The 55,731-nt window shown below is 73.1% G+C and carries 52 protein-coding genes, 2 tRNA genes, 1 pseudogene and 1 riboswitch (1 of these 56 only partly in view); of the genes and pseudogenes, 27 read left to right on the top strand and 28 right to left on the bottom strand.

All coding sequences use genetic code 11. The features are described from left to right. The 7 genes from ACFVYI_RS12905 to ACFVYI_RS12875 all read left to right on the top strand — a co-directional run. Positions 1-84: the final stretch of an MFS transporter gene (locus ACFVYI_RS12905; RefSeq protein ID WP_387884229.1), read on the top strand. The gene continues 1,344 nt to the left of window position 1, outside the view; only the last 84 of its 1,428 coding nucleotides appear in the window; its start codon lies off the left edge, out of view; its stop codon occupies positions 82-84. Positions 85-623: 539 nt separating this feature from the next. Beyond that, a complete protein-coding gene (locus tag ACFVYI_RS12900) occupies positions 624-2,213 on the top strand; it encodes a TROVE domain-containing protein (protein WP_387884226.1) in 1,590 nt (529 codons plus the stop codon). Positions 2,214-2,286: 73 nt separating this feature from the next. Continuing rightward, complete coding sequence (gene lhgO / locus ACFVYI_RS12895) at positions 2,287-3,522, top strand: L-2-hydroxyglutarate oxidase (protein ID WP_387884223.1); 1,236 nt, start codon at positions 2,287-2,289, stop codon at positions 3,520-3,522. A gap of 82 nt (positions 3,523-3,604) precedes the next feature. Then, the gene (gene trmB / locus ACFVYI_RS12890; protein ID WP_387884222.1) at positions 3,605-4,435 is read left to right on the top strand and encodes a tRNA (guanosine(46)-N7)-methyltransferase TrmB; all 831 of its coding nucleotides are present in this window, start codon (positions 3,605-3,607) and stop codon (positions 4,433-4,435) included. Between the two features lie 126 nt (positions 4,436-4,561). Next, on the top strand, positions 4,562-5,866 hold the full coding sequence (locus ACFVYI_RS12885; RefSeq protein ID WP_387884220.1) for a PrsW family intramembrane metalloprotease: 1,305 nt from the start codon (positions 4,562-4,564) through the stop codon (positions 5,864-5,866). Positions 5,867-5,892: 26 nt separating this feature from the next. Then, positions 5,893-5,966 (top strand) — tRNA-Met (locus ACFVYI_RS12880). A gap of 593 nt (positions 5,967-6,559) precedes the next feature. Next, on the top strand, positions 6,560-7,714 hold the full coding sequence (locus tag ACFVYI_RS12875; RefSeq protein WP_387884217.1) for a hypothetical protein: 1,155 nt from the start codon (positions 6,560-6,562) through the stop codon (positions 7,712-7,714). 68 nt (positions 7,715-7,782) lie between these two features. On the opposite strand, the gene ACFVYI_RS12870 is transcribed toward ACFVYI_RS12875, so the two are convergent. The 3 genes from ACFVYI_RS12870 to ACFVYI_RS12860 all read right to left on the bottom strand — a co-directional run bounded on the left by ACFVYI_RS12870 (position 7,783) and on the right by ACFVYI_RS12860 (position 10,057). Continuing rightward, positions 7,783-8,532, bottom strand: coding sequence for a class I SAM-dependent methyltransferase (locus ACFVYI_RS12870; RefSeq protein ID WP_387884215.1), 750 nt, complete (start codon positions 8,530-8,532; stop codon positions 7,783-7,785). Between the two features lie 112 nt (positions 8,533-8,644). Continuing rightward, positions 8,645-9,358, bottom strand: coding sequence for a sensor domain-containing protein (locus ACFVYI_RS12865; RefSeq protein WP_387884212.1), 714 nt, complete (start codon positions 9,356-9,358; stop codon positions 8,645-8,647). A gap of 108 nt (positions 9,359-9,466) precedes the next feature. Further along, positions 9,467-10,057, bottom strand: a complete 591-nt coding sequence (locus ACFVYI_RS12860) for a GNAT family N-acetyltransferase (protein WP_387884209.1) — start codon at positions 10,055-10,057, stop codon at positions 9,467-9,469. Positions 10,058-10,099: 42 nt separating this feature from the next. On the opposite strand from ACFVYI_RS12860, the gene ACFVYI_RS12855 reads away from it, so the two are divergent. Next, the gene (locus ACFVYI_RS12855) at positions 10,100-11,050 is read left to right on the top strand and encodes a hypothetical protein (RefSeq protein WP_387884207.1); all 951 of its coding nucleotides are present in this window, start codon (positions 10,100-10,102) and stop codon (positions 11,048-11,050) included. A gap of 54 nt (positions 11,051-11,104) precedes the next feature. Here the strand turns inward: ACFVYI_RS12855 and ACFVYI_RS12850 are convergent, their stop codons facing one another. Beyond that, positions 11,105-11,953, bottom strand: coding sequence for a M23 family metallopeptidase (locus tag ACFVYI_RS12850; RefSeq protein WP_387884204.1), 849 nt, complete (start codon positions 11,951-11,953; stop codon positions 11,105-11,107). Positions 11,954-11,965: 12 nt separating this feature from the next. After that, positions 11,966-12,109: riboswitch (cyclic di-AMP (ydaO/yuaA leader) on the bottom strand. Positions 12,110-12,367: 258 nt separating this feature from the next. On the opposite strand from ACFVYI_RS12850, the gene ACFVYI_RS12845 reads away from it, so the two are divergent. The 11 genes from ACFVYI_RS12845 to ACFVYI_RS12795 all read left to right on the top strand — a co-directional run bounded on the left by ACFVYI_RS12845 (position 12,368) and on the right by ACFVYI_RS12795 (position 22,477). Continuing rightward, positions 12,368-12,658, top strand: a complete 291-nt coding sequence (locus tag ACFVYI_RS12845; RefSeq protein ID WP_387884202.1) for a YiaA/YiaB family inner membrane protein — start codon at positions 12,368-12,370, stop codon at positions 12,656-12,658. 128 nt (positions 12,659-12,786) lie between these two features. Beyond that, positions 12,787-13,614: an alpha/beta fold hydrolase gene (locus ACFVYI_RS12840; protein WP_387884199.1), complete on the top strand. Its 828-nt coding sequence runs from the start codon at positions 12,787-12,789 to the stop codon at positions 13,612-13,614. Between the two features lie 73 nt (positions 13,615-13,687). After that, positions 13,688-14,257 (top strand): TetR/AcrR family transcriptional regulator, encoded by a 570-nt coding sequence (locus ACFVYI_RS12835; protein ID WP_387884196.1) that lies wholly within the window; start codon positions 13,688-13,690, stop codon positions 14,255-14,257. A gap of 222 nt (positions 14,258-14,479) precedes the next feature. Beyond that, on the top strand, positions 14,480-16,756 hold the full coding sequence (locus ACFVYI_RS12830; RefSeq protein WP_387884194.1) for a SpoIIE family protein phosphatase: 2,277 nt from the start codon (positions 14,480-14,482) through the stop codon (positions 16,754-16,756). Between the two features lie 188 nt (positions 16,757-16,944). After that, the gene (locus ACFVYI_RS12825; protein WP_387884253.1) at positions 16,945-18,225 is read left to right on the top strand and encodes a sensor histidine kinase; all 1,281 of its coding nucleotides are present in this window, start codon (positions 16,945-16,947) and stop codon (positions 18,223-18,225) included. After that, positions 18,209-18,622, top strand: coding sequence for a roadblock/LC7 domain-containing protein (locus tag ACFVYI_RS12820; protein WP_387884190.1), 414 nt, complete (start codon positions 18,209-18,211; stop codon positions 18,620-18,622). Before ACFVYI_RS12825 ends, ACFVYI_RS12820 begins: the two co-directional genes overlap by 17 nt. After that, a complete protein-coding gene (locus tag ACFVYI_RS12815) occupies positions 18,619-18,966 on the top strand; it encodes a DUF742 domain-containing protein (protein ID WP_360633433.1) in 348 nt (115 codons plus the stop codon). Before ACFVYI_RS12820 ends, ACFVYI_RS12815 begins: the two co-directional genes overlap by 4 nt. A 76-nt stretch (positions 18,967-19,042) precedes the next feature. Next, a complete protein-coding gene (locus ACFVYI_RS12810; RefSeq protein WP_360633658.1) occupies positions 19,043-19,612 on the top strand; it encodes an ATP/GTP-binding protein in 570 nt (189 codons plus the stop codon). Beyond that, positions 19,609-21,105 carry a cytochrome P450 gene (locus tag ACFVYI_RS12805; RefSeq protein WP_387884187.1) on the top strand — a complete coding sequence of 499 codons (1,497 nt, stop codon included), beginning with the start codon at positions 19,609-19,611 and terminating at the stop codon, positions 21,103-21,105. Before ACFVYI_RS12810 ends, ACFVYI_RS12805 begins: the two co-directional genes overlap by 4 nt. Next, positions 21,069-22,175, top strand: a complete 1,107-nt coding sequence (locus tag ACFVYI_RS12800; protein ID WP_387884184.1) for a cytochrome P450 — start codon at positions 21,069-21,071, stop codon at positions 22,173-22,175. Before ACFVYI_RS12805 ends, ACFVYI_RS12800 begins: the two co-directional genes overlap by 37 nt. A 44-nt stretch (positions 22,176-22,219) precedes the next feature. Beyond that, entirely contained in the window at positions 22,220-22,477 is a 258-nt protein-coding gene (locus tag ACFVYI_RS12795; RefSeq protein WP_380577223.1) for a hypothetical protein, read from the top strand. A 144-nt stretch (positions 22,478-22,621) separates the two neighbouring features. Here ACFVYI_RS12795 and ACFVYI_RS12790 read toward each other — a convergent pair whose 3' ends face one another. Together ACFVYI_RS12790 and ACFVYI_RS12785 are read right to left on the bottom strand one after the other, a co-directional pair. Then, positions 22,622-23,434, bottom strand: coding sequence for an isocitrate lyase/phosphoenolpyruvate mutase family protein (locus tag ACFVYI_RS12790; RefSeq protein WP_387884182.1), 813 nt, complete (start codon positions 23,432-23,434; stop codon positions 22,622-22,624). A gap of 9 nt (positions 23,435-23,443) precedes the next feature. After that, complete coding sequence (locus ACFVYI_RS12785; RefSeq protein ID WP_387884180.1) at positions 23,444-23,920, bottom strand: carboxymuconolactone decarboxylase family protein; 477 nt, start codon at positions 23,918-23,920, stop codon at positions 23,444-23,446. Between the two features lie 232 nt (positions 23,921-24,152). Here ACFVYI_RS12785 and ACFVYI_RS12780 point away from each other — a divergent pair, with 232 nt between their 5' ends. Further along, positions 24,153-24,956: an NRDE family protein gene (locus ACFVYI_RS12780; RefSeq protein WP_387884177.1), complete on the top strand. Its 804-nt coding sequence runs from the start codon at positions 24,153-24,155 to the stop codon at positions 24,954-24,956. Positions 24,957-25,050: 94 nt separating this feature from the next. On the opposite strand, the gene ACFVYI_RS12775 is transcribed toward ACFVYI_RS12780, so the two are convergent. Both ACFVYI_RS12775 and ACFVYI_RS12770 read right to left on the bottom strand, forming a co-directional pair. After that, a complete protein-coding gene (locus tag ACFVYI_RS12775; protein ID WP_387884175.1) occupies positions 25,051-25,572 on the bottom strand; it encodes a hypothetical protein in 522 nt (173 codons plus the stop codon). A gap of 406 nt (positions 25,573-25,978) precedes the next feature. After that, on the bottom strand, positions 25,979-26,884 hold the full coding sequence (locus tag ACFVYI_RS12770) for a sigma-70 family RNA polymerase sigma factor (RefSeq protein WP_387884172.1): 906 nt from the start codon (positions 26,882-26,884) through the stop codon (positions 25,979-25,981). Between the two features lie 94 nt (positions 26,885-26,978). Between ACFVYI_RS12770 and ACFVYI_RS12765 the strand changes: the two genes are divergently transcribed. After that, a complete protein-coding gene (locus tag ACFVYI_RS12765) occupies positions 26,979-27,440 on the top strand; it encodes a carboxymuconolactone decarboxylase family protein (RefSeq protein ID WP_387884170.1) in 462 nt (153 codons plus the stop codon). 139 nt (positions 27,441-27,579) lie between these two features. Continuing rightward, positions 27,580-29,031, top strand: coding sequence for a PLP-dependent aminotransferase family protein (locus ACFVYI_RS12760; protein WP_387884167.1), 1,452 nt, complete (start codon positions 27,580-27,582; stop codon positions 29,029-29,031). A 53-nt stretch (positions 29,032-29,084) separates the two neighbouring features. Here ACFVYI_RS12760 and ACFVYI_RS12755 read toward each other — a convergent pair whose 3' ends face one another. The 15 genes from ACFVYI_RS12755 to ACFVYI_RS12685 all read right to left on the bottom strand — a co-directional run bounded on the left by ACFVYI_RS12755 (position 29,085) and on the right by ACFVYI_RS12685 (position 47,546). Further along, on the bottom strand, positions 29,085-29,297 hold the full coding sequence (locus ACFVYI_RS12755) for a DUF6126 family protein (RefSeq protein ID WP_387884164.1): 213 nt from the start codon (positions 29,295-29,297) through the stop codon (positions 29,085-29,087). 32 nt (positions 29,298-29,329) lie between these two features. Further along, the gene (locus ACFVYI_RS12750; RefSeq protein ID WP_387884162.1) at positions 29,330-29,965 is read right to left on the bottom strand and encodes a helix-turn-helix domain-containing protein; all 636 of its coding nucleotides are present in this window, start codon (positions 29,963-29,965) and stop codon (positions 29,330-29,332) included. A gap of 81 nt (positions 29,966-30,046) precedes the next feature. Beyond that, on the bottom strand, positions 30,047-31,759 hold the full coding sequence (locus tag ACFVYI_RS12745) for a pyruvate dehydrogenase (protein WP_387884250.1): 1,713 nt from the start codon (positions 31,757-31,759) through the stop codon (positions 30,047-30,049). 177 nt (positions 31,760-31,936) lie between these two features. Continuing rightward, a complete protein-coding gene (locus tag ACFVYI_RS12740) occupies positions 31,937-34,345 on the bottom strand; it encodes a glycoside hydrolase family 65 protein (RefSeq protein WP_387884159.1) in 2,409 nt (802 codons plus the stop codon). Beyond that, a complete protein-coding gene (locus ACFVYI_RS12735) occupies positions 34,342-35,091 on the bottom strand; it encodes an HAD family hydrolase (RefSeq protein WP_387884157.1) in 750 nt (249 codons plus the stop codon). Before ACFVYI_RS12735 ends, ACFVYI_RS12740 begins: the two co-directional genes overlap by 4 nt. Before the next feature lie 113 nt (positions 35,092-35,204). Continuing rightward, the gene (locus ACFVYI_RS12730) at positions 35,205-35,990 is read right to left on the bottom strand and encodes a VOC family protein (protein WP_387884154.1); all 786 of its coding nucleotides are present in this window, start codon (positions 35,988-35,990) and stop codon (positions 35,205-35,207) included. Between the two features lie 233 nt (positions 35,991-36,223). Continuing rightward, a complete protein-coding gene (locus tag ACFVYI_RS12725) occupies positions 36,224-36,670 on the bottom strand; it encodes an SRPBCC domain-containing protein (RefSeq protein WP_387884151.1) in 447 nt (148 codons plus the stop codon). Between the two features lie 113 nt (positions 36,671-36,783). Further along, a complete protein-coding gene (locus ACFVYI_RS12720) occupies positions 36,784-38,589 on the bottom strand; it encodes an LCP family protein (RefSeq protein WP_387884148.1) in 1,806 nt (601 codons plus the stop codon). A gap of 454 nt (positions 38,590-39,043) precedes the next feature. Further along, positions 39,044-39,116 (bottom strand) — tRNA-Lys (locus ACFVYI_RS12715). A 245-nt stretch (positions 39,117-39,361) separates the two neighbouring features. After that, positions 39,362-40,705 (bottom strand): sigma factor-like helix-turn-helix DNA-binding protein, encoded by a 1,344-nt coding sequence (locus ACFVYI_RS12710; RefSeq protein ID WP_387884145.1) that lies wholly within the window; start codon positions 40,703-40,705, stop codon positions 39,362-39,364. Next, positions 40,705-41,262: a hypothetical protein gene (locus ACFVYI_RS12705; protein ID WP_387884142.1), complete on the bottom strand. Its 558-nt coding sequence runs from the start codon at positions 41,260-41,262 to the stop codon at positions 40,705-40,707. The genes ACFVYI_RS12710 and ACFVYI_RS12705 overlap by 1 nt, the downstream gene beginning before the upstream one ends. 26 nt (positions 41,263-41,288) lie before the next feature. Beyond that, positions 41,289-42,959 (bottom strand): DEAD/DEAH box helicase family protein, encoded by a 1,671-nt coding sequence (locus ACFVYI_RS12700; protein WP_387884139.1) that lies wholly within the window; start codon positions 42,957-42,959, stop codon positions 41,289-41,291. After that, complete coding sequence (locus ACFVYI_RS12695) at positions 42,956-45,310, bottom strand: ATP-binding protein (protein ID WP_387884136.1); 2,355 nt, start codon at positions 45,308-45,310, stop codon at positions 42,956-42,958. Before ACFVYI_RS12695 ends, ACFVYI_RS12700 begins: the two co-directional genes overlap by 4 nt. Positions 45,311-45,489: 179 nt before the next feature. After that, positions 45,490-46,128, bottom strand: coding sequence for a very short patch repair endonuclease (locus tag ACFVYI_RS12690; protein ID WP_387884134.1), 639 nt, complete (start codon positions 46,126-46,128; stop codon positions 45,490-45,492). A 131-nt stretch (positions 46,129-46,259) separates the two neighbouring features. Beyond that, positions 46,260-47,546, bottom strand: a complete 1,287-nt coding sequence (locus tag ACFVYI_RS12685; RefSeq protein ID WP_387884132.1) for a DNA cytosine methyltransferase — start codon at positions 47,544-47,546, stop codon at positions 46,260-46,262. A gap of 543 nt (positions 47,547-48,089) precedes the next feature. Here ACFVYI_RS12685 and ACFVYI_RS12680 point away from each other — a divergent pair. Beyond that, positions 48,090-48,371, top strand: coding sequence for a hypothetical protein (locus ACFVYI_RS12680; RefSeq protein WP_387884130.1), 282 nt, complete (start codon positions 48,090-48,092; stop codon positions 48,369-48,371). Positions 48,372-48,443: 72 nt separating this feature from the next. On the opposite strand, the gene ACFVYI_RS12675 is transcribed toward ACFVYI_RS12680, so the two are convergent. Further along, complete coding sequence (locus ACFVYI_RS12675; RefSeq protein ID WP_387884128.1) at positions 48,444-49,136, bottom strand: DNA polymerase beta superfamily protein; 693 nt, start codon at positions 49,134-49,136, stop codon at positions 48,444-48,446. Between the two features lie 170 nt (positions 49,137-49,306). Here ACFVYI_RS12675 and ACFVYI_RS12670 point away from each other — a divergent pair, with 170 nt between their 5' ends. Then, positions 49,307-50,101, top strand: a complete 795-nt coding sequence (locus ACFVYI_RS12670; RefSeq protein ID WP_387884125.1) for an SDR family oxidoreductase — start codon at positions 49,307-49,309, stop codon at positions 50,099-50,101. Positions 50,102-50,157: 56 nt separating this feature from the next. After that, the gene (locus ACFVYI_RS12665) at positions 50,158-50,886 is read left to right on the top strand and encodes a tyrosine-protein phosphatase (protein WP_387884124.1); all 729 of its coding nucleotides are present in this window, start codon (positions 50,158-50,160) and stop codon (positions 50,884-50,886) included. A 37-nt stretch (positions 50,887-50,923) separates the two neighbouring features. Here ACFVYI_RS12665 and ACFVYI_RS12660 read toward each other — a convergent pair whose 3' ends face one another. Together ACFVYI_RS12660 and ACFVYI_RS12655 are read right to left on the bottom strand one after the other, a co-directional pair. Then, on the bottom strand, positions 50,924-51,370 hold the full coding sequence (locus tag ACFVYI_RS12660) for an RICIN domain-containing protein (RefSeq protein ID WP_387884121.1): 447 nt from the start codon (positions 51,368-51,370) through the stop codon (positions 50,924-50,926). Between the two features lie 12 nt (positions 51,371-51,382). After that, positions 51,383-52,513: a low temperature requirement protein A gene (locus tag ACFVYI_RS12655; protein WP_387884119.1), complete on the bottom strand. Its 1,131-nt coding sequence runs from the start codon at positions 52,511-52,513 to the stop codon at positions 51,383-51,385. A gap of 220 nt (positions 52,514-52,733) precedes the next feature. Between ACFVYI_RS12655 and ACFVYI_RS12650 the strand changes: the two genes are divergently transcribed. Continuing rightward, positions 52,734-53,855 carry a hypothetical protein gene (locus tag ACFVYI_RS12650; RefSeq protein WP_387884114.1) on the top strand — a complete coding sequence of 374 codons (1,122 nt, stop codon included), beginning with the start codon at positions 52,734-52,736 and terminating at the stop codon, positions 53,853-53,855. 111 nt (positions 53,856-53,966) lie between these two features. Then, positions 53,967-54,302 (top strand): hypothetical protein, encoded by a 336-nt coding sequence (locus tag ACFVYI_RS12645; RefSeq protein ID WP_387884111.1) that lies wholly within the window; start codon positions 53,967-53,969, stop codon positions 54,300-54,302. Between the two features lie 64 nt (positions 54,303-54,366). On the opposite strand, the gene ACFVYI_RS12640 is transcribed toward ACFVYI_RS12645, so the two are convergent. Continuing rightward, a complete protein-coding gene (locus tag ACFVYI_RS12640; RefSeq protein WP_387884109.1) occupies positions 54,367-55,227 on the bottom strand; it encodes a TIGR02452 family protein in 861 nt (286 codons plus the stop codon). Positions 55,228-55,406: 179 nt separating this feature from the next. Further along, positions 55,407-55,731: pseudogene (locus ACFVYI_RS12635) on the bottom strand (RNA helicase); the annotation flags it as partial.

The raw sequence follows: 55,731 nt of genomic DNA, 5'->3' as shown, positions 1-55,731 counted from the left end.
CGCCGCCTCGAACCCTTCCAGGGCGAGCGCCGGGTGAGGGAACTGACGGAACGGGCCCGCGCGGTGATCGTCGCCCCGGCGTAGCGGATCCCCGCGTAATTCGGATGCACCGGCGGGAGGGGCCTGGCTATGGTCTCTCTCGTCCAGGTGCGCAGGCAGAGGTTACTTCCACTGTTAATGGGCGGGTCGCGGGTTCGAGTCCCGTCACCGGCTTCGGGCCGGTGTAGCTCAGTCGGTAGAGCAGCTTCGTCACCTCAGCCGCCTTCGATCTCTGGACACCACATTCCTGAATAGGTTTTCCGCACCTCCCGGTGCGACGGCAGCGGTTACTTCGGTCGAGTGCCCCCAGCGGGGCGCGTTGAAGCTGGTCTCCATCGACCGCCGCCCACCTTGATCTCGGGAGGCAGAGCGCCGGGGTGCCCGGTGCGCAGGCGGGGGTTACTTCGGATCTTGCGGTTCCGGGTTCGAATCCCGGGCGTGCCGTACGCGGCCGCTAGCTCAATCGGACAGAGCACAAGGCATACACCTCCGCCGAGGCCGGCCGCCGGGCCGGCGTGATCTCGGGCACCCCTTCCTTCGCCATGCCTCCCGCGCGTTCCACCAGCCAGCAGGGGGATTTCACCATGTCGCGTTTCAACACCCGTACCACCAAGCCCGGTCCGAACTCGCCCGTGACCACCACCGGGCAGCGCACCGCCAACCACAACGGCGGCACCGGGTTCCTGCGCGACGCCAAGTCGGAACTCTTCCTGCTGGCAGTGGCCAACCTCGTGGGCCAGGACACCTTCCACGAGAAGGGCGGGGCCCGCGACGACCGCTACACCGCGCTGGTGCGCGAACTCGCCGTCACCGACCCGGAGTGGACCCTCGGCCTGCTCCGCTGGCTGCGGTACGGCGCGAACCTGCGCACGGCCGCACTGGTCGGCGCCGCCGAGTTCACCCGCGCCCGGCTGGACGCGGGGGCGCCCGGGTTCTCCCGGCAGGCCGTGGACGCCGCCCTCCAGCGCGCGGACGAGCCCGGCGAGCTGCTCGCCTACTGGACGTCCCGCTACGGCCGCGCACTGCCGAAGCCGCTCAAGCGCGGTGTCGCGGACGCCGTCCGCCGGCTCTACCACGACCGCTCGCTGCTCAAGTACGACACCGCCGCCAAGGGGTACCGCTTCGGCGACGTGCTGGAGCTGACCCACCCCTCGCCCGACCCGGCCAAGCCGTGGCAGGGCGAGCTGTTCCGCTACGCGCTGGACCGCCGGCACCGGCCGGACGAGGCCGTCCCGCCGGCCGCCCTCCGGGTGCTCACCGCCAACCGCGAGCTGCTCGCACTGCCCGTCGAGCAGCGGCGCGCGGCGGTCACCGCCGAGGGCGGCGCCGAGCGACTGGCCGCGGCGGGGCTGACCTGGGAGGCGCTGGCCGGCTGGCTGCAGGGACCGCTGGACGCGGCCGTCTGGGAGGCGGTCATCCCGTCCATGGGCCCGATGGCTCTGACGCGCAATCTGCGCAACTTCGACCAGGCCGGCGTCTCGGACGAGGTCGCGGCCGAGGTCGCGCGGCGGATCGCCGACAAGGGCGAGGTGCTCCGCTCCCGCCAGTTCCCGTTCCGCTACCTCGCCGCGTACCGGCACGCGCCGTCGCTGCGCTGGGGGCACGCGCTGGAGACCGCACTCTCCCACTCGCTCGCCAACGTGCCCTCGCTGCCCGGCCGGACGCTGATCCTGGTCGACCGCTCGGGCTCGATGTTCGACCGCCCGAGCGCACAGACCCTGCTCAACCGGGCCGACTCGGCGGCGATCTTCGGGACTGCCCTGAAGGTCCGGGCCGCCGACGCCGACCTGGTCGAGTTCGGCTCCACCAGCCGGGTCGTCGAGGTGGGCCGGGGCGAGGCGGTGCTGCGCGTCCTGGAGCGCTTCGGCAACCTCGGCGGCACCGCCACCGCGGAGGCCGTCCGCACCCACTACCGCGGCCACGACCGGGTCGTCGTCGTCACCGACGAGCAGACCGGCCCCGGCCACTGGAACGGCGACGCCCTGGCCGCCGTCCCGGACCGGGTGCCCGTCTACACCTGGAACCTGGCGGGTTACGCCGCCGGCCACGGCCCGAGCGGATCGGCGCACCGGCACACCTTCGGCGGGCTGAGCGACGCCGCGTTCCGGCTGATCCCGATGCTGGAATCGGGCCGGGACGCGACCTGGCCGTGGCTGGAGCCGCAGGGCCGCTGACGCACCCTCGACCGGCACCGTCCGCCGTGGCAGCATCGGCGGCGGGCGGGGCCGGGCCGAACGAGGAGCGAGCGTGGCGTACGACTTCGACGTGCTGGTGGTGGGCGGCGGGATCGTCGGGCTCTCCACGGCGTACGCGCTGACCCGGGCCCGGCCCGGACTGCGGCTGGCGCTGCTGGAGAAGGAGCCCGGCTTCGCCGCCCACCAGAGCGGCCGCAACAGCGGGGTCATCCACAGCGGCGTCTACTACCGCCCGGGCTCGCTCAAGGCCCGGTACGCCGTCGCGGGCGCCGCCGAGATGGTGGAGTTCTGCCGCGTCCACGCCGTCCCGTACGAGGTGACCGGCAAGCTGATCGTGGCCACCGACCGGACCGAGCTGCCCCGGCTGCGGGCCCTCGCCGAGCGCGGCCGGGAGAACGGCATCCCGGTCACCGAGCTGGACCGCGCCGGCATCACGGCGCACGAGCCGCAGGTCACCGGCATCGCCGGACTGCACGTCGGCACCACCGGCATCTGCGACTTCCCCGCCGTGGCCGCCGCCTACGCCCGACTGGCCCGCGAGGCGGGCGCCGAGCTGCGGACCGGCACCGAGCTGCGGGCGGTCGCCCGCCGGGCCGACGGCGTGACGGTGCAGACCTCCGCCGGCGAGCTGCGCACCCAGGTGCTGGTGAACTGCGCGGGCCTGCACAGCGACCGGATCGCCCGGCTGGCCGGCGACGACCCCGGCGTGCGGATCGTGCCGTTCCGCGGTGAGTACTACGAACTCGCCAAGGAGCGCCGGGAGCTGGTGCGCGGCCTGGTCTACCCCGTCCCCGACCCGGCCTTCCCCTTCCTCGGCGTGCACCTGACCCGGGGCATCCACGGCGACGTGCACGTCGGCCCGAACGCGGTGCCGGCGCTGGCCCGCGAGGGCTACGACTGGCGCACCGTCCGCCCGCGCGACCTGGCCGGGACGCTCGCCTTCCCCGGCACCTGGCAGATCGCCCGCCGGCACTGGCGGTACGAGCTGGGTGAGCTGCGCCGCTCGCTCTCCAAGCGGGCGTTCACCACGGCCGTCCGGCGGCTGCTGCCCGCCGTCACGGCCGAGGACCTGGTGCCGGCCGGCGCCGGGGTGCGGGCCCAGGCGGTGGCCCGGGACGGCGCGCTGCTGGACGACTTCGCCTTCGCCGGCTTCGACCCGGACGACCCGCGTTCCACCCGCCGCCTGGTGCACGTGCTGAACGCCCCCTCCCCCGCCGCCACCGCCTCGCTGCCGATCGGCCGCGAGGTGGCCCGCCGGGCGCTGGCCGCCCTCGAAGCGGGCGGCTGATCCGGCGGGGCCCGGGGCCCCGCGTCAGCTCCGTCACAGCCCCTGGGGGCCGCACCCGTCGGCCCCGTAGACTCGGGTGATTGTGACTGCCACCGCCCCGATCCCCCAGCCATCTCCGTCCGCCCGGCTCTCCGCCGCGCCGGCCGGCTACCCCGCCCCGATGTACCCGCACCGGGCCACCGAGGCCCAGCACAGCGAGCGGCGCATCCGCAGCTTCCAGCCGCGCCGGGGCCGGATGACCAACGCCCAGGCGGGCGCGCTGGACCGGGGCTGGGAGACGTACGGCATCGCGATCGACGGCAGCCCGCTGGACCTGGCGGAGCTGTTCGGCGGCCTGCCGGTCACCCTGGAGATCGGCTTCGGGATGGGCGAGACGACCGCCGCGATGGCCGCCGCCGACCCGACCACGGGCATCCTCGCCGCCGACGTCCACACCCCCGGCCACGGCAACCTGCTCGGCATGCTGGAACGGGACGGCTCGCGCAACGTCCGCCCGGCCGCCGGCGACGCCGTCATCCTGCTGCGCGACATGCTGCCCGACGCCTCGCTGGCCGGGCTGCGGGTCTACTTCGCCGACCCGTGGCCCAAGCCGAAGCACCACAAGCGCCGGCTGGTCCAGGCCTCCTTCCTGGAGCTGGTGCTGCCCCGGCTGGCCCCCGGCGCCCTGGTGCACTGCGCCACCGACTGGGAGCCCTACGCCGAGCAGATGCTGGAGGTGCTCTCCGCCTCGCCCGAGCTGGAGAACCTGCACCCCGAGGGCGACGGCACCGGCTGGCTGGAGCCCGCCGACCACCCGGACGGCAGCATCCCCGGCTACGCGCCCCGACCCGACTGGCGGCCGGTCACCAAGTTCGAACGGGCCGGCATCGCCAAGGGCCACGTGGTGCACGACCTGCTGTTCCGCCGCCGCTGAGCCGCCGCCGGGCGTTCGACCCGGCGGCCCCGCGGTGACCACCCGGCCCGGACCGGCCCGGTCCGCGGGAGGGGATTCGTCCCGAGTCCTCCCGGCGGGCCGGTGCCGTGGCCTACCCTGTGCCGGGTGAGCAGCCCGTCCGGCGGCGGGTACCGGACCACCGTCCAGGCCGCCGACGACCGAGAGGTGCCCACGCGCACCGCCGGCACCCGCACCATCCCGGGGCCCAGGGGGCGCCGGGCCCATCGGCTCCTGCCCCGGCCCGCCGCCGCCCCGCCGAGCGCCGCCGCACCGGGGCCGCGCCCCGCCCGCCCGGTCGCACTCTCCTCGGTCACCGCCACCGCCGTCCTGACACTGGCCGGTTGCGGGGTGCTGATCCTCCACCTGGTGCGCCGCCAGACCGGGACCACCGGGCTGCTGGTCGGCCTCGGCCTGGCGCTCGTCCCGCTGCCCTTCGTGCTCGGCGGCCTCGCCTGGCTCAACCAGACCGCCCGGGTGCCGCTGCGCCACATCGTGTTCTGCCTGGGCTGGGGCGCCTGCGCGGCGACCACGGCCGCGATCCTCGCCAACGGCTGGACCAGCACCTACCTGACCGCCCACCAGGGCAGCCTGGGCGAGGTGCTGGGCGCCGACCTGGTCACGCCGGTGATCGAGGAGAGCGCCAAGGGCGCCGCCCTGCTCGTCCTGCTGCTGCCGCTGGGCCGGCGGATCCGATGTCACGGCCACCGCACCGACCGCCCCTGCGCGGGCGTGCTGCGCCGGCTGCCCGGCGGCGGGCCGCCCCGCGGGTACGACCGCCGGCCGGCCCTGCCGCACGCCCGGGACCGGCTGCGACCGCGCCCCTACCTGCGCCCGCTGCCGTACCTGCGGCCCTACCCGCCGACGCCCGACCGCCCGCGCGCCAGGGCCCGCCCGCGCACCCTGGCCGCCGGGGTCGTCCTCGGCGGGATCACCGCCTGCGGCTTCGCCTTCACCGAGAACGCGCTCTACCTGGGGCGGGCCTTCACCGACGACCAGCAGCAGCGGCTGGACAGCATCGGCCTCGGGGAGTCCCCCAGCCTGCGGGACTTCGACGGCACCGTGCAGACCTTCGTCCTGCGCGGCCTGCTCTCGCCCTTCGCCCATCCGCTCTTCACCGCGCTGACCGGGCTCGGCCTGGCCATCACCCTCACCACCGGCCGGCGCCGGCTGGCCCGGCTGGCCGCGCCGGCCGGACTGCTGCTGGCGATGACCCTGCACGGCACCTGGAACGCCGCCGCCGACCTCGGCACGCACGGCTTCCTGCTGGTGTACGCGGTGCTGATGGTGCCGTGCTTCGCCGCCCTGATCTGCTTCGCCGCCTGGGCCAGGACCAGGACGGCGCGGCACGCCGCCCGCCGGGCGCGGGCCCCCGCCGGGCCCCGCCGGGGAACCGATTTCCCATCCGGGTGACTTCCCCGTATTGTTGGGTTTACCGACGCGGGGTGGAGCAGCTCGGTAGCTCGCTGGGCTCATAACCCAGAGGTCGCAGGTTCAAATCCTGTCCCCGCTACTCAGTAGCGGAAAGGCCCGGAGGATTCTTCCTCCGGGCCTTTCGCATGTCCGGGCCCGTCCACCCGGTCGTGGCTCCCGCGGGCGCTCCCACGGCTCCCACCGGCCGACGCCCCCTCCCGGGTCGAGAACCGGTCCGGCGGACCGCCCGGGCCCCGGTCGACGACCCCGAATTAATCCGTTGCCCTCCCTCGGGTGAGCTGCCTAAGGTGGCCACACACTGAAGGGAGGTGATCCTGAATTGAGTTCCATCAGGATGCGTGAGGTGGCTGCTCGCTAGAGCCGCCCCTGCCTGCGCAGGACGAGGCCCAGTGCCTCCGGCAGGCGAAATCCAAGCAGTCACCCGGCCCGTGGGTTCACCGGTACATCCCCGGTGCCTCGGCGCCCGGCCCTCGCGAGGCCGGACACCGAGGAGCAGCCCACGGGCTGTCTGCTGTTCCGGGGCCGGTGCGCCCGGCCAGGCCCGGCACGGCCTCCGGCGGAAGTCGGGAGCCGCGAGCCGCGGAGGGGACCGGGGCGTTTGCGTCCGGCCGCTCCGGCGCTAGAGTCGGCGCGGATTCCGGAGCGGAGCGGGACGGCCACAGGGGGTAGGCGATGGCGAGGACGCGGCGGGCCGGGGGAGCGGCGGCCCTGCGAACGGCACAGCGGGGTGCGGCCGGGGCGCTGCTCGGGGTGGGGGCGCTCGGACTGCTGCTCTTCTCCCTCGGCCGGGAGCACAGCTGGCAGGCCCTGGGCGGCGGTCTGGTGGTGTCCGGGGCCTCGACCGTCCTCGGCGGAGCGCTCGGCTTCCTGTTCGGAGTGCCCCGGGTGCGCGGCGGCTCGGGCGGTGAGCCGCACGGCTCGTACGCGCCGAACACCAATCTGGAGCAGGTCTCCGACTGGCTGACCAAGGTGCTGCTGGGCGTCGGGCTCACCCAGCTCGGCTCGCTCGGCGAGCGGCTGCACCAGCTCGGTGCGGCGCTGGCCCCCGCCCTGGGCGGCGAGGAGGGCGCGGCCCCCTTCGCGGCGGCGCTCGTCCTCTACTTCCTGGTCCTCGGCTTCCTGGCCGGCTGGCTGGTGACGCGACTGGCCCTGCCCCGGGTGCTCTCCGACGCCGACCAGGCGCTCGACCTCTTCCTGGCCGGCCAGGACCGCGACCGCCGGGGCGACAAGGTGGGCGCGGACGACCTGCGGGTACGGGCGATGCAGCACCTGGGCCTGCTGGGCGGCAGCGTCGACCGGGCGGACGAGCCGTCCCGCCTGTTGCCGTCGAACGCGACGACCGGACCGGAGAGCGTGATGGCCGAGGTCCGGTCGACGGCGCGGCGCTCGGCACTCACCGCGGACCAGGTCCGGGAGCTGTTCGCGGACGGCTCCGATGACCGGCGGATCCAGGCGCTCGCCCTGATGCAGGGCGATCCGGCGCTGGCCGACCTGCCCAGCGTGCTGGACGCGATCGAGCACCCGCGCTCCGGCTTCGAGCAGTACCACGCGCTGCTGGCGGCCCGGGGGCTGCTGTACCGACTGCCGGCCGCGCAGGCGCAGCGCCTGCGCGATGCGGTGGCCGGCCGGCTGGTGGCGGCGGACGGCATCCCCTACGGCTCCGACCGGAGCTGGCTGGCGGAGAAGATCCTCTCCCGCCTGGAGACGACGGCGACCCTCCCGCAACAGGTCGGCCCGGCGCAACAGAGCGGGCCCGCGCAACAGAGCGGCCCGGCAGCGGAGCCCCGGGCGGCGCAGCCGGGCGAGCAGGCCCGGCAGGCGGGCTAGGCGGACGACCCGGACGGCCGGGCCGGGCGGGCCGGGCGGGCTGCAGTGGCGCGCCCGGCCGGTGGCCGTCACCCGCCCGGCGGGAGCAGGCCCGCGGTGGCGGCCCGGTGGCGGTGGTCGGCGGCCCGCAGGACGAGGACCCGGCCCAGGCGCCCCGAGCCGGCCGGGAGCCGGCGGACCTCGCTGGCGATCCGGCGCTCGCCCAGGGCCCGGCGCAGCCCGTCGAGGTGGCGGCAGCGGTGGCCCGCGCCGTCGTTCAGGGGGTGGACCCGGACCTCTCCGTCGGGGGCGGTCACCCGGACCAGCTCGGTCAGCGCGGCCACCTGCTGGGCGGGGCCGAAGAGTTCGGGGTAGGCGAAGACCAGGAACCCGCTGAGGGTGAGCGCGAAGGTGCCGTCCGCGAACGGCAGCCGGGGCAGTGCGGCGGCCACGTACTGCTGCGGGTGGGCGGCGGAGTCCGCGGCGAACAGTCGGCGGGCCCGGTCCCAGCTGCGCAGGTAGCGGTCGTTCGGGCGGTGGTACGGCGCCGGGAAGAGGTCGGGGCGGGCGTCCATCGCGGCGGCCATGGCGGCGCGGGCGGCCAGTGCGCGGGCCGCGAGCTCGGGGGCCGGCCACGCGTACGCCGGGTCGGTGGCGATCACCCGGCAGCCGAGCTCGCGCGCCTCGGCGGCGAGTCCGGCGGCGCCGCCCGGGCAGTCGAGCACCGGCCCGGGGAGGGCGGCGAGGTGGGCCCGGGTCAGGTCGAACAGCGCGCAGTACTCGTCCAGGGGACGGGAGGTGACCAGGACGCCGGCGGCGGGGTGGGTACGGACGGCCATTCGGCCATCGGAACACGGGCCGGCCCCGCCCGCACCCGGAGCGTCCGGGGCGGGCGGGGCGGGCGGGGCCGATGGGGCTGATGGGGCCGATGGGGCCGGTGAGGTGTGTGGTTCAGCGGCCGAGCAGGCCCCGGACGGCGAGCCGGTTGACGTTGGTCAGGCCGCGCACCAGCTGCGGGGTGAGGAGGACGAACACGAAGCCGAGCAGCGAGACCCCGGCGATCTGCAGCGGCCCCTCGACGTAGTAGACGTGCTCGACGCCCCTGCCGTCGTAGTAGTCGAACACCTTGAAGCCCCGCCAGCCGACGTACGTCGGGTAGACCCAGTGGTAGAGCGGGTAGAGCGCCAGCACCCAGCCGACCAGCAGGAACGTCAGCGACATCGCGAAGCTGAAGATCGCCCAGGGGAACATCACCACCTGGTGGAGCACGGCCTTCCAGCCCGCCGCGTCCGTCAGCCGCGCGGTGATCGCGCCCCAGTTGCCGGGCCGGCTCGCCCGGACCGGCTTCGGGCCGGGCACGTCCAGCGCCAGCATGCTGAGGGCCCGGGCCCGCTCCAGCCGCCCGAAGCCCCGGGCCCCGCCGGTCAGGGCGGCCAGCACCGGCATGCCGATGACGGTGAGGACGGTGCCGAGGCCGAAGGAGAACAGGATGACGGCGAACGAGAACCCGGCGAGGGCGACCGGCAGCCCGGTGAGGGTGAAGCCGAGCTCCCGGTAGAAGTAGGACGAGAACGGCGCCCGCCACACGTACGGCGGCTCCTCGGTGCGCCGTGCCGCACCGTCGCGGTCGTACTCACTGCGCTGCGCGCTGAGGCTGCTGCTCATGGCCCTCGGTCCTCGGGTCTCTCTCGATGGCGTGCCGGGCTGACCCCCCAAGCCTGTCAAAACCCCGGTCGGGCGGACATCCGGCTCCCCCGCGAAGCGAGTGGGGGGTTAACCCCCCGTTCGCGGCCGCCCGTCGGCGGACGGCCACTCGTCGGCGAGCAGCGAGTACTGGAAGGAGTCGCGCCAGGCGCCGCGCAGGTGCACGTCGTGGCGGATCCGGCCCTCCAGCCGGAAGCCGGCCCGGGTGAGCACCCGGACGGAGGCCGCGTTCTCGACGTCCACCCGGGCGGCCAGCCGGTGCAGGCCGAGCGGGCCGAAGGCGAGGTCGCAGAGCAGCCGGGTGATCTCGCCCGCGTAGCCGTTGCCCCAGGTGTCGGGGCGCAGCGCGTAGCCGAGGTCGGCGCACCAGTGGCCGCCGAGCGTGAGGGCGGCGTTGCCGATCGGGACGGCGCGGGCCGGGTCGTGCGCGTCGGCGCGTCGGGTGACGGCCAGCCGGTAGACCGTCCGCTCGCCCTGCATCGCCTCCTCCAGGTACTGCTCGATCTGGTCGGCGCAGTCCTCGCGGTCACGCGGCTCGAACGGGAGGTAGCGGGTGGCCTCCCTGTCCCCGAACACCGCGTACAGCGCGTCGATGTCGCCGGGGCTGTGGTGGAACTCGCGGATGACCAGGCGGGGGCCGGTGAGTCGGACGGGGACCATGCCTGCCGACCCTACCCGGGCTTTCCGGTTACCGTACGTGACATGGAAGAAGAAGACCTGCGGCTCGCCCCGCGCACCAAAACCGCCGAACTGCTCGCCTGGGCGCAGGCTCACGGCCACCCGCCGGTGGCCGAGGCGCCGGTGCGGGCGGTGCTGGCGCTGCTGGAGCTGGGCGAGGGCAGGATGCGCGACGGCTGGCCGGAGCTGACCTCGGACGCCGTGGAGCAGCTGCTGTACGAGCGGCTCTACCTGTACGTCCAGCCCGAGCCGGAGCAGGACCCGCTGGCGTACGGCGCGGCGGTGCGGCTGCTGATCGACCACCAGCGGGCGGCGAAGCGGCTGAACGCCAAGCGGCAGGAGCGGCTGCACGCGGAGGCCGAGTGGCAGGGCGAGGTGGCCGCCGGGCTGCTGCGCCGGTCCGACCTGGTCACCTGGCCCCGGCTGTACACGCTGCTGCTGCGCGCGGACGGGGTGGACCTCGCCGACCGGGAGGCGGTCCGGGCCTGGCTGGCGGCGTTCCGGGAGCTGGCTCCGCAGGAACGATCGGCCGCGTACGAGGCGCTGGAGTGGGCGGGCGAACTGGACGCGGTGGACGACGGGGGCTGGGGCGAGGCCCGGATGCTCAGCGTCGGGATGGCCACCGACGGCGCCCGGCGGCTGCTGGAGCAGGGGCTGATGCGGCGCAGCTACCGCAATCTGACGGAGCTGACCGCACTGGGCCGGCCGATGCCCGAGGAGCTGGCCGGGGACTTCGGGGCGTTCGAGGAGGCCGCCGCCGAGGCGGCGCTGGACCTGGTGGGCGAGTGGACGACGCCGGGGCTGCCGCGGCTGCTGGTGGAGGAGTTCCCGGAGCTGGCTCCGGAGCCGGGCCAGGAGGAGATCGACGCCTACCTGGCGGGGCTGCCCGAGGCGTACGAGGACGAGGCGTACGAGGAGTACGAGGGCCAGGAGCACGAGGGCGAGGAGGCCGGGCAAGCGGCCACTGACGCCTGAGACGCGACGGTGCCCCGGCCGTCGTCGCGACGACCGGGGCACCGTGGCGGGCTGTCAGGGGGTGATGCCGCGCTGTTCGAACCAGGTCTCCGGGTCGACCGGGGCGCCGCCGCCGGGGCGGACCTCCAGGTGCAGGTGCGGGCCGGTGACGTTGCCGGTGGCGCCGACCTTGCCGAGCTGCTGGCCGGGGACGACCTTGCCGGAGCCCTTGATGATCGAGGAGAGGTGGCAGTACCAGATCTCGGTGCCGTCGGGCAGCGTCTCGACGATCCGGTAGCCGTACGAACCGGCCCAGCCGGCCGAGGTGATGGTGCCCTGGCCGACCGCGTACACCGGGGTGCCGGTGTCGGCGGCGAAGTCCAGGCCGGTGTGCAGGTGGGCCCAGTAGGAGGCGCTCTGGCCGTAGTGGGCGGAGAGGTTGTAGTCGCGCACCGGCAGGTTGATGGCGGCGAGCTTGGCCCTCTCGGCCTCCTCGGCGGCCCGCTTGGCCTCCTGCTGCTGGGCGGCGCGCTTGGCCTCGGCCTCCTTGGCGGCCTGCAGGCGGGCGCTCTCCTCGGCGGCGGTGCGCTGGCTGTCGGCCTGCAGCTGGATCCGGGCGGCGAGGGCGAGACCGGGGTCCGCGGAGAGCGCGACCGGCGTCTCGTCCGGGGCCTCGACGGCCGGCGCGGCGGCCGGGGTGGCGGAGGCGAAACCGGTCGCGCCGAGGGTGGCGGCGACGGCGGTGACGCCGAGCAGCGGAGCGGTGCCGCGGGTCTGACGGGGCATCCGGTGCCGGTTGGCCTCGGCGGCCTGCGGGGCGGCCCCGCCGTACTCGCCCGGGTGGGCGGGCGGCCAGGGGTGGTCGAGCAGCTGGGTGCCGGCGGTGGAGCCGGGCAGGTGTGCCGGAGAGTGCGACGACGCCACGGAGGCGCGCTCCTTTCCTTCCTTCGCGCCTACCGGGTTAGCTGACGGGTTCGGAGCAGGAAGGTCTCCTACGGCTGGGCCTGGGCCCGGCCGATTCACCCCAAGGAACATGGTTCCCCGGCTCCCTGGCCTGCCCGGAGGCGGCCGGTGGGATTAGGCGGCGGCGCACGGTGCCGTCTGGGTACGGCGTTGAGGACCGCGCTGCGTTATCAAACGTTAATCCTAGGAGCCTCTGATTCCAAGCCGTCCGTTCGGGACAGCCGGATACAGATCGGACACCACGCGGTCCGATGGGCGATTTGGGGCGATTGACGACAACTGACACTACCGAACGTGATTGGACGTCAACGAACGACCCCCCACTTGAGTACTCCTACTCATGTGCGGCCGGGTCCGCGCGGCCATCCTGGCGCCATGAACGCACCGATGCAGTCACGTACCACGGCCGCGTACTACATCCAGGCCGTGCTCTCCTTCGCCCTCTCCGGCGGCGCCCTCGCGATCGGGATCGCCTACCTGCCGGTCGGCGGCTGGACCCGCGCCTTCCTCGGGATCGGGCTGCTCTACACCGTGACCTCCTCGTTCACGCTGGCCAAGGTGGTCCGGGACCGGCAGGAGACCAACGAGATCGTCACCCGGGTGGACCAGGCCCGACTGGAGAAGCTGCTCGCCGAGCACGACCCGTTCAAGGTGGAGGGGGTCTGAGCCGCGACGCCGGGGCGCCCCGGAGGACCGGTCGGCCGACCGCTTGACGGCTAAGGCTATTAGCCTTAGCTTTATGGCTATCGGCACAACAGGCCGATGCCCGTCCCGGCGGACCGAGGAGGCCCCCCATGCCCGGCACCTTCACCCCCAGCACCCAGTACCTCGACCGCCCCGGCGGCCGGCTGGCCTTCGACGACACCGTGCAGGGCGACGGCGCCCCCGTCGTCCTGCTCCCGGGCATGCTCGACAGCCGGGCCGCGTACCGGCACCTGCGCCCGCTGCTGGTCGCCGCGGGCCGCCGGGTGATCACCCTGGACCTGCGCGGCTTCGGCGAGTCCTCGATCGCCTGGGACGACTACTCGCCGGCCGCGATCGCCACCGACGTGCTCGCCCTGCTGGACCACCTCGGCATCGGCCGCGCCGCGCTGGTCGCCAACTCGTACACCGGCGCGACCGTGGTCAAGGTGGCCGGGGACGCGCCCGAGCGGGTCGCCGGGATCGTGCTGCTGGACGCCTTCGTCGAGAACCTGCCGCCGAACGCGCTGCAACGCGCGATGTTCGGCGTGATGGGCGCGCTGCTGGTGCACTCGCCCGCGTTCTGGGGGCTCTACCACCGCAGGATGGCGTACCCGGGCGCCAAGCCGGCCGACCTCGACGCCTACGTGGACGGGCTGGTCGCCGCGATGCGCACGCCGGGCCGCAAGCAGGCCACTCGGGGCTACGTCCACGGGGACTCCGCGCCGACCGGCTGGACCGCCGCCGTGACCTGCCCGGCGCTGGTCGTGATGGGCGGCAAGGACCCCGACTTCCCCGACCCGGCGGCGGTCGCCGACCGGCAGGCCGCCGCGCTGAAGGCCCGCAAGGTGATGATCGAGGGCGCCGGGCACTACCCGATGGCCGACCAGCCGCAGGCCACCGCCGACGCCCTGCTGCCCTTCCTCGCCGAGTTGGCCTGAGCCGGGCCGGCCCGCGCCCGGGCCGCCGCTCCTCCCCCTTCCGCTCCCACGCCGCACCCACGGAGACCGCACCATGCCCCGAGTCGGACTGACCCCCGAGCAGGTCGTCGACCACGCCCTCGCCCTCCTCGACGAGCAGGGGACCGAGGCCCTCACCCTGGCCGCCGTCGCCGGACGCGCCGGGGTGGCCACCCCCTCGCTGTACAAGCACGTCAGCGGCGGGCTCGCCGAACTGCGCCGGCTGATCGCCGTCCGGGTCACCGAGGAACTGGCCGACCGGCTCGCCGAGGCCGCCCTCGGACGCGGCGGCGACGACGCCGTGGCCGCCGTCCTGCGCGCCTACCACGGCTACGCCACCGAGTACCCGAACCGGTACAACGCGCTGCCGCAGGCCCCGCAGCCGGACGACGACCTGACCAGGGCGGGCGGCCGGCTGGTCGGGGTGATCATCGCGGTGCTCCGCGGCTACGGGTTGGAGGGCGCCGAGTCCGTCCACGCCGCCCGGACCGTCCGCTCGGTGGCCCACGGCTTCGCCTCGCTGTCGATCGCCGGCGGCTTCCGGCTCGCCGAGGACCTCGCCGACACCCAGGAGCGCCTGATCACCATGCTCACCGGCGGCCTCCGGAACTGGCCCCGGGCCTGACCCCACCGGACACACCCGGCGCCGCCGCGCCACACCGGACGCCCCCGCCGGACCGGGTGGCCCGGGGCCGCGCGCAGACCTCCTGGTCAGGGCGGTCGCCCCGGCCCGGGCCGACGACCGGACGCCCGCACCGGTGCGCCGTCCGGGTCACCCTTCACCGACATGAGAAATAAGGTATGAAGAATTGAGTGCCCGATAAGCGACGGAAAGGCCGGGTATCCCATGGACCTGACCTCGCCGTGGCTTCCCCCCTCCGAGGACGAGAGCCGGACGCCGCGCAGCAGCCCCACCGCGCGCAGCGCGATGCGCTGCGTCCGCTTATTGCTCGGCTGCACCACCGCCGCCGAACTCCTCGGCACCGTCCTCGCCGAGGGCCCGAGCTGGATCACCGGTGAGGGCTCGGCGCTCTACCTGCTGGACTCCGCCGGAATGCTCCGGCTCACCGCCTCGCACGGCCTGCCCGACTGGGCCCACGAGCGCTACAGCGTCGTCGATCCGGCCGGCGACCTGCCCGCCGCGACGGCCCTCAGGCTGCGCCGCCCGTACCTGCTCAGCCCGGAGCGCACCAGCGTCGACTACCCCAACCGCAACGCCGGCATGGGCACCGGCATGGTCGCCCTGATCACCCTGCCGATGATCGTCGACGAGCGACCGGTCGGCGTGCTCGCCCTCGCCCTCGCCCACCGGGGCACCGTCCCCCGTCGTGACCTGGACGTCCTGGAGACGCTGGGCGACGCCTGCGCGCACCGGCTCGCCCACCTCCTCGACAGCGCGCGGGCCGGCGCCCGCCCCGGGCCGACCGGAGGTTCCGTCGACGGCTCCGGGGCCGGCGACCGGAGCGCCGGCCTGGCCCACCCGATGCTCTCGCTCGCCGTCCGCTCCGCCGGGCACGGCGCCTTCGAGCGCGACCTGGTGACCGGCGAGACCTACTGGGACGCCACCGCCTACCGGGTGGTCGGCCGGCCCGTGCCGCCCGAGGGCGCCCCGGCCGACGCCCCCGACCTGGACCGGCTCGTCCACCCCGAGGACCTGCCGGACGTCCAGGCCGCCCTCGCCGAGGCGCTCGCCACCGGCGGCCCGTACCGGATCGAGTACCGGGTGCCGCGCCGGAGCGGCGGCGCGATCCGGATCGAGGAGACCGGCGAGGTGATGCTGGACGTGCACCGGCGGCCGGTCCGGATCGCCGGGCTGCTCGCCGACCGGGACCGCGCCCGCACCCCCGAGGAACAGCCCCCCGCCGGCGAGCCGGGCACCGGCGCCCCGGCGGCCGGCGCCCGCTCGGCACTGCTGCTGGCACTCACCCGGTCGCTGTCGCGCGCGGTCACCGTCCGGGACGTGACCACCGCGGTGACCGATGTCGCCCGGCCGGCCTTCGGCGCCGCCAGCATCGTGCTCGACCTGGTCGACGAGGGGCGGCTGCTGCCGGTCTCGCACACCGTCTACGGCGGCCCGCGGCGCACCGAACTGACCCGGCTGGCCGACCTCTCCGAGGGCGTGATGCAGCACTCGCTGGCCCGCTCCACGCCGCTGTTCAGCGAGCCCGGCCAGGCCCGGCGCAGCACCGGCGGGCCGCTGACCCCGGCCGCCTGGGCGGTGCTGCCGCTGGTCGCCTCGGGACGGCAGGTCGGCTCCTGCCTGATCACCTTCTCCACCGAACGGGCCTTCGGCCGTGAGGACCGCACCCTCTACTCCGCCTTCGCCGGGATCCTGGCGCAGTCCCTGGAGCGCGCCCGGCTCTACGACACCCACCACCACCGGGCCACCGAACTCCAGCGCGCCATGCTGCCGCGCACCCTGCCGCGGCTGCCCGGGCTCGCCAGCGCCGCCCGGTACCTGCCCAGCACCGAGGGGATGCAGATCGGCGGCGACTGGTACGACCTGCTCCGGCTGCCGGACGGCCGGATCGGGCTGGTGATCGGCGACGTCCAGGGCCACAACGCCGAGGCCACCGCCGTGATGGGCCAGTTGCGCAGCGGACTGCGGGCGTACGCCACCGACGGACACGACCCGGCCGCCACGCTGGCCCGGACCAGCCGGCTGTTGTCCGAGCTCGACACCGACCTCTTCGCCACCTGTCTCTACCTCACCCTCGACCCCGCCGACGGCACCCTGCGGGCGGCCCGGGCCGGGCACCCGTCCCCGGTCCGGATAGCGGCGGACGCCAGGGCCGTCGAGCTGGACCTGCCGGGCGGCCCGCCGCTGGGCGTGGATCCGGGGATGCCCTACCACCTCGCGGTCGGGCACCTGGCGGTGGGCGAGACGCTGCTGGTCTACACGGACGGTCTGGTCGAGGACCGCGAGGAGGACTACGACGAGTCGGTGCAGCGGATGCTCGGCGGACTGGAGCTGTGGGCCCGGCAGACCGGCCCGGTCCGGCTCGGCCCGACCGCGGCCCTGGAGCGCCTGGCCGACCTGCTCACCCTCAACGTGACCGAGCGCCGCTCCCGCCCGGACGACGTCGCCCTGCTGTTGCTGCACCGGAGTTCGCCGGTGCAGTGAGGAGGGCCGACCCCCCGGCGGCACCGAGGGCCCCCGCCGGGCGCTCCGGGCACTCCGGGCGCGGACCGATCGGACCCGAAGGAGGTCTGATTGACGTCGTATTGACGGGATATTGACGAGATCCGGTCACTTGGCGAGATCCGTTCACACCTTCGTAGGATCATCACCCTAGAATTCGCCGCGTGACGATGACTCAGTGGTGCGCAACGGCAACCGGCGTTCTCGCCGCCCTCGCCCTCGTGGCCGCCGCCCGCTACCACGCGGTCTCCGTCACCCAGCGCCGCCGGGCCGACCGGCAGCAACGCGACAACACCCGCCTGCGGGAGCAGCTCGCCACCGAACTCGCCCGCCGCGGCAGCGAGCTGGCGGCCGTCCAGCAGGAGCAGGAACTCAACGCCTCCACCCAGCGCGCCTTCCTCAGCGTGGCCCGCCGGATCCTCGTGATGGCGCACGACCAGCAGGCCCTGCTGGACGAGATGGAACGCACCCACGACGACCCGGCGCTGCTGGAGGGCCTGCTCAAGGCGGACCACGCCGCCGCCCAACAGGCCCGCCTCGCGCAGACCCTGGCCGTCCTGTGCGGGGCCCGGGCCGGGCGGCACTGGCCCGAGCCGGTCTCCCTGGAGGACGTGGTGCGCGGCGCCCAGTCGCGCATCCTGCCCTTCCAGCGGGTGGTGGTCCGCAGCCGGATCGAGACGGCCGTGGTCGGCGCCGCCGCCGAGGCGCTCATCCACGCCGTGGCCGAACTGCTGGACAACGCCACCCGCTACTCGCCGCCCAGCACCCAGGTGTTCGTCACGCTGATGCCCGTGCACAACGGCGCCGTCGTCGAGATCGACGACGGCGGTGTCGGGATGCCCGAGCAGGCCGTCGCCAAGGCCGCCTCCGCGCTGGCCGGCGGCACCTCGCTGGAGGTCTCCCGCCTCGGTGAGGTACCGCAGCTGGGCCTGGCCGCGGTCGGCCGGCTCGCCGAGCAGTACGGGTTCCGGGTCACCCTCAGCTCCGCGCCCTCCCCCTACGGCGGGGTGCGGGTCGTGGTGCTGCTGCCCAACGCGCTGCTCACCGAACCGCTCCCGCCGACCGTCCCGGGCCTCGGCCCCGACGACCCGGCGTTCACCTCCGGCCCCCGCCGCAACCCCGGCGCGCCGTACCCGGGCGGGCACCCGCTGACATCCGGCCACCCCCTGGTGGAGACCCCGCCGGCCGGCCCCGCCGCTCCGCCGCCGCTGCCCCGCCGGAGCCACCGGCGCGACCGCGCCAACCGCCATGCCGCGCCGGCCGCTCCCCCGCCGGCGCCCGCCCCGCCGTACCGGTCGGCCCAGGACGCCCGGACGTTCATGGCGATGTTCCAGGCCGGCACCGCCAACGGCCGATCGGCCGCCCGGACGCAGGCCCAGCCCTACCCTTCCCTTCCCGCTTCCCCCCAGCTCCCCCAGCGCTTCGGAGAGTTCCATGACCACCACCCCTGATCTCGGCTGGCTGCTCGCCGACATCATCTCCGTCCCCGAGGTCCAGCACGCCGTCGTGGTGTCCAACGACGGCCTGGAGATCGGCCGCAGCGCGGGCATCCTGCGCGAGGACGCCGAGCGGCTCGCCGCCGCGTGCTCGGGCCTGCAGTCGCTGGCCCGCGGCGTCGCCCAGGGCTTCGGCGGCCACGGCAGCGCCACCCGCCAGATCGTCATCGAGTACGGCGGCGGCTACCTCTTCATCGTCGCCGCCGGCGCCGGGGCCCACCTGGCCGTGGTGACCGGCGAGGCGGTGGACGCCGGCCTGGTCGCCTACCAGATGCAGGTCCTGGTCGAGCGGATCGGCAGCCATCTCACCAGCCCGCCGCGGGTCGATCACGCGGCGGGGGGCCAGCGGTGAACGGGCCGGTACGGCCCTATGTGATCACCGGTGGCCGGAGCCGGCCCACGCGGTCCGCGCTGGCCGTCGAAAGCCTGGTCAGCGCCGTGGCCGACCGGCCCGAACTGCCCGAGGACGCGCTGCTCAACCGCGAGCACCAGCGCATCCTGGACCTCTGCCGCAGCCTGCTCTCGGTCGCCGAGGTGGCCGCCTACCTCGGGCTGCCGCTCGGCGTCGTCAAGGTCCTGGTCGGCGACCTCTGGGACCTCGGCGCCGTGCAGGTGCTCCCGCCCGTCCCGCAGGCCGAGCGCCTGCCCGCAACCCTCCTGGAAGAGGTGCTCGTTGGCCTCCGCCAACTCCGCTGACCCGCGTACCGCCCAGCCGCAGGCGCAGCCGCGGTCACCGGCGCAGCCGCAGGCCCAGCCGCCCGAGCCGCAGTACCTGCCGCCGTCCGTCCAGGGCGCGGTGAAGATCCTGGTCACCGGCCCGTTCGGGGTCGGCAAGACCACGCTGGTCGGCGCGCTGAGCGAGATCACGCCGCTGCGCACCGAGGAGACCATGACGGCCGCCAGCAGCGGCATCGACGACCTCACCGGGCGGCCCGGCAAGACCACCACCACGGTCGCGCTGGACTTCGGCCGGATCACGCTCAACCCCCGGCTCGCCCTGTACCTCTTCGGCACCCCCGGGCAGCAGCGGTTCTGGCCGCTCTGGGACGACCTCTCGCGCGGCGCGCTCGGCGCCATCGCGATGGTGGACCTGCGCCGCCCGGACGAGAGCTTCGACGTGCTCGGCCGCCTGGAGGAGCAGCGGATCCCGTTCGCGGTGGCCGTCAACACCTTTCCGGACACGCCGAGTTACCCCGAGGACGAACTGCGTTCCGCCCTCGACCTGCTGCCCGAGGTACCGATCCTGTACTGCGACGCACGGGACCGCCGGGCCGCGTACGACCTGCTGATCGACTTCGTCGACCATCTGCACTCCACCGCCGTACTGGAGCTCCAGCGATGACAACTCCCGATCCGGGCACGGCCGCCGGGCAGCGAGGCGGACAGCTGTCCCCACCCCCGGGCTGCCCGGCGCACGCCGGCGGTGGTCTGCCGGCCGGGGCGCCGCTGACACCGCTGTACGGCGCCGCCGTCGCCGACGACCCGCACGGCCTGTACGCCCGGCTGCGGGCCCAGTACGGCCCGGTCGCGCCGATCGAGCTGGAGCCCGGGGTCGAGGCCTGGCTGGTGATCGGCTATCCCGAACTGCTCGAACTCACCCGCAACGAGGCGCTGTTCTCCAAGGACTCGCGCCGCTGGAGAGTCCCCGCCGAAGGCCGGCTGGCCGCCGACTCCCGGCTGCTGCCGATGACCTCCTGGCGGCCCACCCTGCTCAACCTGGACGGCGGCGAGCACCAGCGGCTGCGCGCCGCGGTCGCCGACACGCTGGCCCAGATCGACCACCGCCAGCTGCGCGAGACCACCGAGGCCGCCGCCGACGCCCTGATCGACAGCTGGGGCCCGGACGGCACCGCCGACCTGGTCGCCCAGTACGCCCGCCGGCTGCCGCTGCTGGTCTTCACCCAGCTGATCGGACTGCCCGCCGAGGCCGGACCGCACCTGGTCGAGCTGATCAGCCACTTCGTCGACAGCAGCAAGGACTCCGTGCGCGCCAACGCGGAGTTCCAGGCGATCCTGGTCGACCTCGTCCGGCGCCGCCGCGCCGCGCCCGGCGCCGACCTCACCTCCTGGCTGCTGGCCCACCCGGCCGCGCTGAGCGACGAGGAGGCGGTGCACCACCTGGTGGTGATGATGGTCGCGGGCAACGAGACCACCATCAACTGGACCGGCAACACGCTGCGGCTGCTGCTCACCGACCGCCGCTTCCGGGCCACCCTCACCGGCGGCCGGCTCACCGTCGCCGACGCGCTGGAGGAGGTGCTCTGGCGCGACCCGCCGACGCAGAACTTCCCCGGCCGGTGGGCGACCGGCGACACCGTCCTCGGCGGCCAGTACATCAGCGCCGGCGACATGCTCGTGCTCGGCCTGGCCGCGGCCAACGCCGACCCGGCCGCCCAGGGCGCCTCGTCCGCCGCGCACGGCTCCCTCGGCGGCAACCGGGCCCACCTGGCCTGGGGCGCCGGCAAGCACGTCTGCCCGGCGCAGCACCCGGCCCGGATCATCGTCGAGACCGCCGTCGAGACGCTGCTGCACCGCCTCCCCGACCTCCAACTCGCCGTACCGCCGGGCGACCTGGCCTGGCGTCCGTCGCCCTGGTCGCGCGCCCTGGTCGGCCTGCCGGTGCTCTACAGCGCCTTCACCCCGCCCCGCCCGCCAGCCCCCGAGAGGCCGTCATGGACACCGCCGCCCCTGAGCTCGACCGACCCGGCCACCGGCCCGAGCCCGTCCGGCTCGACCCCTTCGGACGGGACCAGCACGGAGAGAACGCCCGACTCCGGGAAGCCGGCCCGGCGGTCCTGGTGGAACTCCCTGGCGGGGTGGTGGTCTGGGCGATAACCCACCACGACACCCTCCAGGAGCTGCTCGCCGACCCCCGGGTGGGCAAGAACCCGCAGCTCTGGACCACCTTCACCGAGGGCCGGCTGCCCAAGGGCTGGCCGCTGCTGAACTTCGTCACCGTGCCGGGCATGATCACCGCGGACGGCGAGGACCACCGGCGGCTGCGCGGTCTGGTCACCCAGGCGTTCACCCCGCGCCGGGTCGCCGAACTCCAGCCCACCGTCGAGGCCCGCACGCTGGCGCTGCTCGACGACGTCGCCGGGCTGACGGGCGCGTTCGACCTGCGTGAGCACTTCGCCTACCCGCTGCCGATGCAGGTCATCGGCGAGCTGCTGGGCCTGCCGCCCAAGCAGCAGGACGAACTGCACGAGCTCTCCGACACCCTGGTCTCCAGCTCCGCCACCCCCGAGGCCGCGATCGCCGCCCAGCAGGGGCTGCACGCGCTGCTCGCCTCCGTGGTCGAGGCCAAGCGCGCCGAACCGGGCGACGACCTGACCACCGACCTGATCGCCGCCCGCGAGTCCGGGGACCGGCTCAGCGAGCGGGAGCTGGTCGGCACGCTGCTGCTGATGCTGGTGGCCGGCCACGAGACCACCCTCAACCTGATCACCAACGCCGTCCGCGCCCTGCTCGCCCACCCCGACCAGCTGCGGCTGGTGCTCGACGGGGAGCAGCCGTGGTCCGCGGTGGTCGAGGAGACGCTGCGCTACGACTCGCCGGTCGGCCAGTTCCCGCTGCGGTACGCGACCGAGGACATCGCGGTGGGCGACGTGGTGATCCGGCGCGGCGAGGCGCTGCTCGCCTCGTACGCGGCCGCCGGGCGCGACGCCGGGCACTACGCCGACGCCGACCGCTTCGACATCACCCGGCAGCCGAACCGGCACCTCTCGCTCGGCCACGGCCCGCACTTCTGCCTCGGCTCCGGACTCGCCCGGATGGAGGCCGAGACGGCGCTGCGGTTCCTGTTCGACCGCTTCCCCGGGCTCGCCCTGGCCGAGGGGGCTGTGACGGAGCCGATCGGGTCGTTCGTCAGCAACAGCGTGAAGACGCTGCGGGTGACGGTGTGACGCCGCCGCGGTGACCTGAGGGCGGCCGGGTCGTTGGGGGTTCCATGAAGAAACTCGCGACCCTGGCCGCCCTCACCATGGCAGGCCTCGCCCTGGCCGCCCCGGCCGCGTCGGCCACGACCTCCACCGCGACGTCGCCGGACGCCCTGGACGGGCTCTCCAGCGGCCTCAACCTCTCCCCCACCGACCTCGCCCTGCACGAGGCGGGCAAGCTCCCGCTGGTCGGGCACACCGCCCAGGAGGTGGAGGCGATCGGCACCAACCAGATGACCCACCCGGGCCTCAGCGGGCAGATCGGCTGAGCGCCCGCGCGGGGTGCACCGGGGTACACCGGGGTGCGGGCGCTCGCGCGGGGCGCCCGTCCCCGGGTGCACGCCGTCGGACGCGGGCTCTCGCACCCGGGCCCTCGGACGCGGACCGGGTGTCGGCCCTGAGCGCGCTCCGGCTCAGCCCGCCGCGAGGGCGTTGAGCTCCTGGTAGGTGAGCCCGCCGTCGAGCGCGGCGTACGTCCCCCCGGCGTACACCTCCTCGGCGGCGCGGCGCACCGCCGCGTACGCCGCCTTGGCCAGGCCCGGCCCGAGGCTGACCCGGGCCACGCCCAGCTCCGCCAGCTCCGGCACGGACGGCGAGCCCGGGCCGGCCAGGATGTTCAGCGGCGCCGGGACGGCGGCCACCAGGGCGGCGATCGTCTCCGGATCCGCCACGCCGGGCACGAACACGCCGTCCGCGCCCGCCGCGACGTAGGCCCGCAGCCGGGCGACGGCCTCGTCCAGCCGGCCGGCCGGGTCGCCGATCCCGTGCAGGAAGACGTCGGTGCGCCCGTTGACGAAGAGCGCGACCCCGGCCGCGTCGGCGGCGGCCCGGGCCGCCGCGATCCGCTCGGCCGCCTCGGCGGCGGGCCGCGCCGCGTCCTCCAGGTTGACCCCGACCGCGCCGGTGGCCAGCAGTGCGGTGATCGTCTCGCCGACCTCGGCGGCCGTCGCGCCGAAGCCGCTCTCCAGGTCCGCCGTCACCGGCAGCCCGACCGAGCGCACGATCAGCGCGGTCTGGGCGAGCACCTCGTCGCGGTCGGCCGCGTCCCCGTCCGCACTGCCGAGCGTCCAGGAGACGCTCGCGCTGGCCGTCGCGACGGCCCGGGCCCCGGCCCCGGCGACCAGCCGCGCGCTCGCCGCGTCCCACACGTTGGCGAGCACCAGCGGCTCGCCGGGGCGGTGCAGGGCGTGCAGGGCGCGGGCCTTGTCCTGCTGAGTGGTCGTCATGCCGGGACCCTACTTGGCGGCCGGGCTGAGGCGGGAGGTCACGCCGATCCGGTTCCAGGAGTTGATGGCGATGATCAGCGCGATCAGCTGGGCCAGCTCGGCCTGCTCGAAGTGCTCGGCGGCCTCGTTGTAGACGGCGTCCGGCACGTGCCCCTGGGTCAGCAGGGTCACCGACTCGGTCAGCGCGAGGGCCGCCCGCTCCTTGGCGGTGAACCAGGACGTCTCCCGCCAGGCCGGGAGGGAGAGCAGGCGGTGGTTCTCCTCGCCGTTCTTCAGGGCGTCCGTGGAGTGCATGTCGATGCAGAAGGAGCACCCGTTGATCATCGAGGCGTGCACCTTGACCAGCTCCGCCAGAACCGGGTCCACCCCGTGCCGGGCGGCGCGGTCCAGGGCGATCATGGCCTTGTAGAAGTCGGGAGCGAGGTCGGGGAGGGAGATCCGCTGCTCGGGGGCGGACACGGTGGCGTTCTCGTTCGTCGTCGTCATACCGGCCAGCCTAGGGGCCGGGTGGACCGTCTCCCTGGCACATTCGGGCCGAGAGATCGTGGGCCACTTGCGCGAGGGGCGGAGCCACTGCCCGGCCCGCCCGAGTGTGGCACGGCGAGGGCGGCCGGCGGGAGGGCGCGGGCCTGCCCGGATGCGAACGATCGTGCGAGGATCGCGGGGAGGGCGGTACGGCCGGGCCGCCCGGTGTGGGCGAGGCCAGGGGGTCAGGATCGTGTGTACCGCGTTCGTCAGCATCGAACCGTCGGCGTCGGTGCCCGTACTGCTGCTGTCGGTGCGGGACGAGTACTCCGGGCGGCGGTGGTCCCCACCGGGCCACCACTGGCCCGCGCACCCCACGGCCGTCGGTGGGCTGGACCTGGCGGCGGGCGGGACGTGGCTCGCCGTCGAACCGCGGGCGGCGGGGACGGACGCCCCCGGGGCGGCCTGCCTGCTGAACGGCTTCGGGACGATGGCACCCGCCGGGGCGCGGCTCTCCCGCGGGGAGCTGCCGCTGATCGCCCTGCGGGACGGCGGGCTCGCCCGGGTCGACCTGGAGCGGTACGACCCGTTCCACCTCGTCCTCGCGGGCCCCGCCGGGGCGCGGGTACTGACCTGGGGCGGCAGCACGCTGACGGAGCGTGAGCTGCCGTCCGGGCTGAGCGTCGTGCTCAACGACGGGTTGGAGGGGCTGGCGGCGGACCGGCCGGCGTCCGAGCTGGTCCGCTCACTGATGGCCGCGCGGGCCGCGCACTTCCGGGCCCGGTTCGAGGCCACCGCCCGGCCCGCGCCGATGCCCGGCCCCGCCACGACGGAGCAGGCGTGGGGCGGGTGGCTGCAGATCGTCTCCGGCGACGGCCTGGCGCTCGACGATCCGGCGGCGCTGGTCCAGCGGCGGGACTTCGGTGACGGGCGGATCTGGAGCTCGTCCTCGATATCGCTGCTCGCCTTCGGGCCCGACGGGGTGCGGTACGACTTCGGCCGGGCGCCGGTGACGGAGCCGGGTGCGCCCGGCGACGGCTGGCGCCGGATCGGTTAGACGGGGGGAGTAACGGGCGTACGCCCCCCGCCGCACCGAGCCGGTCGCACCTGCTGCTGTCGGCCGTGCGTTTCGGCCCTGCGTCAGCCCTGCGTCAGCCCTGCGCGCGGGCCTCCAGCCAGCGCTTCGCGAGGGTCGCGTTCACCGTGTAGAAGAACTCCGACTTGAGCCCCGGCTCGGTGGTGAGCGCCTCCACCCAGGTCATCGGCCAGTTGCGGCGCCGGTAGTGCTGGTGCACCGCACGGGTGAAGGCGGCGAGGTTGCCCTGCAGGCTCTTCTTCTCCACCCCCAGCCGGGTGGCCAGCGCGGTGTAGCTCACCCGCGCGTCCGGCTGCTCGGCCAGGATGTCCAGCACCCGGGCCACCGTCTGCACCGAGCCCAGCGGCTCGATCATCAGCCGGCGGAAGTCATCGACGGTCCATTCGACGACCGGGAGTCGGCCGTCGTCCGCCGGTCCACCCTCCGCCGGCGCGGCCGGGGGGACGACCGGGGGGACGGCGGCCGCCCCGGTGGCCGCCGTGGCGCCGGTCAGCTCCGCGAGGTAGGCGTACACCTGCGTGACGTACTGGCTCGGCACCGGCACCGAGACGAACTGCGGCTGGTTGTCCTGCGTCATGTGATTCCTCCCCTGGTGTGTCCGCCGACCCTGCGGTCCGGCGACGGAACCGATCCTGACAGACCGCCAGTCGACCTGTCCAGCCTTTACTGCCAAGTACTCTAAGTCTCTGTTCGGCAGCTGTCGCCACTTCTGCCTCTGGTCAGCCCGGCAGGCAGGCAGGCAGGCAGGCGTGCGACCGTCGCACGCGCGCCGAGGGCCCCGCTCCGGCCGCGCTGTGACGAGACCGGACCGGCCCCGTGAACCGGCTCAGCCGTGCGGGCGACCTCGGCAAGGCACGTCGGGACGACTGGAGGCGCAACCGGTCAGTACCTGGCAGACACTCTGTCCGCGCACGACTCGGCGGGGCACCCCGCGCCGACCGGGGCGGCAGGCACGCCGGTGCGCCTGCCGCCCCGCCGTCCGCTCAGTCGCCGAGCAGCGCCCCCAGGTCGAGCCGCGCGAGGCGCTCCGGGTCGGTGAGGATGTCGAGCGCGGTGATCCGGCCACCCCGGACGGTGAACGCCATGAGCGACAGCGGCTTGCCGTCGGCGAGGGCGAGCACCCCGGGCGAGCCGTTGACCAGCACCGGGCGGCCGTCCTGGGCGAAGCGGGCGAAGGTGATCGCCTGCGAGGCGACCTCGGCCGCGCCGCGCCGGAACACGCTCGGCCGCAGGGCGCCGCCGTCGGAGCGGGCCACGACCTCGGGGTCGAGCACCGCGAGGAGGGCCTCGAAGTCACCGCCGCGCGCGGCGCTGAGGAAGGCCTCCACCACCTCGCGGCGGAGGGTCAGGTCGCCGTCCTGGGCGGGCGCGGCGCCCTGGACGCGGCGGCGGGCCCGGCTGGCCAACTGCCGGGTGGAGGCGGAGGTGCGGCCGAGGACCGGCGCGATCTCGTCGAACGGCACGGCGAACAGGTCGTGCAGCACGAAGGCGAGCCGCTCGGCCGGGGCGAGCGTGTCCAGCACGATCATCAGCGCGATCCCGACCGAGTCGGCCTGCAGGATCTCCTGCTCCGGGTCGACCGCCCCGAAGGCTCCGACCACCGGATCGGGCAGCCGGACCGGGCCCTCCTGCCCGTCCTGGCCGGGCAGCGGGTCCTCCCGCCGCGCGGTGCGCGAGCGCAGCTGGTCCAGGCAGACCCGGCCGGTCACGGTGGTGAGCCAGGCGCCGAGGTTCCGCACCGCGCCGATGTCGGAGCGGTCCAGCTTCAGCCACGCCTCCTGCACGGCGTCCTCGGCCTCGCTGAGCGAGCCCAGCATCCGGTAGGCGACGGCCCGCAGCTGGGGCCGGTGCTCCTCGAACCGCCGGGCCAGAAGTTCGTTCCCGCTCACCTGTCACATCCTCGCTTCGCGATCCGTCGGTGCAGTGAAGGACGATAACCGGCCCGGCGCGCAAGGCACTCGGGCACTCGACGGAGGAGTCACCGTGACCGCCCGGATGAAGAACCCCGCCATGGTCCTGCCCGACGCGATGAAGGGCATCCAGAACATCCACAAGGCCGTGCACCAGGGCGGCGTCCCGCCCCGGATCACGGAACTGGTGCATCTGCGGGCCAGTCAGATCAACGGCTGCAGCGCCTGCGTGTTCGCCGGCGTGACCGACGCGAAGAAGGCCCGCGAGACCGACGAGCGCCTGCACTCCGTCGCCGCCTGGCGCGAGGCGCCCTTCTTCACCGCGGAGGAGCGCGCCGCCCTCGCCCTGACCGAGGCCGCCACCCGGCTGGCCGACCGCTCCGGGCAGGCCGTGCCGGACGCGGTCTGGGACGAGGCCGCCGATCACTTCGACGAGGAGCAGCTCTCCGCGATCCTTCTGATGATCGGCCTGACCAACCTCTTCAACCGTCTCAACGCCACCGTCCAGGAGCCCGCCGGCGCGACCTGGGGCTGACCCGGCGGGCGCCGGCGCCCCGGCGCGGCGGCGGGCGGGAAACCGCCGCCGCGCGGCCCCTGCGGCGCTGCGACGATAATCCCGTACGGACAGAAGCCCGGACGGCCCAGCGCCCCGCACGGATCGGCCCCTCCCGCCCATGAGCACCACCTCCTGGACCGCCTTCGGCGGCGATCTGCACCTCGACCTCAGCGGGCGGCGGGCTGCGGGGATCGGCCTGCGGGCGGCCCTGGAGGACGCGCTGCGGGAGGCCGTGCAGGACGGGCGGCTGGCCCCGGGGACGCGCCTGCCGTCGTCCCGGGCGCTCGGCGAGGACCTGGGGATCGCCCGCAACACCGTGGTCGAGGCGTACGGGCAGCTCACGGCCGAGGGGTGGCTCGCCTCGCGGCAGGGGTCGGGCACCACGGTGGCCGGGCGGACGACGCCCCGGCCGCCCGGCCGGCGCGCGGCCGAGCTGCCGCGCGGGCGCCGCACGGCCCGGTACGACCTGATGCCCGGACGGCCGGACGTCTCGCTCTTCCCGCGCACCGCCTGGCTGAGCGCCGCCCGGCGGGCACTCGCCACCGCGCCGCACGAGGCCTTCGACTACGGCAGCCCGCTCGGGCGGATCGAGCTGCGGCAGGCGCTCACCGACTACCTCGCCCGGGTGCGCGGGGTCCGGACCGACCCCGACCACCTGCTGATCTGCTCCGGGTTCACCCAGGGCATCGGTCTGCTCTGCACCGCGCTGCGCGAGCGCGGCGCGGTGCGGGCACGCGGCACCCGCACCCTGGCGGTCGAGGGGTACGGGCTGCCGCCGCAGCGCGAGATGGTCCGGGCGGCCGGGCTGACCCCGGCGCCGCTGCCGCTGGACTGCTCGGGCGCCCGGACCGACCTGCTCGGCGCCCGACGGGACGCGGCCGTCCTGCTCACCCCCGCCCACCAGTACCCGACCGGCGCGGCGCTGGCCGCCGAACGCCGGTCGGCCGCCGTCGGCTGGGCGCGCGAGCAGGACGGGTACGTGATCGAGGACGACTACGACGGCGAGTTCCGCTACGACCGGCAGCCGCTCGGCGCGATGCAGGCGCTCGATCCCGAGCGGGTCGTCTACGCGGGCACCGCGGCCAAGAGCCTGGCCCCCGGCCTGCGGCTGGCCTGGCTCGCCCTGCCGGACGCCCTGGTCGAGCCGGTGGCCCGGCTGAAGCAACTGGCGGACACCATGTCCCCGGCGCTGGACCAGCTCACCCTCGCCGAGCTGATCACCTCCGGCACCTACGACCGCCATGTGCGCCGCTGCCGGCTGCACTACCGGCGGCGCCGGGACGCACTGGTCGCGGCGCTCGCCGAACGGGCCCCGCACGTCCGGGTGACGGGCATCGCCGCCGGGCTGCACGCCGTCCTGCAACTGCCGCCCGGCGCACCGTCGGAGGTCGAACTGCTGGCCCGTGCCGAGGAGTTCGAACTGGCCGTCACCGGCCTCTCCTGGCACCTGGCCGATCCGGCGCTCGCCCCGGACGCCCCGCCGGCCCTGGTGGTCGGCTACGCCACCCCGCCCGACCGCCTCTTCCCGGCCGCCCTGGACGCGCTCTGCGGGCTGCTGCGGACGGCCTGACCGGGCGGGGCCCCGGCGGCACCCGCCCTGGGTGAACAGCCCTTCCGGGAGGGCTACTTGTTCCGGTTGCCCAGCTCGAAGAGCAGCATGATGAAGCCGGCGAAGGCGTGGGTGGCGACCATGTAGATCAGCACCCGGATGCCGACCCGGCGGTTGGCCCACTTGCCGGCGTCGACGGTCTTGGGGGCCTCGGCGGGGGCCACGGCCCCGGCGGTGGCATCGGCGGTGACGGTGGCGGCGCCGGCGGTGGTGGTGGGATCAGCCATGGGAGATCTCCTCCAGGAGTTCTGACGGTGGGTCAGTGAGGTGTGGCAGGGCCGCCGCCGAGGCAGAGTTCGCCGCCGGGGCTCTGCAGCAGGGTGTGCACGAAGAGCAGCTCCACCCCGTCCGCCGAGTCGGCGGCGATGCAGTGCGGGGTGAGCGAGTCGAAGTGCGCGGAGTCGCCCTCCGCGAGCTGGTGGACGCGGTCGCCCAGGGTCAGCCGCAGCCGGCCCTGGAGGACGTAGAGCCACTCCTCGCCGGGGTGGACCCGGACCACCTCGTCCTGCACGCCCGGGGGGACGTGGACCCGCAGCGCCTGCATCGCCCGGCCGGGGGCGCCGGCCCTGCGGTAACCCCAGCCGCCCGCGCGGCCCGGTTCGATCGCGCCGCCGCGCACCACCGGGTCCGGCTCGGCCATGGACTCGCCGAGGAGCCCGGAGACGGAGGTGCCGTAGGCGCGGGCGAGGCCGAGCAGGACGGGCAGCGAGGGCTGCCGCCGACCGGTCTCCAGCCGGGACAGATAGGCTGGGGAGAGGCCGACCCGGGAGGCGGCGACCTCCAGCGTGAGGCGGCTGCCGAGCCGGTGCTCGCGCAGCCTCGCGGCGAGGCCGACGACCTCCAGGTCGTCGATCCGGTCGCCGGGGGTGGAGGGGCCGGGTGGGCTGGTGGTCATGTGACCAGTGGACACCGCCCGTGCCGCACGGGCAAGAATTTTGCCTCAGAGGCAAACCGCCGAGGACCCTGCCCCGCCGCGCTACGGCCGGGGGATGTTCCGCAGGTTGCTCCGGGCCAGGTCGATCATGCGCCCGACCCCGCCGGAGAGCACCGTCCGCCCGGCCGCCAGCGCGAAGCCCTTCAGCTGGGCGGCCGTGATGTGCGGCGGGATGGAGAGCGCGTTCGGGTCGGTGACCACGTCCACCAGTGCCGGTCCGGGCCGTTCCAGTGCCTCCGCGAGCACCTCCCGCACCCGCGCCGGATCGGTCACCCGCTTGGCCGGGATGCCCATCGCCCGGGCGATCCCGGCGTAGTCCACGTCCCCGTTGTCGATCTCCGCCTCGGGGTAGCCGGAGACCAGCATCTCCAGCTTGATCATGCCGAGTGCGCCGTTGTTGAAGACCACCGTCTTCACCGGCAGCCGGTGCTTCACCACCGTGAGCAGTTCGCCGAGCAGCATCGAGAGCCCACCGTCCCCGGACATCGAGACGACCTGCCGCCCGGGGCAGGCCAGTTGGGCGCCGATCGCGTGCGGCAGCGCGTTGGCCATCGAGCCGTGCAGGAAGGAGCCGATCACCCGGCGGCGGCCGTTGGGCTGGAGGTAGCGGGCGGCCCAGACGTTGTTCATCCCGGTGTCCACGGTGAACACCGCGTCATCGGCGGCGACTTCGTCCAGCACCGCGGCCACGTACTCGGGGTGGATCGGCAGGTGCTTCGCGATGTCCCGGGTGTAGGCGCCGACCACGTCCTCCAGCGAGCGGTAGTGCTTGCGCAGCATCTCGTCCAGGAAGGCGCGGTCCTCCTTGGGCTCCAGCAGCGGCAGGACGGCGCGCAGGGTGGCCGAGACGTCACCGTGGACGGCCAGCTCCAGCGGGGTGCGGCGGCCGAGGCGGGTGGCGTCGTGGTCCACCTGGACGGTGCGGGCCTGCGGGAGGAAGGAGTCGTACGGGAAGTCGGTGCCGAGCAGCAGGAGCAGGTCGGCGGAGTGCACCGCCTCGTGGCAGGCACCGTAACCGAGCAGGCCGCTCATGCCGACGTCGTACGGGTTGTCGAACTGGATCCACTCCTTGCCGCGCAGGGAGTGCCCGACCGGCGCCTGCAGGGCCTGCGCGACCGCCATCACCTCGGCATGCGCCCCGCGTACGCCCGCGCCGCAGAACAGGGTGACCTTGCGGGCGTCGTTGAGGGCGCGGGCGAGCGCCTGGACCTGGCCCCAGGGCGGCGCGGCGACCGCCTGCTCGGTGAGGAAGTGGCTGCTGCCGGTCGGGCCGGCGGCCGGCAGCGCGGCGACGTCGCCGGGGAAGGCCAGCACGGAGACGCCGTGGGCGCCGAGCGCGTGCTGGATCGCGATCCGCAGCAGCCGGGGCAGCTGCGCGGGCGTGGAGACCGTCTCGCACCAACTGCTGCAGTCGGTGAACACCCGCTCGGGGTGGGTCTCCTGGAAGAAGCCGGTACCGATCTGCCCGGACGGGATGTGCGAGGCGAGCGCCAACACCGGCAGGCCGCTGCGCTGGGCGTCGTACAGCCCCTGGATCAGGTGGGTATTGCCGGGGCCGCAGGAGCCCGCGCAGACCGCGAGCCGGCCGCTCAGCTCGGCCTCGGCGGCCGCCGCGAAGGCGCCGGCCTCCTCGTTGCGGACATGCACCCAGCTGATGCCCTCGGCCCGGCGGATGGCGTCCACCACGGGGTTGAGGCTGTCCCCGACCACTCCGTAGACCCGCTCCACCCCGGCCTGCCGGAGCACCTCCACCATCTGCTCGGCCACACTCACCACAGGGCGCTCCTTCACCGGCCGCCGGTTGCCACCGGACATCAGCACCCTCCGGCGGGGCGGCCCGCGCCGCACCCCGGCCGGGGCCGTACGGGTGACGTCCCCGGCGGCGACCGGAGAGGCGGGGCCACTCACTCAGTCGGCCACCCGACCGGCCGGTCACTCGGCCGCGAGGTGCTCCGGTCCGGGGCCCAGCGTGCCGCTGACCACCCCCGCCTGCGGCTGGCGGCGGGCCGGCTCACGACCGGGCGGCTGGGCGCACCGCTCCTGGGCGGGCGGCACCGTGGTCGGCAGGGTGACCGGCTCGCCCGCCTTCACCTGCACCCCCTCGCCGTCGTGCCGCAGGTGGATCACCTCGCCGCGGCGCAGCGTGTACGTGGTGCCCTCGTGGGTGATCCGCACCCCGAGCAGTTGCCCGCGCACCATCAGCGAGAAGCTCAGGCGCATCAGCCCGGCCGGCAGCCGGGGGCGGAAGGAGAGTGCCTCGCCGTGGTCGCGCAGCCCGCCGAAGCCGGCCACCAGCGCGATGCAGGCGCCGGCCAGCGAGGCCATGTGGAGACCGTCGCGGGTGTTGCCGCCGAGGTCGTGGAGGTCCATCAGGGCGGCCTCGGCGGTGTAGTCGTACGCGAGGTCCAGCTGCCCGACCTCGGCGGCGATCACCGCCTGGGTGCAGGCGGACAGCGAGGAGTCGCGGACGGTCAGCCGCTCGTAGTAGGCGAAGTTGCGGGCCTTCTGCTCGTCGGTGAAGGCGTCCCCGCGCACCTGCATGGCGAGCACCAGGTCGGCCTGCTTGACCACCTGCTTGCGGTACAGGTCGAAGTACGGGTAGTGCAGCAGCAGCGGGTAGTTCTCCGGCGGGGTGTGCTCGAAGTCCCAGACCTGGTGGTCGGTGAAGCCGTCGGCCTGCGGGTGGACGCCGAGGTTCTCGTCGTAGGGGATGAACATCGCGGCGGCGGCGTCCCGCCAGGCGGCGGTCTCCTCGGTGTCGACCCCGAGCGCGGCCGCCTCGCGCGGGTGCCGGGCGGCGGACTCGGCGGCGTGGCGCAGGTTGCTCTGCGCCATCAGGTTGGTGAAGACGTTGTTGTCGGCGACGGCGCTGTACTCGTCCGGCCCGGTGACGCCCTCGATGCGGAAGTTGCCGGCCGCGTCGTGGTGGCCGAGCGAGCGCCACATCCGGGCGGTCTCGACCAGCAGCTCCAGCCCGTACTCGCGCTCGAACTCGACGTCCCCGGTGGACCGGACGTAGCGGGCGACGGCGGCCGCGATGTCCGCGCCGATGTGGAACGCCGCCGTCCCGGCCGGCCAGTAGCCGGAGCACTCCTCGCCGCGGATCGTCCGCCAGGGGAACACCGCTCCGGCGAGGCCGAGTTGGACCGCCCGGTCGCGGGCCATCGGCAGCGTGGTGTGCCGCCAGCGCAGCGCCTGGTTGACGGCGCTGGGCAGGCAGTAGGTGAGCACCGGCAGGACGAAGGTCTCGGTGTCCCAGAAGCTGTGCCCGTCGTAGCCCGGGCCGGTCAACCCCTTGGCGGGGATGGCCCGTTCCTCGCTCCGGGCGCCCCCCTGCAGGACGTGGAAGACGGCGAACCGGACGGCCTGCTGGAGTTCGACGTCGCCCTCGATCTCGACGTCGCTGGTCTCCCAGAACTCCTGGAGGAACGCGGCCTGTTCGGCCTTCAGCCCGTCCCAGCCGGTGTACCGGGCGGCGTTCAGCGCGGCCTCCACCTGGTCCCGGACGGCGGGCAGCGAGCGGGTCGCGGACCAGCCGTAGGACATGAACTTCACCAGCCGCAGCTTCTCGCCCGGTTCGAGCAGGGTGGTGACGCTGATCCGGCAGTGGTCCGCCTCGGCCTCGGCGACGGTGTCCAGCCGCTCCGGGCCCTCGATGATGTGGTCCATCCCGGCCGCGACCCGGATGCCGCTGTAGCGGGTGCGGTGCACCAGGACGGCCTTGCTGCCGCCCGCGTGGTGCGCCTCGGCGAGCAGCGGCGCCTCCAGCACCGCGGACGCCCGCGGATCGCCCTCGACCCCGCCGGGCAACTGCTCGTTGGCGACCAGCTCCGACTGCAGGACGATCCGGACCGGCCCGTCCACCGCCTCCACGGTGTACTCCACGGCGGCGATCGCCCGTTGGGTGAGCGAGACCAGCCGGGTCGAGTGCACCTTGATGGTCCGCCCGGCCGGGGAGGTCCACTCCGCCTCGCGCCGCAGCAGTCCGTCCCGGAAGTCCAACCAGCGCCGGTGGCTGATCAGTTCGCCGTAGCGCAGATCGAAGGGCTCGTCGTCCACCAGCAGTCGGATGATCTTGCCGTTGGTCACGTTGATGACGCTCTGGCTGGACTCCGGGTAGCCGTAGCCGCCCTCGCCGTACGGCAGCGGCCGCAGCTCGAAGACACCGTTCAGGTAGGTGCCGGGCAGGCCGTGCGGCTCGCCCTCGTCCAGGTTGGCGCGCAGACCGATGTGGCCGTTGGAGAGCGCGAAGACGGACTCGGCGCGGGCCATCGCGTTCAGGTCGAGGCCCTGTTCGGCGATCTGCCAGGGATCGACGGTGAAGTTGTCCAGCCCGGTCATCCCGCGCCTCCTTCGAGCAGCTCCGCGAGGTCGGTGACGACCACGGTGGCGCCGTGGCGGCGCAGTTCGGCGGCCTGGCCGGTGCGGTCCACGCCGACCACGGCGCCGAAGCCGCCGGCCCGGCCGGAGGCGACCCCGGCGAGCGCGTCCTCGAAGACCGCGGCGTGCGCGGGCTCGACGCCCAGGGCCCGGGCACCCGCCAGATAGGTGTCCGGCGCGGGCTTGCCCGGCAGGCCCTCCCGCTTGGCGACCACGCCGTCCACGACGACGTCGAAGAGCTCCTCGATCCCGGCGGCACGCAGCACGTCCCGGCAGTTGGCGCTGGACGAGACGACCGCGGCGGGCAGCCCGAGCGCCCGCAACCGGCGCACGTAGGCGACCGAGCCGTCGTACGGCTGGACGCCCTGCTCACGGATCATGCGCAGGACGGTCCCGTTCTTGGCCAGGCTCACGCCGTGCACGGTGCGGGCGCCCGGCGGATCGGCGTCGGTGCCCTCGGGCAGGTCGATGCCACGGCTCTGCAGGAAGGCCCGGGTGCCGTCGAGTCTCGGGCGGCCGTCGACGTGCGTGTCGTAGTCGGTGACGGCGTCGAAGGGGACGAACTGCCCGCCGGTGCGGGCCGCTTCGGCGCGCAGGAAGGTGTCGAAGGTGTCCTTCCAGGCCGCGGCGTGCACCTTGGCGGTCTGGGTGAGCACCCCGTCGAGGTCGAAGAGGAAAGCGCGGATGTCGTCCGGAAGCCCCAGCATGGGTGCAGTCTTACCCGCGAATGCGGGGAAGCCCCCCATTCCCGGCGGCGCGTCGCGGGAACGGGCGGCTTCCGGGACCGCCGCCGCCACGGCGACGCGGCAGGCCGCCGCGGCTACGGCGAGTCGGGCGAGGCGATCACCGCGAAGACGGCGCCCTGCGGGTCCTGGACGACGGCCATCCGGCCGGCCTGCATGTCGAACGGCGGCTGGATCACCGAGCCGCCGGCCCGGACCAGGGCGTCCACGGTGGAGTCGGTGTCGTCCACCGAGAAGTAGGTCATCCAGTGCGGGGGCGTGCCGGGCGCCAGGTAGTCGGGGATCCGCTGCATGCCGCCCACCGTGCGGTCGCCGACATTGAGCGAGTAGTAGCCGTCCAGGCCCTGGATGGTCGCCGGGCGCAGGCCCAGTGCCCGGTGGTAGAAGGCCCCGGCCACGTCGGTGTCCGTGGTGTTGAGCTCGTTCCAGACCAGCGCGCCGGGCTCGTTGACGATGCCCGCGCCGATGAAGTCGACCTTCTGCCAGACGCCGAACACCGCGCCGGCCGGGTCGGCCACGACCAGCATCCGGCCGACAGTGCCGACGTCCATCACCGGGTAGAGGATCGTGCCGCCGCTCTCGGCGACGGACCGGGCGGCGGCGTCGGCGTCGTCCGAGGCCAGGTAGGTGGTCCAGCCGACGGGCGGGAGCGGCTGGCCCTCGGGGGCCATCCGCGCCATGATCCCGGCCACCGGCCTGCCGTTCAGCGCGCACACGGCGTAGCCGCCGAACTCGGGCGGGCCGACCTCCCCCTGCCAGCCGAACAGGTCGCGGTAGAAGTCGAGCGCGGCCTGCTGGTCGCTCGCCATCAGGTCGATCCAGCACGGGGTGCCGGGCTTGTACGGAGCGGTCACTACGGGCATTGCTGGGCCTCCGGAAGACTGGTTCCTCCGCCACGACCGGGCGGGGCGCCGGGGGTCGCTGGCAGCGGCGCGGCCGCACGGCGGTACACCGCCACCTTCGCCGCGCCACCGCGATCGCGCCACCGGACGGCGACCCGGCGGGCGAAGCGTCCTGCGCGGGCGACCGGGCGGGGGCGAGCCTGCGCGGGCGACCGGGCGGGGGCGAGCCTGCGCGGGCGACCGGGCGGGGGCGGTCACGAGGCGTGCTGCGGCGGCTTCACGAAGTAGGGCTGCACCTTGCCGCTCTGCGCGTAGTCCTTGAGCCGGACCAGCAGCTCGGCCCAGGTACCGGCCACCAGCGGCACGCCGTCCTCGCTGCCGGGCTGCCAGCCGCCGTGCCGGAACAACAGCCGGGTGCGCTCGCTCGCGCCGGGCTGGTCGGCGAGGTCCCAGCTGATCCAGGTGCCCGCCCAGTGCGGTGGGAAGGTGCCGACGTTCGTCCACACCACCCGCTCGCGGTCGGCACGCCCGCGGCGGAGCCGGAACGGCTCGGGGACGTCCGGGAAGTCGAGGAGCAGCACGTCGCCGTCCCGGTCCACCTCGGTGGTCCACCAGCCGGTCAGGCCGTCGTGGCTGTCGAGCGCGGCGAGGACGACGGCGCGCGGCGCCGCGATGTCGATCTGCAGGGCGATCTCGGCCATGAGGTCCGCCTTTCGGGCCGGCGCCCCCCTGCTGCTCCCCCTCCGGCCACCATGGCACGGGCCCGGGGCGTACGCGCCCCGGGCCCGTCGCCGTCGCCGTCCGTGGCTCCTCGCTACCCGCCGCTGCCGTAGGAGGTGTTGGCGCAGATGTCGTCGTCGGCCGAGCGGGCCTCGTTGGTCACGCTGGTGGGCAGCGGGGCCGGCACCGAAGGGGCGGCCGAGGCGCCGGGGGTGCCCGGGGTGCCGGTGGCTCCCGGGGCGGCCGCGCCACCGCCGTTGGCCGCCGCGAAGTCCTTGCCGACGATCACGGTGATGCCGGACGACTTGCCGGCCTCGACGGTCGCCCCGGGGAACAGCGCGGCGACCTTCTCCGCGTTGGCCTTCTGCCCGGAGCCGTACTCGACCATCGTGGTGGCGTACTTGGTGCTGGCGGCGGGGCCCGCCTTGCTGGCGGCGAACTTCGCCCCCTTCAGCAGCTCGCTGGCCTTGCCGTCCATGCCGGTGGCGGTGGTCCCGTTGTAGACGGACACCTTGACGGCCGAGTTGCCCGCATCGGCGGCCGGCACCGTCGCCGAGCTCGGCGCGGCGGGGGTGGTCGGCTCGGCAGGCGTCCCGGTCGCCTCCGGCTGCTCGCCGGTGGCGTTCTGGCCGTCGATGGTCCGGTCCGCCTTGAGCGTCTCCCAGAGCTTGTCGGCGTCCGCCTTGACGATGTCGATGTTCTTGTCCTGGGTCCGGAAGCGCCACGGCAACGTCACGAACTTGAGCTCGTGCATGTCGATGTTCTTCAGCGAGAGGCCGAAGGAGAGCAGCTTGTCGGCGGAGCCGAGGCCCGGGTCGACGATCATCGACTTGGTGGCGGCGTCCGCGAGCGGCAGCAGCGTGGTGGGGTTGAGGCCCTGACCCTTGATGTTGGAGGCGAGCGAGCCGAGGAAGGCCTGCTGCCGCTTCATCCGGCCGATGTCGGAGCCGTCACCGATGCCGTGCCGCAGCCGGACGTAGTCGAGCGCCTGCTGGCCCTCGACCTTCTGCTTGCCCTGCGGCAGGACGAGCTTGCCCTTCTTGGGGAGCTTGGGGTTGATGTCGCCCTCGTAGATCGGCTGAGGCAGGCAGACGTCGACCCCGTTGACGGCCTTGGTCATCGCCGAGAAGCCCTGGAAGTCCACCACGATGGTGTGGTCCACCCGGATGCCGGTGAGCTTCTCCACCGTGTTCAGGGTGCAGGCCGGGTTGCCGTCGTCCGTCCCGCCGGTCGAGAAGGCCTCGTTGAACAGCGCGCTGGCGCGTTCCTTGGTCTTCTTGCCGTCCGGAAGCTTGCAGGACGGTATCGGCACCATGGCGTTGCGCGGGATGGAGATACCGACCGCGTGCTTGTGGTCGGCATAGACGTGCAGCAGGATCGTGGTGTCCGAACGGGCGCCGCCGTCCTCACCGCCGCCGAGGTCCGCGTTGTCCTTGCCGCGGCTGTCCGAGCCGATCAGCAGCACGTTGACCGGCTTGTTGCCGTCCGCGTCGGCCTGGGCCTCCGGCGGCCGGTCGCCGGCTATCGCGTCCGCGTCGAAGGTCTTGATGTTGGCGTTCAGCTTGAGGTAGATCGCGCCCCCCGCGCCCGCGACCAGCACCAGGACTCCGGCCGCCGACCAGGCGACGATCTTCTTGACGTTCTTCTTGGGCTTGCGGCTGTTGCGGGCCGCGGCCCGGCCACCGGTCGCCGGCGCCTCGGCGTCCGCCCGGCCACCCTTGCCCTGGGCACCCTTGCCCTGCGCCCCCTTGCCCTGCGCACCTTTACCCTGGGCCGCACGCCGGGCCTCCGCCCGCCCGCCGGTCCGCGGCTGCGGCACCCCGCCGTCGCCGCCCTCGGTCGTGAGCGCACCGGGCGCGTCGTCACCACGAGCCGGGCCCTCGCCCCACTGACCTGACATCCGTGTACCTTTCACCGGCGGACGCGGCGCCCCACGACCGGGCACTCTGCATACAAGAAAGACGGCCGGGGCCGCCCTCGGGTTGCACATACGAAGGTCGTAATGACCTATGAGCACCCCCGCGGCCGTCTCGCCGTCACCCTCCGGAGCCCCCTGCAGTCACAACAAGCCCCTTTTGGAGCATACAAGCCGGTCATATGAATCCGGCCACCCGAGACAGTGGCCGAGACGGGCTCCGAACACCGCGCCATGTGCCCTGTGACTTGCGGCACTTCGAGCCGGCATCCACCCGCCGCCGCCCGGCGGGCGGGACGTGAATGCCTGACGAACACTCAGCGTGCACCTCGGCCGGCGCCCCGCGCCCCGGGTCCGCCGTAGCCGGCCGGACCGCGGCAGAACGCCGCCGGGAACCCGAAAGACCCAGGCCGGAGATCTCCGACCTGGGTCTTCACGGTGGGCCGCCAGGGGCTCGAACCCTGAACCTACGGATTAAAAGTCCGCAGCTCTGCCAATTGAGCTAGCGGCCCGTGGACCGCCCCGTGCGGGGCGGGCCAGGGCGATCCTACCCGGTGGCGCCCAGGCCTCCGCCAGTGGATTGCGCGGACGCGCCGGGTCCCGGAACGAACGGCGGCCCAAGCCGATCCCCCGCCCCATCGACCCTGTCATGAGCGGCCCTGCCCCGCGCGGCCCACTTTCGACTGCCCCGTCCCAACCCCCGGAACCCGCCCTCACCCGCCCTCATCCAGTCAGACGGAACAGCCGGCGATGACGCCTAACCCCCGGCCACCGCAGGGCAACTACCAGCCTGACACGCGTGCCTGATCACAGCGGACTCCTCGTCGAGGCGAATGAGTACGACGAGTTGGCACCCCTGCACCATTCCCTGGGACTGTGCCTGAGCCCTCAGGCTCGACATCTGCGCCGCACTGGTTCCTCGACGAATGACAAGGTGACCGGACCCATCGGCCAACGCGAAGGTGCGTGACATGGGCGCTCGCCTCAGCCCCAAGTACCAGGTCAACCAAGAGTTCACAACGATGCCGCTGCCACGCAGGACATCCTTGTCCACAAGCAGTCGAATACCGATGACCTGACCCGACTCATCGACCACCATGGTGGGCGGCCGCGTCGGCTCACTCGCCTCCAGTGGCTCCGCGCCGTCCTCGACCAGACCGAGCAGCCCACCGGGCAATCGTCCGATCTGATCACTGATGAGGCACTGCTGCAGCCGCGCGTAGCCGACCGGATACTCCTTCATCACCCTGGCGAACAACTCTCGCCTTCCCAAGGGGCCTGAGGTTCGGAGCACCTGCACCATCACGTCGAGTGCGTTCGTGTGAGTCGAGGCCTGCGCCAACGGCCAATCGGCGATCACCCAGGTACCTTCCGGACGAATCTGCCGAAACCGTTCATCCCGCCGCAGTGCCTCACCCAGGGCTCGCGGGCCGGCTCCCCCAATACCCTCGTTGATGTCCTCGACTCGCCGAGCCTCGCCCACCTGTTCCAACCACAGGTAAGCGGCATCGCGGCCTTTCGCGGAGCGCCTGAGCCAGTGCCCGCCCGTTCCCCTGACGAGCGGGCTCCTCCGATCGGTGAGAATGTCCTCGATCGGTACGACGTCCGGGATACCGAGCGCGGCCGCCCGTTCCTCGAGCTCCTCCGCGCGGATCGGCGCCTGTGCGACCAACTCCCGCAAGAGAGTGTCGAGGGACGTCTCATCGGCGGCCCAGATACCAGCGATTCGTCCGCTCCAGGTCTGGGGCTCCTTGAGGCCCAAACGGCCGAGCAGTGCCCGACGAACGACTCCCCGCGGGTCCACGAGAACCTCGGCGAGCGCCTGCTCGGCGACGAGGGGGCTGTCGACGAATCGTCGCAGAACGTCCTCGCGCCAGTCGCCCTGGAACATATCGGCCCACGTCTCCCAGGCCTGCTCCTGGGCCTGGATCACCTGCCGGACCCGTTCACGGGAAAGCCCATAGGCTGCCCCGATCTCGCTCAAGGTCTGGCCTTGGGCCCGTCGTATCGACATCTCCCGGGAGCGCTCGTCATGGATCTCCCAGCAATTGGTGATCCAGTCGGCGGCCTGCGGGGCCGTCGCCGCGTCACTTCCAGACATCACGCCCCCACCACATGCTCGATTCTCAGACCACAGCGCGCGGCGATCCGCTCGTGTTCCCGCCTCTCCTCAAGCGGGATCGGCTTGACGAAGGATGTGACGACACAGAGCGTCCAGGGCACCGCGTCCCCGTTCGCCCCCGCCCGCAGTGCGGCCCACACCAGGTGCTTCAGGTCTCTGGCCGGCCCCCAGGTGAACGTTGTGCTCTCCGATTCGGAGCTCGCCAGCACACGAAGCGGCTTGATCTGCTGAGTCTCCAGATCCGGCTGCCAGTCGGGCCCGAGGGCTTTGCCCACCAGCGTACTGACAGCCGCTCCGGGGTTCGGCACGAGAGGCGCGTACTTTCCGATACCGTAAATGGCCCGCGAGTACTCCTTCATCGGCCCGTCCTTGATCCAGACACGCCTTTGCTGAGCCGTCTTGAAGAACAAGGACATCTTTCCGCCGATGTGCTGATCATCCGCCCATCGATTATACGAAGCAGTCCGATCGGAATCCGGAAGATAAGTCCAGCCGACTTCCTCCGCCTCGCTGTAAAGCATCTTGACGATCTGCATCTCAAGATCTATTGGCATACGCATGGTCAGCCGATCCTCCCCTCCGCCGGGAACTGCAGACGCACCTCATCCGCCGCGGTCTCAAGACTCGCGGCGTCCTCGATCCAGTGGTCGAGAAATGTCCCCGCAGTATTGTCACTGAACTCGATCTTGGAGTGTCGATAGAAAGGCATCTCAAGCTCCTCACTGCCTGCGGCGTCGAGCGTCCGCTTGAGCTCAAGGGCAGCGGCGATTCTCCTGACGTCGGTCACGAAGTCAAGGACCTTCAGGGCGTCCTTCCCCGGACTGAGCCGAAGCCCCCGCCCCAGCTGCTGAACGAAGATCCGACGGCTGTGCGTCACGCGCAGAAATGCGATCAGATTGACATCCGGAACATCTACGCCCTCATTGAACACATCGACGCAGGTAATAATTGGGACTCGCCCGAGGCGAAACTCGTTGAGCAGAGTCTGTCGCCTCTGGCGAGGCAGTCCGCTATGGAGGAATGAAGCGGACCGCCACTCCGGATCAGTTTTCGCGAGAAGCCTCGCCATATGCTCCGCGTGTTCGATCGTCTGACAGAACAGAATGGCCCTCGGATCCGGTGTGCCGCGCCACGCCACACGGAGATGCTCGACGATCTCCTCGTCCCGCTGCGGGAGAAAGAGCTTCCGATTGAGGTCCTTGATCGAGTAGCTGTGCTGACTCTCCTCCCGCACGGTTTCCCAATCCACATTGTCCACAAAAAGCCGATAGTCGACGGCCGAGAGGAAACCCTCGGCCATGCCCTCGGCGATGCTCATGGAGAAGCTCGGCGGGCCGAACCGCGCGGTGATGTCGAACTTGTCTCCGCGCCAGGGTGTGGCCGTCACCCCCAGCTTCAGCGCGCCTTCACAACGATCCAGAAGCTCCGCGAAGCGACCCTGTTCGCCGACGTGGTGGGTCTCGTCCACCATCACCAACTCCGGTGACCACCCCGAGCGCACGGCCCCCAGGACGGATTCGACAGTCCCCACGAGGACGCCATCGTAGGAAGACGGCCGGGACTCGCCCGTGAGGAGGCGCGTGGGCACCGTCTTGGGAAGGTGGCGCCACAACGCCCGCTCCAGCTGCTCGACCAGATCCTTCATGTGGGCGACGACCAGGACCGGCGCTTCTGGCCGCCTCGCGATGAAGCGATCGATCGTCTCCCCTCCGACCACCGTCTTACCCAAGCCGGTGGCGAGCACCAGGAGCGAGGTCCCGTGGGCGAGGAGGTCCCGCTCGATCCTGTCGGCGGCCTCGCGCTGGTACTTCCGAAGGGCATAGGCGCTGGGTACTCGTGCGGGCATTCGCTCCCAGATGCTCGCGAGGGTGGGACCGTCCCACACCGTGATCTTGATTCCGATCGAGGCGAGCGCCTGCCGCCGGGCCTCGGCTGTTCGATTGAGGCTGGCGTTGGTCACCAGGATGGATCGATCGGCCCGATAGCGGGTACGCGCGCGCTCGAGGTCATCCACCCCCTCTCGCCCGATGGGACCGCGGCTCGACCACTTGCATTGGAAGACCCACTGCTCACGGTCTCGCACCCCGAGTAGGTCGGCGCCCTCGTCACCCGCGCCGTCCACGACCCGGACATCCACGAACCCCAGGTGCCACAAAGCCCGCTCGACGGCGTGCGGCAGCCCACGAGCGCCGCCCGCCAGTAGGCTTCCCGCGGACAGGAAGCCGCCGGTCACATCCCCTCCGCCAACTCGTCGGTCAGCAGCCTGTTGCTCAGGCGAGAGCGCTGAAGTCGCAGCGGGTTCCTGGTGGTGAAGCTCGCCAGTGTCGCGACGTCGTTGAGGTATCCCACGATGGTGGCGAGGCTGATTCGACGCGCGGAGGGAGAAGTCACCGTGGAGTAGGCGCCGTTGAAGGCACGGCCGTCCATGAAGACCTCGGGCCACGATTCGAGCAGCTTCACCAGGAACAGCGACGGGGCGTGGTGAATGAACTCGCTGGTCACACCGAGCTTCGCCGTGTGGGTCGCGAGTCCGAGCGCGATCATCTCGTTCTCGGTCGCCGTGAGCTCGTCCGGCGAGAGGAACTGGAACGCCCGCTCAGGATCCTCGTCCACACAGGCCGCCATCCTCTCCCGCACCACGACCAGGAGCTCCCGAGCCTCGGCCGCGATCCGTACCGGATCAAGCGCGGTGTCGGGAAGGCATTCGACGCAGAGCTCCGCCACCAATTCGGAGTGGCTCAGCTCACTGCCGGCCTGAACCCTCAAGGTGGCGGCGATCTCTACGAGAAGAAGATCAGCGGGTTCCGCTCCGGCCTTCGTGAAGGCCGAGTGCTCGGGGTCGAAGAAAGCGACCGCCTTCCCTCCCTGCTCCTGCACCAGCAGAACCGGCGTGGGCCGGTCACCCGCGTCTCGCAGCCGCGACGCGGACATACGGCGAGTCTCGACACTGAGGAACCCCAGCTTCGGCAAACCGAATTCGCGGGTGAGCTCCGGGACCATGACCGAGTCGAGTCGGTACCGGTCGACGCGTTCCTGAAAGGTCTCCTTCCGCTTCACCGGGCTCTTGTCGTCGAGCACCGGCTCGACCGTCGACCCGTCCTTGCCCAAGGCTTCGTCGAGCGCCGGACCGCCGCTCTCGATGACGCCCAGAGCCTCCAGCACGGCCTCCTCGTTGGGAAGCTTCGGAGTCCCTTGCTGAGCCGTGTCAAGCTTCGATCGCTTGCCCGACTCCTCATGATTGACTACCGCGTCCCACCAGCGCTCGTCGGTCTGATAGGCCGGGTCTCCCGCGTGGAAGAGCTGCGCCCAACGCCGAGTCTCCTCGTGGATGGGCCCCTTGCCGTCACCGGGGATCAGGCAGCGCGCTCCTGCGGCGTTTCGCCGGTAGGCCTTGTACAGCAGCCCGAGGGGACTGTCGTTCTCGGCGTGATTCGCCTTCTTCGCCTTCTCGGGCTGAAGCGGCCCCGGGCCTCGCAGGTAGTCGACAGCCCCCCGCCAACTACCGCTGCTGTATTCGAAGGCGTTCTTCTGGTACGTCACCGGGACGTGGTCCAAGTGGATCTCCCCGATGAGGCGGCCACCCTGATTGGCCAGCTCGATCGGATACTCGGTGTCCACGGCTCCGGTCGGATCATTCGGGTCCTGCCAGTCGAACAAGCGCTTGTCCCACTGAAGGATCTTTCGCCCGTTCCGCAGGAAGTCGATCCCGAACTCGCGCTTGTCCAGATGCCGCTGGACTCCTACCCAGCCGTGAATCCGACGCTCTCTCGGCGCCAGCCGTTCACTCCGGCACTGGCCGCAGCTGTCGAGCCCCACGACCTGCCAGTTACCGCAGTCCTGGCAGGCCTCGGCGTCCTCGTACTTCTGATCGATCTTGATAAAAGCGGGAATCCGCTCGGCCCTGGCTCCACTGCCGTAGGTCACGAAGCGGTCATCACCCCACCTGCAATGACGCCTCGCGCGGACCTTCTGCCCCTGAACCCAGAGCTCGTAGGGACGATGGTCCAACAGCCACGCGTACGTACGCCCCAAGGTATTGCGGAGCCCTGACGCGTTACGCCTCAACCAGTCCGCTCGCTCGGCATGCAGTCGGCTGATCTCGATCCTCGTGCCGTGGACATTGGGATCGTCCTTAGCCTCCCTGATGTCCTCAGCCTCGAAGTCATCACCGATCCGATCGAGGTCGATCTCCACCCCAATCCACTCGGAGTCACCGGGGCGTGTGGTGAGAACACGCGTGCGGCGACCGAGTCGGGCGGTCGCGACATTGAACCCCATACCGAAAAGACCGAGCTTGTCGAAGCGATCGTTGCTCGACCAGCCCGCGCTGACAGCCCGCCCCAAGGTCTCGTAGCTCATGCCGCGGCCCGTGTCCGTGATGACGACCTGCGCGTCGGAGGATCGCGTACTCGGACTCGGCAAGGTCACACTCACCTTGAAACCGCCCGCCCAAGGGTCACCGGAGCGGACGATCCCGGTGAAGTCGTCAAAGGAGTTGTCGATCAACTCCGCGACACACTGCCATGGATCGAACTCGATCTCGCCCAGCATCCGAAGGATCCGTGCGGACGGCGTGATCTTCAAGCCCTTCCCCTCCTACTTCGACGATGAGCGGCCCCACCCGACATACCGACACGACCGGAGCGGCAGTTGGAACGAGGGCGATCTACGTGGGACAGCGTAGAAGGGGTGGCCGTCCCAGATCACCCTCTCGCGTGAATCACTTGAGTCCAGCGCTGGCGGCAGCGTCCCCGGGCCGCCCGTCACGCCAGCTCCCGCACCACCTCGATGACCCTGCGAGCGGCTTCCACCGGATCCTCGTGCTCCCAGACCCGCACTACGCGCCAGCCGGCCGCAGCGAGGAGGCGGTCGGTCTCCTCGTCCCGGGCCCGGTTCGCGGTGATCTTCGCTCCCCAGAAGTCCGCGTTCCTGCGCGCCGGGCGCAGGTGTTCCGGACAGCCGTGCCAGAAGCAGCCGTCGACGAACACCGCGACATGGGCCTTGGTGAAGACCAGGTCGGCGGTGCGCCGCACCTGGGGAAGCGGCCGACTCGACACCCGATACCGCAGCCCTTCGGCATGGACGATCGAACGCAACCGAAGCTCGGGCTTGGTGTCCTTGCCGCGGTTGGCTCGCATCACGGAGCGCACCGCGTCCGACGACGCCCAGGACTCCTCGGGAAGCGGTCGCGAACCGACGAGACCCTTCGCCCTGGCCAGTTCCCATCCAGCGGCGAGGTTGGCGGCACGAGTCTCGTGCCCCACCTCCCCCACGTAGCGGGCAGGCGAACGTCCCCGGTCCGACCACCGCAGATACGCGCGGACCCGGCGTGTGGCCGGCAGGAGCTTCAGTTCGACGGACGCCAGCGCGTAGCGCCCTTCACCGACCGGGACGTAGCGCACTCCCCGCCCCCCGGCCGCGCGGTCCTGCTCAGCCGTGAGCGCCTCCCTGCTCCGCCCCGCCCGCCCCTTCCAGGCACGTAGCGGTGGCGGCTTCTCCTTCCAGCCGCTCTGACGAGCCGTACCGGACCCGGTCACGCGCGCGATTCCGCCGCGTCCAGCGCGTCCGAGACCGCCTGAGCGAAGACCTGGCCAAGCCGCACCGGAACCGCGTTGCCCAGCTGCCTCATACGCTCGCCACGTGGGCCCCGCAGCTTCCACCCGTCATCGAAGGTCATGACTCGAGCCGTCTCCCTGACCGTCATATAACGATGCAGGTACTGACGCCCTCCAGGGATTTGGGGGTCCTCCACCCACTTGTCCAACATCATGACCGATTCGCCCCCGGGCACCCCGTGTACGCCGGCCTTCACGGTCTTCGCCGGCTGGTCCAGTTCGTTGGGGGTGTGGCCCGTGTAGATCCGGGCCCCCGGCCAGCCGACGTGGTCGGGCCAGTCGCCCTGCTCCGTCGTCTTGTCCAGCTTGGTCAGGTCGATCTCCGGCAGACCCTTGATGGCATCACGCAACGTCAGCCAGCGAGAACGCGGCTCATCGCCACTGGTGGCCGGTCCTTCGAAGGGCAGCTCATCGGCATAGCGCGCCGTGATCCTGCCGCGTACGCGCTTGTCGACCTTCCCATGATCACCCCAGTACGAGCCGTCCCTGAGGGCCTGGACGAGCAACTCCTTGGAGTGTGTCGGCCGCACGGACTTCTCGAATTCAGCCATATCGACACCGAGGTCGCCTCTAAAGGCCACGAGAATTACCCGGTGTCGAATCTGAGGAACCCCGTAGTCGGCCGCGTTCACTCGCACCCTGAGCACGTCGTATCGTTTCGCCGGATCCGTGTCGCCGAGCTCGATTCGCTCGCGGAGCGAATTGTCGTGCTCTCGCCAGGCAATCCCCTCGGGACGCTCCACGAATGGCAGGGTCAACTCACGCTGGATGTATTCGAAATACGGTGCAAATGACGACCGAAGCAAACCCACGACATTCTCGCAAATGACCGCCTTGGGCCGGATCTCGCGAACCGCGCGAAACATCTCGGGGAACATGTTGCGCTGGTCCTCATCCCCCCTCGCGACCCCCCCGAGACTGAACGGCTGACACGGTGGCCCACCGGCGAGAAGGTCCACGCCACACTCGGCCAGGTACTCCATCTCCAGCTTCCGCACGTCACCGGCGACCAGCGGCACCCGCCCGCCAGGCTCGGGAACCGAAGGGCGAGAGCCCTCGCCATGGCGCGCGAACCCGTTCGCCTCAAGGGTCTCGCACGCCCGCGGGGCGAACTCATTGAGCAGCAGATGACGGAACCCGGCCTTCGTACTGGCCTGAACGAGACCGCCCCCTCCGGCAAAGAGCTCCACCGACGTTCGTTGCATACTTCACGCTCCTCGCAGACCAGTCCAGGAGAAACCATACCGCGGAGTGGCTGGTCAAGGCCTCGTCACGGTGGCCCCACGCGCGGTCCTCCGAGGATCCTGCCGATAGCGCGCTTATACCAAGCAATCAAACAATGGGCGCAATGCACGCGCGACTATCAGCCATTCTCGGAGTGGGGGTTTGGGGGCACCAGCGCCGCGCGAATTGATCCGATATGTCAGATTCACGTCGCTCGCCCGATTCGCAAACCCACTCCCGCGTGGGCGCCCATGATGCGCCGACGTAAGCCTCGCATCACCATCGACGCAGGCCAGAGGCTTGACTACTCGCCTAACGCAAATATTTCGACACGGCAAGGCAGGTATGTTCCCGCCAAGCAGAACGGCAAGTTCCAACCGTAGGAGAGTTCGTCAGCGTCGAACTGGCATCCGGGCGCTGATAGAAAAAGTCGCCCCCAGCTTCACAGAGCCGGGGGCGACCCATAAAAGGCGGGCGCGATCAGTCCTCCAGGCGCCGCGCCCGCCCTACCGAAGGAGACACCCATGGCGACCGAGTCGCACGACAACGACCACCCGATGGAGGTCCCCTCCGCCAGGGGAGGGACGCACGAGTGCGGCCTCCCCTCAACTGGAGAGGTTAGCCGCGCCGCGAAGGGCCGTGAACACACCCAGGGCGTGGTCAACACCACGGCCTCGGTGGCCTCCGCGGTGGCGGCCGTCGCCACAGCGGTCATCGCTGTCATCACGTTCGCGGCGCCGCAGGGGACGGACTCGCCCGCCAGCAGCGCGCCCACCACCACCGCGCCCGCCGCCATCCGCCCGTGAGGTAGCACGGCGCGTGCCGGTAGGAACTCGAACGCCTCAGCCCTACCGGCACGCGCCGTCCGGCGGCGTCGTTCAGAGCGCGTTCGTGCGCCACAGGGCCGCGCGGACGCGGCGGAGCCAGGCTTCGACGGGGCGCGGGTCCGGGGCCGGCGGGAGGGCGCCGGGGCGGGCGAGGCGTTCGGCGGCGGCGGCGAGCAGGGGCTCGGCGGTGGCGGGGTGTTCGGCGATGCGGTCACCGAGTTCGCGGACCCGTTCCGGGTCGGGCAGCCGGACGAGGTTCTCGCCCGTCTCGTGGAGCCGGACGCCCTGCTCGGTGAGCCGGACCAGGTGCCGGGCGTGCTTGGCCGCCCGGCGGTGGCCTGCCCGGTCGGCGGTGTCGCGGGTGAGCAGCTTGCGGAACTGCTGGTCGGCGTAGCCGAGGTAGGAGTTCCGGACGGCCGTGGCGCTCAGGAAGGAGCCGCGGATCGCGATCAGCTCCTCGCCCAGCGTGCTGCGCACCTCGTACAGGTCCGCCGGCAGCCAGACGAGTTCGGAGGCGGTCGGGTTGCAGGCGAGCGCGAGGCGGCACCATTTGGCGGCCTCGTGCAGGGTGGTGTCGGGCTCGGTGGTGACCCGGGACTCGGCCGGGCGGTGCAGGCCGTGGAAGTCCTCGGTCGGCGCGGCGAACAGGCCCAGCCGGTCGACGTCCGAGCCGGCGTGGGCGAAGCCGTACGCGGTCGAGCCGACCACGCCCGAGAGCAGGACGGTGCCGGGCGCGGGGGGCATGGCTCTCCTCGGGTCTCGGGTAGCGCGTGTCGGGCTCAGGGCCTCGCCGCGGGCGGCGGCGGTCCGAGGAGTCTGCCCTGCCGGGGCCGCACCGGGCGAGCGAATTCCCCTGCTTCGAAGAGCCCCTGCCGCACGGACTGGTCCGCCGCCCACCGGGTAGCGTTCGAACCATGTCCTCCCTTCCTTCTGCCGCAGCCGCCACCGCCGTCTCCGCCGACCGCCCGGAGGTCCTCCTGGTCACCGGCGCCGGGCGCGGCATCGGCGCCGCCACCGCCCTGCTGGCCGGGCGGCGCGGCTACCGGGTCTGCGTCAACTACCGCTCCGACGAGGCCTCCGCCACCGCGGTGGCGGACGCCGTCCGGGCCGAGGGCGGTACCGCCCTCGCCGTCCGGGCCGATGTCACCCGCACCGCCGAGGTCGAGCGGCTGTTCGCCACCGTGGACGCCGAACTGGGCCCGCTCACCGCGCTGGTGAACAACGCCGGAACGCTGGAGAAGCAGTGCCGGCTGGAGGAGATCGACGAGGACCGGCTGAACCGGATCTGGGCCTCCAACATCACCGGCCCGTTCCTCTGCGCCGCGCAGGCCGTCCGCCGGATGTCCACCCGGTACGGCGGGCGGGGCGGCGCCATCGTCAACGTCTCCTCCGCCGCCTCCCGGCTCGGCTCGCCGAACGAGTACGTGGACTACGCGGCCGCCAAGGGCGCCGTCGACTCGATGACCCGCGGGCTGGCCCTGGAGGTCGCCGCCGAGGGCATCCGGGTCAACGCCGTCCGCCCCGGCCTGATCCACACCGGGATCCACGCCCTGGGCGGCGAGCCCGGCCGGGTCGACCGGGTCGCACCCGGGCTGCCGATGCGGCGCGGCGGGCAGCCGGAGGAGGTCGCCGAGGCGATCCTCTACCTGCTCTCCCCCGCCGCCTCGTACAGCACGGGCACCTTCCTGGACGTCTCCGGCGGCCGTTGAGACCACGCGGTCCGTTTCCTTCCCCCGCGAGCTCCCCCGCCCGTACGGTGGAGCCCATGACCGACGACCTGACGGACCGTGAACCCGACCTGCCGTCCGCCTTCCTCGACATCCCCGGCGTGCGCAACTTCCGCGACGCCGGGGGCGTCGGCGCCCTGCGCACGGGCGTGCTCTACCGCTCCGGGTCCTTCCACAACCTCACCCCGGAGGGTGCCCAGCGCCTCAAGGACCTCGGCCTGCGCACCGTGATCGACCTGCGCAGCCCCTTCGAGCTGGAGACCTGGCCCGATCTGCGGTTCGGCCTCGACCACGAGGCGGTCAGCCTCCCCACCCTCCCGGCCAACCGCGGGGACATCGACCGGCCGTGGCCCGAGGACCAGGCCGAGCTCTACCCCTTCATGGCCGAGACGGCCGGCCCCTCCCTGGTCGCCGCCATCCGCCTCCTCGGCGCCCCCGGCGGGGTGCCGGCCGTCGTCCACTGCGCCGTCGGCAAGGACCGCACCGGCCTGACCATCGCCGTCGTGCAGTCCCTGCTGGGCGCCTCCGACGCCGAGCTGATGGCCGACTTCCTGCTCTCCAACGCCGGCCTCGGCCTGCTCGCGGGCCCGACCCCGTACCTCGACGAGACCGGCACCGAGCGCGTCTCGCGCCCCATCTCCGCCCCGCTCCTGGCCTCGTCCCTGAGCTGGATCCGGACCGGGCACGGCTCCGTCGCCGACTACCTCCGCGCCCACGGCACCACCGAGGACGACCTGGCGGCGCTCCGCGCCAACCTCTCGGCCTGATCGGGCCGCCGGTCGGCGCACGGCCGGCGAGCCTCACCTATCCCTGGCGCTCCAGGCGCCACCACTGCGTGGGCGAGTCGAGGTCCTCGCGCTGTTCGACCGGGTTGCCGGGGGTGGTGGCGGTGAGCGGCTTGCCGCTGATGAAGCTGGTCAGGGTGTAGGTGCCGGGAGCGTCGAGGTGGTGTTCGAGGAGCCATTCCTGGGCCCCGAAGGCGTTGGCCGACCACTGCTGGATCAGGACGCCGTCCTCGGGGGACGCCCCGGTGACGTCGAGGCGCTTCCCGCTGGCGGCGTTCTCGACGTGGAAGAGGGCGCCGCCCGGGTGGACGGCGGTGAGCCGCCAGAGCTGGGCGTCGGAGCCGCTCTGCGCCCCGAGGACGACCTTGGCGCCGCTGCGGCGGCTCCCGTCGGCGACCTCCAGCAGCAGCCCGCTGCCGACGTTGCGCACCCGGTAGAGGCCGTCCGTGATCATGTGGTCAGTCACGGTGCGAGTCTCTCACCGGCGGCGAGCGGCCTCGTAGCCGAAGGCCGCACCGAGCACTCCGACGGCGGCGGCCACCTCCGCCAGCGCGGAGACGGAGGTGCCGAGCTCGACGGTGCCCGCCAGCACGACGGCCGCGAGCAGGCGGGGGAGGTTCGGGGTCAGCGCGAAGGTCCGTCGGACGGCGGTGTTGACGACGAGGAAGAGGGCGACACCGCCGGCCAGCGCCGACGCCTGGGCGAGACCGATCGGGGCGTCCGGGTTGGCGACGGCGGACTTCACGCCGGCGGCGAAGAGCAGGACCCCGAGCAACAGCCCGTAGTGGCCGAGGTTGTAGACGCTGACGGCGAGCCGGTTGCGGCGGTCCGCGGGGAGCGCGGCCATGTGGTGTTCGGCGCGGGCGTCGTCGTCGTGCCCGAAGTAGGCCCACCAGAGGCCCACGCAGACGGTCAGGCTCAGCAGGGCGACGGCGACCAGCGGGGCGGTGAGGTCGGCGGTGGCGGCGCCGACACCGATGGCGATCACGGACTCGCCGAACGCGATGATCACGATCAGCCCGTGGCGTTCGACGAAGTGGTCCGAGCGGAGCTGGAACTGCGGCAGGTCGACCAGCCGGGGTATGGCGAACTGCAGCGCGAAGGCGGCCGCCCAGAGGACGAGTTGGGCGAAGCCGGTGAAGTAGCCGCCGGTCACCACCAGGGCGGTGCCGACCAGGTTGAGCCCGCCCATCCGCAGGACGGAGGCGAGCACCACGCCGGAGGCCGCGAACATGCCGGTGTGGACGGCGACCACCAGCAGGTACGCCCAGCCGAAGGCGACGCCGCTGCCCTCGAAGGCGTGCGGGACGGCGAGCGAGATCACCAGGAAGCCCGCCATGGCGAGCATCAGCAGGCCGCGCCGACCGTGGGTGCTCGGCGGCATCGCGTTGGTCAGCCAGATGAACGCGTCGTACATCCACCAGATCACGGCCAGCATCACCACCACCTGGGCGAGGCCGCCCACTGTGAGGTGGTGGGCCAGGCTCCCGGTGAGCTGGGTGATGGTGAAGACGAAGACGAGGTCGAGGAAGAGTTCGAGCGGGGCCACTCGCAGAGCGGGTTCCGCCTCGGCCGTGGAGGGGGCCGGCAGGGCATGGGTCGCGGTCACCCGCGCGAGTATGGATCACCCGGCCGGCCCGGCGCGGGCGTTTTCGGTACTCGGACGGGCCGGGCCACCGAACGGGCGCGGCGTCGGCCGGGCGGATGTCGAACGGGCCGGGGCACCGAACGGGCGCCGCCTGGGCCGGGCGGCACTCCCGCCGGCCACGCCCGGTGCGCGCCGCCACCCGGCGGCGGGGGTGTCCGGGCGGCCGCCTATGCTGCGGCGAATGGTGTCCGACCGAATTCCCTCGCACGGCGGGTCCACGGATCCGTCAGACCGTCAGCAGCCCACCCTCGAAGGGGCGACAGCCGATCTGGAGGCGGCGATCGCGGCCGACGACGCCGAGGCCGTCGAGGCCGCGTTCCGACGGGTCGGCGGGCTGCTGGGGCCGGCCGGCGAGCGGGAGTCGGCGGCCGTCGGCCCGCGGCTGGCCGCGCTGCTCCCGGACACCCCGCCGTTCCCCCGGGCGCAGCTGGCGATGATGGTCGGCGCCTGCGTCGAGCGCGGCGCCGACCCGGTGGCCTGTGCCGACCAGGTGCTGGCGGGGCTGCGCGGGGCGCTGAGCGGCGCGCTGCTGCTGGTGGAGCGCTGGAAGGAGACCGGCGGCGGCGAGCTGCCCGACCCGGACGAGGACGATCCGGGCCTGGCGCACGCCCGGATCGAGGACCCGGACCGGCTGGACGAGTGGCACGCCCAGCGGGCCGTGATCGGCTGGTGGACGCTGCACCTGTGGCAGATGGCCTCCTTCGCGGTCTACACCCACGCCGCCGTCCGCACCACCGCCCGGGCCTGCGGCGTGACGGACGTCCTGCTCGAACTGATCGACCGGTACGGCGAGGGCCGGCACGACCTCAAGGGCCTGATCCACCTGGCCAGGACGCTCGACGACGAGCCGCTGCTGGTGCTGGACCGCCCGAGCGGCACCGGCTACCTGCTGCGGATGGACGGCCTGACGGACAACTTCCAGTTGCACACATTGCTCGCCGACGTACTGATCGGCGGCGGGCACCTGCCGGGGCCCCTGCCGGACCCGGAGGTCGTCGCGCTCAGCCGGACCGCGGAGCTGGACGGCCGCCGACGGGTCACGGCGTACGGCTCGTTCAACCTGGTCGCGCCCGACGGGGCGTGGATCTGGAACGAGGGCGCGCCGGGCGACATCCCGCTGGTGGACGGCGTCCGCACGCTGGTGCTGGACCCGCAGGCGTACGAGCGCAGTTGGTCGGCGGGCCGGTTCATCCAGCAGGTCCCGGGGGACCTGCGGCTGGAGCGGGTACTGGCACCGGCCGAGGCCGCGGACCGGCTCTCCCGGGCGGCCCAGGCCCTCCCGTTCGAGCAGGCGTTCCGCTGACCGCACCGGGCGGCCGGGCCCACAGCGGGCGGGGAGCGGGCTGCGAGCCTGCCGGAGGACCGGCCGGGTTAGGGTCGGACGACCCGAGGATTCCGAGGAGTGGAGTCGACGATGGCGAGGATCCCGAACGTTCTCCCGGCCGCGGCGCCCGCCGCGCTGACCGCGGCCGGCGGTCTGATCGGCGGCTACGGCGTGGCCCGTTGGACCGGCCGGCGTGAACTGGGCGGCGCGGTCCTGGCCGTCGCCGGGGCCGGCGCCGCCGCACAGTGGCACCGCCGCTCGGGCCCGGCCACCGCCGCCGCGCTGACCGGGCTCTACGTGGCGGCCTTCGGCGGCTCGCACCCGCTGGCGAAGAAGATCGGCGCCTGGCCGTCCGTCCTCGCCGTCACCGGCGTGGTCACCGCGGCCTCCACCGCCGCGACCGCGCTGGGCTCGCGCAAGCGCTGAGCCGGCACGGGGGGCGGGGCTCCCGCGAAGGCCGGGCCCTCGCGGGATCCGGCGCGGTCCTCCGTCAGCCGACGGCTGCGCCGAACCGGGCCTCGAAGGCGGCCCGGTTCGCCGAGACGGGCGTGCGGTCCCAGACCGCGAACACGACCCGCTCGAAGGCCGCGCCGTACTGCGCCAGCGCCCCCTCGAAGGCCTCCGCCACCTGTGCCGGGTCGTTGCGGAACACTCCGCAGCCCCAGGCCCCCAGCACCAGCGCGCGGATCTCGTGCCGGGCCGCCGCCGCGAGCACCCGGACCGCCCGCTCGGCGAGCACGCCCCGGACGTCCACGCCCGCCGAGCGCAGCTCCAGCTGGCCGGCGTTGGGCGCCGGCGAGGTCAGGAAGGTCACCGGGTAGGGCCGCGCCAGCAGCTCCCCCTTCTCGCTCCGGATGACCGGTACGTCGGGCGAGACGATCACCCGGTGGCTGTACCGGAGGTCGGCGGAGGCGCGGTGCGCCTCGTAGTAGTCCGGCGCCTCCAGCAGGCAGGAGTACAGCAGGGCGCTGCGGCAGAGGTCCTCCTCCTGGGCCCGGGCGCCGCGCAGATAGCCGCCGCCGGGGTTGCGCGCCGAGGCGAAGTTGAGCACGCCCACCCGGCCGGCGCCGGCCTCCACCAGCCGCCGGGCGGCCCCGATGCTGCCCTCGGCCGTCACCTCGACGGCCGCCGACCCGCGCACCCCGGCCGACCCGGACGTCGCCGGGCCGGGCCCGGGCGCTCCGGCCCCCAGCAACGCGTCCAGCGCCTGCGGCGGGTACGACACCGTCCCCGCCCTGGCCGCCGCCAGTTGCTCCGCCACCTCCACGAGTTCGCCCCCGGCCGCCCGGTAGCTCCCCCGCTCGGCGATCCCCTCGTTCACCACCGCCACGCCATGCAGTCTGCTGCTCATGTCCGTGACCGTACGGGAGCGTGCCTCCCCGGCGCCACAGGTTATTCTCACCAGCAGAACAACACGGCCGGATCGCCGACCGGCGGGCCGGGGAGCCCGCCGGGGCGGGAACGCGGACGGGCCCGCCCCACCGAAGTGGAGCGGGCCCGTCGGGCGTCAGCGCGAGGCGCCGGGCGGCGTCAGTTCTTCCAACGCGGCTTGCGGTCGTCGCGGTTGAAACCACCGGTGTTGAAGCCGCCGGGGCGGCCGCCGCGGTCGTCGCGGTCACGGTTGAAGCCACCGGAGGCCTGCGGGCGGCCACCGGAGCGGTGGTCGTCGCGGCGGGAGAACGGACGGCTGCTGCCGGCGCTGCCGCCACCGCGGTTGTCACGGTCACCGAAGGCCGGACGGTCACCGAAGGAGCGGGCCGGACGGTCGCCGAAGGAGCGGCCGCCGCGGTCGTCACGGTTGAAGCCGCCGCCACGGTTGTCGCGGTCACCGAAGGAACGGCCGCCACGATCGTCA

Source organism: Kitasatospora sp. NPDC058218 (assembly GCF_042882445.1).
In the GTDB taxonomy this organism is placed as follows: domain Bacteria; phylum Actinomycetota; class Actinomycetes; order Streptomycetales; family Streptomycetaceae; genus Kitasatospora.
The sequence above is the reverse complement of the archived record's forward strand: the minus strand, read 5'-3'. Positions and strand labels throughout refer to the sequence as shown.

What these genes read in the sequence shown, in the direction of transcription:
- ACFVYI_RS12900 (WP_387884226.1), top strand. Translation starts at nt 624, where the DNA reads ATGTCGCGTTTCAACACCCGTACCACCAAGCCCGGTCCGAACTCGCCC.
- ACFVYI_RS12875 (WP_387884217.1), top strand. Translation starts at nt 6,560, where the DNA reads ATGGCGAGGACGCGGCGGGCCGGGGGAGCGGCGGCCCTGCGAACGGCA.
- ACFVYI_RS12870 (WP_387884215.1), bottom strand. Translation starts at nt 8,532, where the DNA reads ATGGCCGTCCGTACCCACCCCGCCGCCGGCGTCCTGGTCACCTCCCGT.
- ACFVYI_RS12865 (WP_387884212.1), bottom strand. Translation starts at nt 9,358, where the DNA reads ATGAGCAGCAGCCTCAGCGCGCAGCGCAGTGAGTACGACCGCGACGGT.
- ACFVYI_RS12860 (WP_387884209.1), bottom strand. Translation starts at nt 10,057, where the DNA reads ATGGTCCCCGTCCGACTCACCGGCCCCCGCCTGGTCATCCGCGAGTTC.
- ACFVYI_RS12855 (WP_387884207.1), top strand. Translation starts at nt 10,100, where the DNA reads ATGGAAGAAGAAGACCTGCGGCTCGCCCCGCGCACCAAAACCGCCGAA.
- ACFVYI_RS12845 (WP_387884202.1), top strand. Translation starts at nt 12,368, where the DNA reads ATGAACGCACCGATGCAGTCACGTACCACGGCCGCGTACTACATCCAG.
- ACFVYI_RS12840 (WP_387884199.1), top strand. Translation starts at nt 12,787, where the DNA reads ATGCCCGGCACCTTCACCCCCAGCACCCAGTACCTCGACCGCCCCGGC.
- ACFVYI_RS12835 (WP_387884196.1), top strand. Translation starts at nt 13,688, where the DNA reads ATGCCCCGAGTCGGACTGACCCCCGAGCAGGTCGTCGACCACGCCCTC.
- ACFVYI_RS12830 (WP_387884194.1), top strand. Translation starts at nt 14,480, where the DNA reads ATGGACCTGACCTCGCCGTGGCTTCCCCCCTCCGAGGACGAGAGCCGG.
- ACFVYI_RS12825 (WP_387884253.1), top strand. Translation starts at nt 16,945, where the DNA reads ATGACTCAGTGGTGCGCAACGGCAACCGGCGTTCTCGCCGCCCTCGCC.
- ACFVYI_RS12820 (WP_387884190.1), top strand. Translation starts at nt 18,209, where the DNA reads ATGACCACCACCCCTGATCTCGGCTGGCTGCTCGCCGACATCATCTCC.
- ACFVYI_RS12805 (WP_387884187.1), top strand. Translation starts at nt 19,609, where the DNA reads ATGACAACTCCCGATCCGGGCACGGCCGCCGGGCAGCGAGGCGGACAG.
- ACFVYI_RS12795 (WP_380577223.1), top strand. Translation starts at nt 22,220, where the DNA reads ATGAAGAAACTCGCGACCCTGGCCGCCCTCACCATGGCAGGCCTCGCC.
- ACFVYI_RS12790 (WP_387884182.1), bottom strand. Translation starts at nt 23,434, where the DNA reads ATGACGACCACTCAGCAGGACAAGGCCCGCGCCCTGCACGCCCTGCAC.
- ACFVYI_RS12785 (WP_387884180.1), bottom strand. Translation starts at nt 23,920, where the DNA reads ATGACGACGACGAACGAGAACGCCACCGTGTCCGCCCCCGAGCAGCGG.
- ACFVYI_RS12775 (WP_387884175.1), bottom strand. Translation starts at nt 25,572, where the DNA reads ATGACGCAGGACAACCAGCCGCAGTTCGTCTCGGTGCCGGTGCCGAGC.
- ACFVYI_RS12760 (WP_387884167.1), top strand. Translation starts at nt 27,580, where the DNA reads ATGAGCACCACCTCCTGGACCGCCTTCGGCGGCGATCTGCACCTCGAC.
- ACFVYI_RS12755 (WP_387884164.1), bottom strand. Translation starts at nt 29,297, where the DNA reads ATGGCTGATCCCACCACCACCGCCGGCGCCGCCACCGTCACCGCCGAT.
- ACFVYI_RS12750 (WP_387884162.1), bottom strand. Translation starts at nt 29,965, where the DNA reads ATGACCACCAGCCCACCCGGCCCCTCCACCCCCGGCGACCGGATCGAC.
- ACFVYI_RS12745 (WP_387884250.1), bottom strand. Translation starts at nt 31,759, where the DNA reads ATGGTGGAGGTGCTCCGGCAGGCCGGGGTGGAGCGGGTCTACGGAGTG.
- ACFVYI_RS12740 (WP_387884159.1), bottom strand. Translation starts at nt 34,345, where the DNA reads ATGACCGGGCTGGACAACTTCACCGTCGATCCCTGGCAGATCGCCGAA.
- ACFVYI_RS12735 (WP_387884157.1), bottom strand. Translation starts at nt 35,091, where the DNA reads ATGCTGGGGCTTCCGGACGACATCCGCGCTTTCCTCTTCGACCTCGAC.
- ACFVYI_RS12730 (WP_387884154.1), bottom strand. Translation starts at nt 35,990, where the DNA reads ATGCCCGTAGTGACCGCTCCGTACAAGCCCGGCACCCCGTGCTGGATC.
- ACFVYI_RS12725 (WP_387884151.1), bottom strand. Translation starts at nt 36,670, where the DNA reads ATGGCCGAGATCGCCCTGCAGATCGACATCGCGGCGCCGCGCGCCGTC.
- ACFVYI_RS12720 (WP_387884148.1), bottom strand. Translation starts at nt 38,589, where the DNA reads ATGTCAGGTCAGTGGGGCGAGGGCCCGGCTCGTGGTGACGACGCGCCC.
- ACFVYI_RS12710 (WP_387884145.1), bottom strand. Translation starts at nt 40,705, where the DNA reads ATGTCTGGAAGTGACGCGGCGACGGCCCCGCAGGCCGCCGACTGGATC.
- ACFVYI_RS12705 (WP_387884142.1), bottom strand. Translation starts at nt 41,262, where the DNA reads ATGCAGATCGTCAAGATGCTTTACAGCGAGGCGGAGGAAGTCGGCTGG.
- ACFVYI_RS12685 (WP_387884132.1), bottom strand. Translation starts at nt 47,546, where the DNA reads ATGCAACGAACGTCGGTGGAGCTCTTTGCCGGAGGGGGCGGTCTCGTT.
- ACFVYI_RS12680 (WP_387884130.1), top strand. Translation starts at nt 48,090, where the DNA reads ATGGCGACCGAGTCGCACGACAACGACCACCCGATGGAGGTCCCCTCC.
- ACFVYI_RS12675 (WP_387884128.1), bottom strand. Translation starts at nt 49,136, where the DNA reads ATGCCCCCCGCGCCCGGCACCGTCCTGCTCTCGGGCGTGGTCGGCTCG.
- ACFVYI_RS12670 (WP_387884125.1), top strand. Translation starts at nt 49,307, where the DNA reads ATGTCCTCCCTTCCTTCTGCCGCAGCCGCCACCGCCGTCTCCGCCGAC.
- ACFVYI_RS12665 (WP_387884124.1), top strand. Translation starts at nt 50,158, where the DNA reads ATGACCGACGACCTGACGGACCGTGAACCCGACCTGCCGTCCGCCTTC.
- ACFVYI_RS12650 (WP_387884114.1), top strand. Translation starts at nt 52,734, where the DNA reads ATGGTGTCCGACCGAATTCCCTCGCACGGCGGGTCCACGGATCCGTCA.
- ACFVYI_RS12645 (WP_387884111.1), top strand. Translation starts at nt 53,967, where the DNA reads ATGGCGAGGATCCCGAACGTTCTCCCGGCCGCGGCGCCCGCCGCGCTG.
- ACFVYI_RS12640 (WP_387884109.1), bottom strand. Translation starts at nt 55,227, where the DNA reads ATGAGCAGCAGACTGCATGGCGTGGCGGTGGTGAACGAGGGGATCGCC.